Source organism: Halorubrum sp. B53, from assembly GCF_059752395.1.
The window spans coordinates 117,678-172,769 of record NZ_MWTH01000016.1; the positions used below are offsets into that span (position 1 = coordinate 117,678).

56 protein-coding genes and 1 tRNA gene (1 of these 57 cut by a window edge) are annotated in these 55,092 nt (G+C 69.5%); 22 read left to right on the forward strand and 35 right to left on the reverse strand.

Annotated elements, in window-relative coordinates; translation table 11 throughout:
* Positions 1 to 583 (forward strand): metal-dependent hydrolase (locus B4V06_RS17010; RefSeq protein ID WP_498170743.1); only part of this gene is annotated, 583 nt, incomplete at its 5' end.
* A 101-nt stretch (positions 584 to 684) separates the two neighbouring features.
* Positions 685 to 2,238, forward strand: coding sequence for a bifunctional phytoene desaturase/3,4-desaturase (crtID, locus tag B4V06_RS17015; protein WP_498170745.1), 1,554 nt, complete (start codon positions 685 to 687; stop codon positions 2,236 to 2,238).
* A gap of 9 nt (positions 2,239 to 2,247) precedes the next feature.
* Here crtID and B4V06_RS17020 read toward each other — a convergent pair whose 3' ends face one another.
* Complete coding sequence (locus B4V06_RS17020) at positions 2,248 to 2,865, reverse strand: PAS domain-containing protein (RefSeq protein ID WP_498170747.1); 618 nt, start codon at positions 2,863 to 2,865, stop codon at positions 2,248 to 2,250.
* Positions 2,866 to 2,872: 7 nt separating this feature from the next.
* A complete protein-coding gene (locus B4V06_RS17025; protein WP_498170748.1) occupies positions 2,873 to 3,478 on the reverse strand; it encodes a VOC family protein in 606 nt (201 codons plus the stop codon).
* Between the two features lie 145 nt (positions 3,479 to 3,623).
* Here B4V06_RS17025 and B4V06_RS17030 point away from each other — a divergent pair, with 145 nt between their 5' ends.
* Together B4V06_RS17030 and B4V06_RS17035 are read left to right on the forward strand one after the other, a co-directional pair.
* Positions 3,624 to 4,457, forward strand: a complete 834-nt coding sequence (locus B4V06_RS17030) for an alpha/beta hydrolase (protein WP_123114357.1) — start codon at positions 3,624 to 3,626, stop codon at positions 4,455 to 4,457.
* 199 nt (positions 4,458 to 4,656) lie between these two features.
* Entirely contained in the window at positions 4,657 to 4,953 is a 297-nt protein-coding gene (locus B4V06_RS17035; RefSeq protein WP_123114356.1) for a DUF7565 family protein, read from the forward strand.
* Positions 4,954 to 4,989: 36 nt separating this feature from the next.
* On the opposite strand, the gene rocF is transcribed toward B4V06_RS17035, so the two are convergent.
* Positions 4,990 to 5,895 carry an arginase gene (gene rocF / locus B4V06_RS17040; RefSeq protein ID WP_123114355.1) on the reverse strand — a complete coding sequence of 302 codons (906 nt, stop codon included), beginning with the start codon at positions 5,893 to 5,895 and terminating at the stop codon, positions 4,990 to 4,992.
* Between the two features lie 104 nt (positions 5,896 to 5,999).
* Between rocF and B4V06_RS17045 the strand changes: the two genes are divergently transcribed.
* Both B4V06_RS17045 and B4V06_RS17050 read left to right on the forward strand, forming a co-directional pair.
* Positions 6,000 to 6,251 (forward strand): hypothetical protein, encoded by a 252-nt coding sequence (locus B4V06_RS17045; RefSeq protein ID WP_123114941.1) that lies wholly within the window; start codon positions 6,000 to 6,002, stop codon positions 6,249 to 6,251.
* 67 nt (positions 6,252 to 6,318) lie between these two features.
* Positions 6,319 to 6,852, forward strand: coding sequence for an Rrf2 family transcriptional regulator (locus B4V06_RS17050; protein ID WP_123114354.1), 534 nt, complete (start codon positions 6,319 to 6,321; stop codon positions 6,850 to 6,852).
* Positions 6,853 to 7,031: 179 nt separating this feature from the next.
* Here B4V06_RS17050 and B4V06_RS17055 read toward each other — a convergent pair whose 3' ends face one another.
* The 5 genes from B4V06_RS17055 to B4V06_RS17075 form a co-directional block, all read right to left on the reverse strand.
* Entirely contained in the window at positions 7,032 to 8,213 is a 1,182-nt protein-coding gene (locus B4V06_RS17055; protein ID WP_123114353.1) for an NAD(P)/FAD-dependent oxidoreductase, read from the reverse strand.
* A 71-nt stretch (positions 8,214 to 8,284) separates the two neighbouring features.
* Entirely contained in the window at positions 8,285 to 9,139 is an 855-nt protein-coding gene (locus B4V06_RS17060; protein WP_123114352.1) for a nucleoside phosphorylase, read from the reverse strand.
* Between the two features lie 108 nt (positions 9,140 to 9,247).
* Complete coding sequence (gene cdd, locus B4V06_RS17065; RefSeq protein ID WP_123114351.1) at positions 9,248 to 9,649, reverse strand: cytidine deaminase; 402 nt, start codon at positions 9,647 to 9,649, stop codon at positions 9,248 to 9,250.
* Positions 9,650 to 9,754: 105 nt separating this feature from the next.
* On the reverse strand, positions 9,755 to 10,345 hold the full coding sequence (locus B4V06_RS17070) for a GNAT family N-acetyltransferase (protein ID WP_123114350.1): 591 nt from the start codon (positions 10,343 to 10,345) through the stop codon (positions 9,755 to 9,757).
* A 103-nt stretch (positions 10,346 to 10,448) separates the two neighbouring features.
* Complete coding sequence (locus B4V06_RS17075; RefSeq protein WP_123114349.1) at positions 10,449 to 11,675, reverse strand: pyridoxal-phosphate dependent enzyme; 1,227 nt, start codon at positions 11,673 to 11,675, stop codon at positions 10,449 to 10,451.
* A 398-nt stretch (positions 11,676 to 12,073) separates the two neighbouring features.
* Between B4V06_RS17075 and B4V06_RS17080 the strand changes: the two genes are divergently transcribed.
* Entirely contained in the window at positions 12,074 to 13,411 is a 1,338-nt protein-coding gene (locus B4V06_RS17080; RefSeq protein WP_123114348.1) for an NAD(P)/FAD-dependent oxidoreductase, read from the forward strand.
* Positions 13,412 to 13,453: 42 nt separating this feature from the next.
* On the opposite strand, the gene B4V06_RS17085 is transcribed toward B4V06_RS17080, so the two are convergent.
* The 3 genes from B4V06_RS17085 to B4V06_RS17095 all read right to left on the reverse strand — a co-directional run bounded on the left by B4V06_RS17085 (position 13,454) and on the right by B4V06_RS17095 (position 16,669).
* Entirely contained in the window at positions 13,454 to 14,632 is a 1,179-nt protein-coding gene (locus tag B4V06_RS17085) for a thiamine pyrophosphate-dependent dehydrogenase E1 component subunit alpha (protein ID WP_123114347.1), read from the reverse strand.
* A gap of 22 nt (positions 14,633 to 14,654) precedes the next feature.
* On the reverse strand, positions 14,655 to 15,137 hold the full coding sequence (locus B4V06_RS17090; RefSeq protein ID WP_123114346.1) for a hypothetical protein: 483 nt from the start codon (positions 15,135 to 15,137) through the stop codon (positions 14,655 to 14,657).
* Positions 15,138 to 15,265: 128 nt separating this feature from the next.
* Positions 15,266 to 16,669, reverse strand: coding sequence for a hypothetical protein (locus tag B4V06_RS17095; protein WP_498170751.1), 1,404 nt, complete (start codon positions 16,667 to 16,669; stop codon positions 15,266 to 15,268).
* A gap of 91 nt (positions 16,670 to 16,760) precedes the next feature.
* On the opposite strand from B4V06_RS17095, the gene B4V06_RS17100 reads away from it, so the two are divergent.
* Complete coding sequence (locus tag B4V06_RS17100; RefSeq protein ID WP_123114344.1) at positions 16,761 to 17,390, forward strand: hypothetical protein; 630 nt, start codon at positions 16,761 to 16,763, stop codon at positions 17,388 to 17,390.
* Between the two features lie 35 nt (positions 17,391 to 17,425).
* On the opposite strand, the gene B4V06_RS17105 is transcribed toward B4V06_RS17100, so the two are convergent.
* A complete protein-coding gene (locus B4V06_RS17105; protein ID WP_123114343.1) occupies positions 17,426 to 17,911 on the reverse strand; it encodes a hypothetical protein in 486 nt (161 codons plus the stop codon).
* A 256-nt stretch (positions 17,912 to 18,167) separates the two neighbouring features.
* On the opposite strand from B4V06_RS17105, the gene B4V06_RS17110 reads away from it, so the two are divergent.
* Both B4V06_RS17110 and B4V06_RS17115 read left to right on the forward strand, forming a co-directional pair.
* A complete protein-coding gene (locus B4V06_RS17110) occupies positions 18,168 to 19,064 on the forward strand; it encodes a hypothetical protein (RefSeq protein WP_498170753.1) in 897 nt (298 codons plus the stop codon).
* Positions 19,065 to 19,070: 6 nt separating this feature from the next.
* Complete coding sequence (locus tag B4V06_RS17115; protein ID WP_123114341.1) at positions 19,071 to 20,780, forward strand: GMC oxidoreductase; 1,710 nt, start codon at positions 19,071 to 19,073, stop codon at positions 20,778 to 20,780.
* A 62-nt stretch (positions 20,781 to 20,842) separates the two neighbouring features.
* On the opposite strand, the gene B4V06_RS17120 is transcribed toward B4V06_RS17115, so the two are convergent.
* Positions 20,843 to 21,265 (reverse strand): hypothetical protein, encoded by a 423-nt coding sequence (locus tag B4V06_RS17120; protein ID WP_123114340.1) that lies wholly within the window; start codon positions 21,263 to 21,265, stop codon positions 20,843 to 20,845.
* Positions 21,266 to 21,404: 139 nt separating this feature from the next.
* Positions 21,405 to 22,445: an NAD(P)-dependent alcohol dehydrogenase gene (locus B4V06_RS17125; RefSeq protein WP_498170755.1), complete on the reverse strand. Its 1,041-nt coding sequence runs from the start codon at positions 22,443 to 22,445 to the stop codon at positions 21,405 to 21,407.
* Positions 22,446 to 22,602: 157 nt separating this feature from the next.
* On the opposite strand from B4V06_RS17125, the gene B4V06_RS17130 reads away from it, so the two are divergent.
* The gene (locus B4V06_RS17130; RefSeq protein WP_498170757.1) at positions 22,603 to 23,664 is read left to right on the forward strand and encodes an amidohydrolase family protein; all 1,062 of its coding nucleotides are present in this window, start codon (positions 22,603 to 22,605) and stop codon (positions 23,662 to 23,664) included.
* Entirely contained in the window at positions 23,664 to 24,572 is a 909-nt protein-coding gene (locus tag B4V06_RS17135) for a metal-sulfur cluster assembly factor (protein ID WP_498170758.1), read from the forward strand. Before B4V06_RS17130 ends, B4V06_RS17135 begins: the two co-directional genes overlap by 1 nt.
* 63 nt (positions 24,573 to 24,635) lie before the next feature.
* Here the strand turns inward: B4V06_RS17135 and B4V06_RS17140 are convergent, their stop codons facing one another.
* The 4 genes from B4V06_RS17140 to B4V06_RS17155 form a co-directional block, all read right to left on the reverse strand.
* Positions 24,636 to 24,833, reverse strand: coding sequence for a hypothetical protein (locus B4V06_RS17140; RefSeq protein WP_123114336.1), 198 nt, complete (start codon positions 24,831 to 24,833; stop codon positions 24,636 to 24,638).
* A 59-nt stretch (positions 24,834 to 24,892) separates the two neighbouring features.
* The gene (locus B4V06_RS17145; RefSeq protein WP_123114335.1) at positions 24,893 to 25,645 is read right to left on the reverse strand and encodes a metallophosphoesterase; all 753 of its coding nucleotides are present in this window, start codon (positions 25,643 to 25,645) and stop codon (positions 24,893 to 24,895) included.
* A 13-nt stretch (positions 25,646 to 25,658) separates the two neighbouring features.
* Positions 25,659 to 26,372 (reverse strand): J domain-containing protein, encoded by a 714-nt coding sequence (locus tag B4V06_RS17150; RefSeq protein WP_123114334.1) that lies wholly within the window; start codon positions 26,370 to 26,372, stop codon positions 25,659 to 25,661.
* A 118-nt stretch (positions 26,373 to 26,490) separates the two neighbouring features.
* A complete protein-coding gene (locus tag B4V06_RS17155) occupies positions 26,491 to 26,748 on the reverse strand; it encodes an MTH865 family protein (protein WP_123114333.1) in 258 nt (85 codons plus the stop codon).
* A gap of 153 nt (positions 26,749 to 26,901) precedes the next feature.
* Between B4V06_RS17155 and B4V06_RS17160 the strand changes: the two genes are divergently transcribed.
* The 4 genes from B4V06_RS17160 to B4V06_RS17175 all read left to right on the forward strand — a co-directional run bounded on the left by B4V06_RS17160 (position 26,902) and on the right by B4V06_RS17175 (position 30,388).
* On the forward strand, positions 26,902 to 27,954 hold the full coding sequence (locus B4V06_RS17160; RefSeq protein WP_123114332.1) for a M42 family metallopeptidase: 1,053 nt from the start codon (positions 26,902 to 26,904) through the stop codon (positions 27,952 to 27,954).
* 448 nt (positions 27,955 to 28,402) lie between these two features.
* On the forward strand, positions 28,403 to 28,945 hold the full coding sequence (locus B4V06_RS17165) for a type II toxin-antitoxin system RatA family toxin (RefSeq protein WP_123114331.1): 543 nt from the start codon (positions 28,403 to 28,405) through the stop codon (positions 28,943 to 28,945).
* A 92-nt stretch (positions 28,946 to 29,037) separates the two neighbouring features.
* Positions 29,038 to 29,109: transfer RNA gene (locus B4V06_RS17170), tRNA-Ala, on the forward strand.
* Positions 29,110 to 29,596: 487 nt separating this feature from the next.
* Complete coding sequence (locus tag B4V06_RS17175; RefSeq protein ID WP_123114330.1) at positions 29,597 to 30,388, forward strand: PHP-associated domain-containing protein; 792 nt, start codon at positions 29,597 to 29,599, stop codon at positions 30,386 to 30,388.
* Positions 30,389 to 30,424: 36 nt separating this feature from the next.
* On the opposite strand, the gene B4V06_RS17180 is transcribed toward B4V06_RS17175, so the two are convergent.
* Positions 30,425 to 30,937: a metal-dependent hydrolase gene (locus tag B4V06_RS17180; RefSeq protein ID WP_123114329.1), complete on the reverse strand. Its 513-nt coding sequence runs from the start codon at positions 30,935 to 30,937 to the stop codon at positions 30,425 to 30,427.
* 144 nt (positions 30,938 to 31,081) lie between these two features.
* Here B4V06_RS17180 and B4V06_RS17185 point away from each other — a divergent pair, with 144 nt between their 5' ends.
* Positions 31,082 to 32,185, forward strand: a complete 1,104-nt coding sequence (locus tag B4V06_RS17185) for a pyridoxal phosphate-dependent aminotransferase (protein WP_498170764.1) — start codon at positions 31,082 to 31,084, stop codon at positions 32,183 to 32,185.
* A gap of 380 nt (positions 32,186 to 32,565) precedes the next feature.
* Here the strand turns inward: B4V06_RS17185 and B4V06_RS17190 are convergent, their stop codons facing one another.
* Positions 32,566 to 33,210 carry an FAD-dependent oxidoreductase gene (locus B4V06_RS17190; RefSeq protein ID WP_498170765.1) on the reverse strand — a complete coding sequence of 215 codons (645 nt, stop codon included), beginning with the start codon at positions 33,208 to 33,210 and terminating at the stop codon, positions 32,566 to 32,568.
* A gap of 310 nt (positions 33,211 to 33,520) precedes the next feature.
* On the opposite strand from B4V06_RS17190, the gene B4V06_RS17195 reads away from it, so the two are divergent.
* From B4V06_RS17195 to B4V06_RS17205, 3 genes are all read left to right on the forward strand, one after another.
* Positions 33,521 to 35,278, forward strand: a complete 1,758-nt coding sequence (locus B4V06_RS17195) for a 2-oxoacid:acceptor oxidoreductase subunit alpha (protein WP_123114324.1) — start codon at positions 33,521 to 33,523, stop codon at positions 35,276 to 35,278.
* Between the two features lie 3 nt (positions 35,279 to 35,281).
* A complete protein-coding gene (locus B4V06_RS17200) occupies positions 35,282 to 36,145 on the forward strand; it encodes a 2-oxoacid:ferredoxin oxidoreductase subunit beta (RefSeq protein WP_123114323.1) in 864 nt (287 codons plus the stop codon).
* A 166-nt stretch (positions 36,146 to 36,311) separates the two neighbouring features.
* The gene (locus B4V06_RS17205; RefSeq protein ID WP_498170768.1) at positions 36,312 to 37,547 is read left to right on the forward strand and encodes a digeranylgeranylglycerophospholipid reductase; all 1,236 of its coding nucleotides are present in this window, start codon (positions 36,312 to 36,314) and stop codon (positions 37,545 to 37,547) included.
* Positions 37,548 to 37,657: 110 nt separating this feature from the next.
* Here B4V06_RS17205 and citZ read toward each other — a convergent pair whose 3' ends face one another.
* The 6 genes from citZ to alaS form a co-directional block, all read right to left on the reverse strand.
* Positions 37,658 to 38,812: a citrate synthase gene (gene citZ, locus B4V06_RS17210; RefSeq protein ID WP_123114321.1), complete on the reverse strand. Its 1,155-nt coding sequence runs from the start codon at positions 38,810 to 38,812 to the stop codon at positions 37,658 to 37,660.
* A 126-nt stretch (positions 38,813 to 38,938) separates the two neighbouring features.
* Positions 38,939 to 40,837, reverse strand: coding sequence for a PINc/VapC family ATPase (locus B4V06_RS17215; protein ID WP_123114320.1), 1,899 nt, complete (start codon positions 40,835 to 40,837; stop codon positions 38,939 to 38,941).
* Between the two features lie 102 nt (positions 40,838 to 40,939).
* Complete coding sequence (locus B4V06_RS17220; protein ID WP_123114319.1) at positions 40,940 to 41,656, reverse strand: type 1 glutamine amidotransferase; 717 nt, start codon at positions 41,654 to 41,656, stop codon at positions 40,940 to 40,942.
* Between the two features lie 198 nt (positions 41,657 to 41,854).
* Entirely contained in the window at positions 41,855 to 42,601 is a 747-nt protein-coding gene (locus B4V06_RS17225) for an SDR family NAD(P)-dependent oxidoreductase (protein WP_498170771.1), read from the reverse strand.
* Between the two features lie 318 nt (positions 42,602 to 42,919).
* Positions 42,920 to 43,723 carry an alpha/beta fold hydrolase gene (locus B4V06_RS17230; protein WP_498170773.1) on the reverse strand — a complete coding sequence of 268 codons (804 nt, stop codon included), beginning with the start codon at positions 43,721 to 43,723 and terminating at the stop codon, positions 42,920 to 42,922.
* A 17-nt stretch (positions 43,724 to 43,740) separates the two neighbouring features.
* Positions 43,741 to 46,521 carry an alanine--tRNA ligase gene (alaS, locus tag B4V06_RS17235; RefSeq protein ID WP_498170775.1) on the reverse strand — a complete coding sequence of 927 codons (2,781 nt, stop codon included), beginning with the start codon at positions 46,519 to 46,521 and terminating at the stop codon, positions 43,741 to 43,743.
* A gap of 164 nt (positions 46,522 to 46,685) precedes the next feature.
* Between alaS and srp19 the strand changes: the two genes are divergently transcribed.
* Positions 46,686 to 46,964, forward strand: coding sequence for a signal recognition particle subunit SRP19 (gene srp19 / locus B4V06_RS17240; protein ID WP_092563260.1), 279 nt, complete (start codon positions 46,686 to 46,688; stop codon positions 46,962 to 46,964).
* Positions 46,965 to 46,966: 2 nt separating this feature from the next.
* Entirely contained in the window at positions 46,967 to 47,197 is a 231-nt protein-coding gene (locus B4V06_RS17245) for an H/ACA ribonucleoprotein complex subunit GAR1 (protein WP_123114315.1), read from the forward strand.
* Between the two features lies 1 nt (position 47,198).
* Here B4V06_RS17245 and B4V06_RS17250 read toward each other — a convergent pair whose 3' ends face one another.
* From B4V06_RS17250 to B4V06_RS17290, 9 genes are all read right to left on the reverse strand, one after another.
* Positions 47,199 to 47,534: a hypothetical protein gene (locus B4V06_RS17250; protein WP_498170778.1), complete on the reverse strand. Its 336-nt coding sequence runs from the start codon at positions 47,532 to 47,534 to the stop codon at positions 47,199 to 47,201.
* Positions 47,535 to 47,652: 118 nt separating this feature from the next.
* Positions 47,653 to 49,185 (reverse strand): NADH-quinone oxidoreductase subunit N, encoded by a 1,533-nt coding sequence (locus tag B4V06_RS17255; protein WP_498170779.1) that lies wholly within the window; start codon positions 49,183 to 49,185, stop codon positions 47,653 to 47,655.
* On the reverse strand, positions 49,178 to 50,710 hold the full coding sequence (locus B4V06_RS17260) for a complex I subunit 4 family protein (protein WP_176329329.1): 1,533 nt from the start codon (positions 50,708 to 50,710) through the stop codon (positions 49,178 to 49,180). The genes B4V06_RS17255 and B4V06_RS17260 overlap by 8 nt, the downstream gene beginning before the upstream one ends.
* The gene (nuoL, locus tag B4V06_RS17265; protein ID WP_123114312.1) at positions 50,707 to 52,749 is read right to left on the reverse strand and encodes an NADH-quinone oxidoreductase subunit L; all 2,043 of its coding nucleotides are present in this window, start codon (positions 52,747 to 52,749) and stop codon (positions 50,707 to 50,709) included. Before nuoL ends, B4V06_RS17260 begins: the two co-directional genes overlap by 4 nt.
* Position 52,750: 1 nt before the next feature.
* On the reverse strand, positions 52,751 to 53,071 hold the full coding sequence (gene nuoK / locus B4V06_RS17270; RefSeq protein ID WP_123114311.1) for an NADH-quinone oxidoreductase subunit NuoK: 321 nt from the start codon (positions 53,069 to 53,071) through the stop codon (positions 52,751 to 52,753).
* Positions 53,068 to 53,418: a hypothetical protein gene (locus tag B4V06_RS17275; RefSeq protein WP_123114310.1), complete on the reverse strand. Its 351-nt coding sequence runs from the start codon at positions 53,416 to 53,418 to the stop codon at positions 53,068 to 53,070. Before B4V06_RS17275 ends, nuoK begins: the two co-directional genes overlap by 4 nt.
* Complete coding sequence (locus tag B4V06_RS17280) at positions 53,415 to 53,681, reverse strand: NADH-quinone oxidoreductase subunit J (protein WP_123114309.1); 267 nt, start codon at positions 53,679 to 53,681, stop codon at positions 53,415 to 53,417. Before B4V06_RS17280 ends, B4V06_RS17275 begins: the two co-directional genes overlap by 4 nt.
* A gap of 49 nt (positions 53,682 to 53,730) precedes the next feature.
* Positions 53,731 to 54,192 (reverse strand): NuoI/complex I 23 kDa subunit family protein, encoded by a 462-nt coding sequence (locus B4V06_RS17285; protein ID WP_123114308.1) that lies wholly within the window; start codon positions 54,190 to 54,192, stop codon positions 53,731 to 53,733.
* A gap of 1 nt (position 54,193) precedes the next feature.
* Positions 54,194 to 55,092, reverse strand: the 3' portion of a protein-coding gene (locus B4V06_RS17290; protein WP_123114307.1) for a complex I subunit 1/NuoH family protein. 175 nt of this gene lie beyond the right edge of the window; 899 of the gene's 1,074 nt are visible here — the last part of the coding sequence; its start codon lies beyond the right edge, outside the window; its stop codon occupies positions 54,194 to 54,196.

Below are 55,092 nucleotides of genomic sequence, written 5' to 3' on the forward strand. Positions count from 1 at the left end.
GATCGTCGTGATCCCCGAGGCGGACAGCGTCCTCGGATTCGTTATGCCCGGAGCGCATCGGACGGTCGGACACAACCTCGTGTTGCCCGCGGCGGCGGCGGCGCTGCTCTACTACGACACCCGCCTCCGCGAGCGGTCCGCGCTCCGCGAGCGCCTCGCCGACCGGTGGATCGCGGTCGCGTGGGTCGGGCTGTTCGTCCACGTCTTCGCGCACGTCCCGCTCGACTGGGTCCACCTCGAGGGGGTGAACGTCTTCTGGCCGCTGCGGGACCGCTTCTACGTCCTCGACGGGGAGGTCCTGCTGTCGACCGCGGACGGGGTCGTCCAGACGTTCGTCGACCTGCGGGTCGACCCGGAGACCGGGAGCCGGACGGTGGATGCCGGCGGGGGCGGCACCACGGAGACCGTCCACGTCAACAACCCCGTCGAGCCGCGCGACCCCGACGAGGTGACCGACGAGCCGGTCGAGCGGATCTTCCCGGTCGCGAACGCCGGCTGGCGGCTCTACCTGGTCGGAACCGGGCTCTTCGCGCTGGCCGCGCGGCGGTTGCAGGATCGAGCGCCGCGGGAGGACGGGGCGTGAGATCGGTCGACCGCGAGCGAGGGCAACGGCTCAGGGCGGAGGTAAAATCCCCACATAGTATGGCCGGGGAGTGAATCCGATATAGCCCGTAGAAACGCCCGATGAGCCCTCGCTCACGCGACGACGAGCGCCTCGCCGGAGCGGATATCGCGGTCGTCGGCGCCGGGTTCGGCGGCCTCTCCGCGGCCGCGTACCTCGCCGACGCCGGCGCGGACGTGACGGTGTTCGAGCGCAACGAGCATCCGGGGGGGTACGCCGGCCGGATCGAGCGCGACGGCTTCCGGATCGACACCGGCCCCTCGTGGTACCTCATGCCGGAGGTGTTCGACCGCTTCTTCGAGCAGTTCGGGCGGTCGACCGACGAGTTCTACGAGCTGACCGAGCTCGACCCCCTCTACGAGGTCGTCTGGAAGGACGGCGACCGCGCGACGATGCCGGCCGACCGAGAGGGGCAGAAGGCGCTGTTCGAGTCGTACGAATCGGGCGCCGGCGACCGGCTCGACGCGTACCTCGACGACGCCGCGGAGGCGTACGAGCTCGGGATGGACCGGTTCGTCTACCCGAGCCGCTCGCGGCTCCGCGACATGGTCGACGCGGACGTGTTGCGGTCGGGGCGCGCGCTCCCGAAGCTCCGGACGATGGACGACTACGTCGGCGACTACTTCGACCACGAGAAGCTGCGGCAGATCGCGGAGTACAAGCTGGTCTTCCTCGGCGGGTCCCCGTACAACACGCCGGCGATCTACACGCTGATGAGTCACGTCGACATGAACCTCGGCGTCTACCATCCGACCGGGGGCATCGCGAGCGTCGTCGACGGGATGGCGGCGCTCGCGACCGACCTCGGCGCCGAGATCCGCACGGGGACGCCGGTGACCGCGATCGAGCCCTCGGTCGCGGCGGCGGGGCCGAAGTTCGAGGTGGGCGCCGGGGGGGCGAACGCGCGGTTCGACCGCGTCGTCGCGAACGCGGCGCCGCCCCACGTCGAGCGCGACCTCCTCCCCGACGAGTACGCGCGCCGGGAGGCGTACTGGGAGTCGCGGACGTACGCTCCCTCCGCGTTCCTCATGTACTTCGGCGTCGAGGGCGACGTCGACCTCGACCACCACGCGCTCGTGTTACCGACCGACTGGCGGCCCCACTTCGAGCGGATCTTCGACGACCCGGCGTGGCCCGAGGACCCGGCGTACTACGTCCACGTCCCCTCGAAGACGGACTCGGAGGCGGCACCCGAGGATCACGAGGCCGTGTTCGTCCTCGTTCCGCTGGCCCCCGGACTCGACGACGACCCCGAGACCCGCGAGCGCTTCCGCGACCTGGTGCTCGACGACCTGGCCGAGCACGCCGGCGTCGACTTCCGCGACCGGATCGTCTTCGAGGAGACCGCGTCAGTCTCCGACTTCCGCGAGCGGTTCAACGCCCCGCGGGGCACCGCGCTCGCGCTCTCGCACACGCTCGGGCAGACCGGGCCGCTCCGGCCGGCGCACCGGGCGCCGGGCGTCGACGGGCTCTACTACGTCGGCGCGTACACGAACCCCGGGATCGGGATGCCGATGTGCCTGCTCAGCGGCGAGCACGTCGCCGAGGCCGTGATCGAGGACGCCGCCGGCGACGGCGTGCTCCCGTCCGTGGTGCCGACGTCGACGCTGCGGTGAAGGCGGGGATCACCCCCTGTCGTTCGGCCGTTCGACTGCATCCTGCACGGCGGCCCAGTGCGTGATCGTCCCGTCGTCGCCGGGCAGCGGCCGAAGCGAGACGCGATTTAAAAACGGAGTCCCGTCGCGCCGGTGGTTCCACACCTCCACCGTCACCGGCTCCCAGATCGACACCGCCTCGCGGAGGGCGTCGACCGCGGCGTCGCCCGTCTTCGGTCCCTGCAGCAGTCGCGGGTTGCGGCCGCGAAGCTCCGCGAGCGAGTAGCCGGTGCGGTCGCGGAACGTCCGGTTCGCGTACAGGATCGGGGTGTCGCGGTACGCCGGCCCGCAGAGCGTGACCCCCAGCGGCGCGTCGTCGAGGAGCCGAACGCGCTCGATCAGGCGTCGGTCCCGGTCGGTGAGGTCGTCGGAGTCGGTCACCGCGGCGGGCGGGGCGGCCGCCGAGGGCGAGCGCGGGAGTCGATGGGGGTCGAGTCGAAGACGCTCTGCGGCGGCGGCCCGTTCGACGCCGTCTTCCGGGCCGTCACCGAGCGCCGCCCGGTGACCGGCGAGGAGGGCCCGAAGCGCGCCCCGGAGGTCGCCCTCGTCGCACGCGAGAACGTCGAGAACATCCGATCTGCGGCTCACGGCACCCTCAGAAATCCCGCCCGGTCGGGGCGTCGGGGAGGTCGTACCGCTCCACCGGGAGCCCGAGCTCCTCGAGGGCGGCCTCCAAGTGTTCGGTCGCGACGTACTCGTCGCCGGCGGCGACGCGGGCCGCCTGCGCGTGGGCGAGCACCTCGCCCCTCCGGTCGTCCGGGAGGTCGAACTTGTCGGCGGCGAGCTCGATCACGAGCCCGTTGTGGTCGTGGGTGTACAGCGAGTGGAAGGCGCCGCGGTCGAACTCGCTCACCTTGTGGCCGGCGTCGAGCAGGCGCTCGCGGATCGTCGGGAGCCCCTCTGGCTCGACGCCGAACGCGAGGTGGTGGACCCCACCGATCCCCGGGTTCTGCGTCTCCGCGGAGTCCCGCGACTCGTCGACGAAGAAGGTGACCAACCGCCCGTCGCCCGCGTCGAAGAAGAGGTGTTCGACCGCCTCGCGGTCGAGGTTGGGCTGCCTGACGACGAGGGGCAGCCCGAGGACGTCGCGGGAGAAGGCGACCGTGTCGTCGGCGTTGCTCCCGATCAGGGTGACGTGGTCCCAGCCGGTCGCGTGCAGCACGCTGTCCGGCCGCTCCGCCGTGACCTCGGGTGTCGACATACGGTGATCCACGTGCCCGTTCCTCATGAGCTTCTGGTAACACCGGTGTCAGCCGGAGCGCGTGGGGCGAGCGGAATCGGCGGTGACTAAAAGATCGATTTGGGGCTTCCGACTAGTTATTCCGGGCGGAGCGGAAGGCCGAGACATGCAAGCGAAGTCTCACGGATCGCAGCGCGCCGCGCCGTCGACGGAGACGTGTCCGCTCTCGGACGGCCGGACGCTCGCTTACGCCGTCGCCGGGGACGAGGACGGGACGCCGGTCGTCGCACACCACGGGACTCCGGGCTCCCGGCTGTTCGCGTCGCTCCTCGCCGACGCGGCCGCCGAGGCGGGCGTTCGGCTCGTGGTTCCGGACCGACCGGGGTACGGCCGCTCGTCGCCCCCGTCGGAAGACCGGAGCTGGCGCGACTGGCGGGGCGATCTCGCGGCGCTTCTGGACGCCGAATCGGTCGACCAGGCCGGTGTCGTGGGGTTCTCCGGCGGCGGCCCCTTCGCGCTCGCGGCCGGAGCGAACGACCGCGTGCGCCGCGTCGGACTGGTCAGCGCGGTCGTTCCGCCGGCCGACGTCGGCCTCGTGCGGCTGTCCCGGATCCCCCTCGCCGTCCGCGTCCTCTTCCGGCTGTCGAGCGCCTACGCGTCGGTCGCCGGCCCGGACGCGGTCGTCGGTCAGTACACCGACCGGGAGGTGTCGGCGGCGGTCTCGCAGGCGGTCGCCGCCGACTTTCACGAGGCCCTGCGGCGGGGAGCGCGGGCGGTCGCCCGAGAGAACCGGTGGTTCGGGAGCGAGTGGCCGGGGATCGGTCGGCCGTCGGCCGCCGTCCGCGCGTGGCACGGGACCCGCGACGAGAACGCGCCGCTGTCGGGCGTCCGGGACCTCGCGACCGATAGCGACGCGACCCTCGTCACCGCCGAGACCGACCACCTCGGGACGCTGCTCGACCGCCGAAGCGAGGTGTTGCGTTGGGCCGGCGACACGTAGCGGGACCGAGCGAACGCGAGAGACACGCCCCGATACTCGCAGTTGACACCTGAAGGACGGCGAGGGGAACGCGGACTCGCGGGGTCCCCATGAGCGAAGCGAGTGGGGGCAAGCGAGGGAACGAGTGAACGACCGAAGGGAGTGACGGAGTGGACTCGCGGGGGAAACGGTTAATCCCCCGCGGGAGCGACGGGAAGACATGCCCCGCTGGACGTGCGGAATCGGCGACTGCGACGCCGCCTTCGACGACGTAGAGTCGGCTATCGTCCACCAGACCGACGAACACCAGCGCCACGAGTGCAAGGTGTGCGGCACGATCGTCCCGGACGGCTACTTCGCGATCCGGCACGCGTTCGACGAGCACACCCGGGCCGAGTTCGTCCGCGCGTACGAGGCCGACTCCGCGGCCGTCCGGCGCCGCGAGGAGATCAAACGGGAGATCGAGCACGAGGCCGACCTCCAGCGCGTCGTCGACGAGCTGGACCGCGGCGTCTAGGCGATTCCTTCCTGCCGGTCCCGCCGACCGGCCGACCTACAGCACGCGCTTTCCGAACGCGCTCGCCGCCAGCTCCGTCGCGAGCTCGGCGGTCTCGTTGTGCTGGTCGAGCGTCGGGTTCACCTCGACGAGCTCCATCGACCGGAGGGAGTCGGCCTCGTCGACGATCTCCATCGCGCTGTGGGCCTCCCGGTAGGTGACCCCGCCGCGGACCGGCGTCCCGACGCCGGGCGCCTCCTTGGGGTCGAGCCAGTCGAGGTCGAGGCTGACGTGGACCCCGTCGACGCCCTCGCCCGCGGTCGCCATCGCCTCCTCGGTGACGTCGGTGATCCCGCGCTCGTCGATGTCGGACATCGTGTACGCCGCGAAGCCGCGGTCGCGGATGACCTCCACCTCCGCCGCGTCGACGGAGCGGAGCCCGACCAGGGCGACGTTCTCCGGGGAGAGCCCGGGCGCGTTCGCCCACTCGGAGCCCGCGAACTCGTCGAAGCCGAGCGCGGCCGCGAGCGGCATCCCGTGGACGTTTCCGGAGGGCGTCGTCGAGGGCGTGTTGAGGTCGGCGTGGGCGTCGAACCACACCGCGCCGATGTCCGCGTCGCGCGCGGACCCCGCGAGCGAGCCGATGGCGATGGAGTGGTCGCCGCCGAGCGCGAGCGGCACCGCCCCGTCGGCGAGCGTCCCGCCCACCTCGTCCGCGAGGCGCCGGCAGACGTCGGCCGTCTCCCGGAGGAACTTCGCCTTCCCCGCGCTCGGCGCGTCCGCGTCCGGGTCGCGCTCCTCCGCGCGTGGAACCGCGAGGTCGCCCGCGTCGACGACGTCGACGCTCGCGCTCGCGAGCTGGTCGGCGAGCCCGCCGTACCGGATGGCCGACGGCCCCATGTCCACGCCGCGTCGGTTCGCCCCGTAGTCGGTCGGCGCGCCGATGATCCTGACGGTGGTCATGTCAGCAGGCGCGGCGCCCCGACGCTTGAATGGTGGGGTCCCGCGGCGGCGACTCGGCGAGCGCGATCGCACACGGTTTTGTCGCCCCGTTCCAACCGGACGCCATGACCGGTTCCGATGGCGAGGCGGACGACGCGCCGCCCGAGTTCGATCCCGCCGACATCGACGGCAGCGACATCGAACCGATCGGCGCCATGATCGCCGTGGCGTTCACCGGGGCGGTGATCGGTCTCGTCGGCGCCGGGGTCGCGCTGTTCGTGAGCGACCTCGGACTGGCCCTGATCGGGGTCGGCGTCGTCGTCGCGCTCTCCAGCCCGTTCGCGTACCTCCGGCTGCGCAGACGGTACGAATATTGAGATTCTGCACGATCGTTTATAACGGCCTTCCACCGCATTTAAGCGGTGGCGCCGTCTATTCGGCTCCATGTCATCGATCGAGCTCACATCGAGTCAGAAAAGCATCCTCACGGCCCTCATCAACCTGTACGGGGAACAGGAAGACGCCGTCAAAGGCGAGGCGATCGCCGAGGAGGTCGACCGCAACCCCGGCACGATCCGCAACCAGATGCAGAGCCTGAAGGCGCTCCAGCTGGTCGAGGGCGTCCCCGGCCCGAAGGGCGGCTACAAGCCCACCTCGAACGCCTACGAGGCGCTCGACATCCAGCGCATGGACGAGCCCGCCGACGTCCCCATCTACCACGAGGGCGAGGAGGTAACGGGGGTCAACGTCGACGGGATCGACCTCTCCAGCGTCCATCACCCCGAGCTCTGCCGCGCCGAGATCCACGTCCAGGGCTCCGTCCGGAACTTCCACGAGGGCGACTCCGTTACCGTCGGCCCGACGCCGCTCTCGAAGCTCGTCATCGACGGGACCGTCGACGGGAAAGACGACACCGCGAACATCCTCATCCTCCGGATCGACGACATGCGCGCGCCCGACGAGCCCGCCGAGCACTGACTGTTTCGCCGGCAGCTCCGCTCTTTACGCTCTCCCGAGACAGTTCGACGCCCCGAGCGAAGCCGCCGCTCTCGGATTCGAAACCGTCGCTCCCGGACTCGAGACCGTCGCTCTCAAACTCGGAATGGACCGACTGCGAACGAGAAACGCCGCCGTGACGGGTGTCGGGTTCGCCGACGCTACATGTCGCCGAACGCGCTCACGCCGCGTCCTGCCGAGGAGACCTTCGCGATCCACCGCACCGCGATGGACTTCTTCAGCAGCTTCGCCGGGGTGCCGCCGAACGTCTTGATCGGCATCCCCATCACGTCGTGGGCGACCGCCTCCTCGCCGACCGAGATGACGGTCCCCTTGTCCTTGTGCTCCCACGACTGGATGGGCGCGCCGCGGGCGGCCCGCGCGAGGTTCTCGCCGGCGACCTCGGCGGCCTGCCAGGCGGCCTGCGCGGTCGGCGGCGCGACGTCGTCGTCGCCCTGGTCGATGAGGGCGGTGTCGCCGATGGCGAACACGCGGTCGTCGCTGGTGGTGAAGTCGGAGGCGGCGTGGACGCGGTTCGAGCGCTCGTCCTTGTCGACCTCGACGTCCGCCAGCTCCGGCTGGCCCGTGATGCCGCCGGTCCAGACCAGCACGTCGTAAGTGAGCTCCTCGGGCTCTTCCTCCTCGCCGCCGCCGAGGTAGACCGCGTCCCCGTCGGCCTCCGAGATGAAGTCGCCCGTGAGGATCTCCACGTCGGCCTCCTCCAGCCGCTGTCGGAGCGCGCCCTGGACCTGGGGGTCGTTCCCCGGGAAGACCTCGTCGAGGCCCTCGACGAGCTTGATCTCGATGGGAGCGCGGTGCTTATCGCGGTACTCCGCGATCTCGCCCGCGGTCTGGATGCCGGAGAGCCCGGCGCCGCCGACGATGACCTCGACGGGGTCGGACCGGGTCGCCTCGGCCGCGGCCGACCGCACGTCCTCGTGGATCGCCTTCGCGTCGTCGAGGCCCTTGAGCTGGTGGGCGTTCTCCTCCAGGCCGTCGATGCCGAAGAAGGCGGTCGTGGAGCCGACGCCAAGCAGCAGGTAGTCGTAGTCGACGGTCGTCCCGTCCTCCGTCTCGACGACGCGCTCGTCGGTGTCGACGTCGACGACTCGGCCCTGCACGAAGTCGGACTCGGACGACTTGATCTCGTCGACGGGGATGGTGATCTTGTCCGCGACGGCGGGGTTGCGGATGGCGCGGTGGACCTCGTGGAGGACGAGGTGGTAGTCGTGTTCGGAGATCCACGTGAGCTCCGCCTCGCCCTCGCCGACCTCGTCTTCGAACGCCTTCACCGCCCCTGCCCCGGCGTAGCCGGAGCCGACGACGACGACCTGTGTACTCATGTCGATCTGTGCGCGGTGAGCGGATAAAGACGCTTTGAAACGTCGGTGACGCCGGCGATGCGCGCCGCGCGCTACAGCGAGAGCCCGGCGTGCCAGCGGTCGGCGCCCGCCTCCCGTTTGACCTCGTCCATGCGCGCGAGGAGTTTCACGGCGAGGCTCGCGGTCTCGGCCGCCCGCGACTCGCCCTCGGTCCGGAACTCGCCGGTCACCCGGTTCGCGTACACCGAGCAGACCGCCCCCGCTCTGAGCCCGTACACGTTCGCGATCGTGAGGATCGCCGACGCCTCCATCTCGATGTTCTTCACGTTCGCGTCCCGCAGCTCCGCGACCAGCTCGTCGGAGCCGGCCGCCTCGAACCCCTCGAAGCCGGGACGCCCCTGCCCGGCGTAGAAGGAGTCGGCGCTCATCGTCACGCCGGTGTGGTAGTCGTATCCCAGTCTCTCCGCGGCGGCGACGAGCGCCGAGACGACCTCGCCGTCGGCGGTGGCCGGGTAGTCCTCTCGGACGTACTCGTCGCTCGTCCCCTCCTGACGGACTCCCCCGGTGGAGATCACCAGGTCGCCGACCTCCATCCCCGGCTGAATGGCGCCGCAGGAGCCGACCCGGACGAACGTGTCGACGCCGATCCGGGCGAGCTCCTCGACGGCGATGGCGGCCGACGGCGAGCCGATCCCCGTCGACGTCACCGAGATGGGCGCACCGTCGTACGTGCCGGTCGCGGTACGGTACTCGCGGTGGTGCGCGACCTCGTCGTACTCGTCCCACAGCGCCGTGATCTTGTCGACGCGCTCGGGGTTACCGGGGAGGAGCACGGCGTCGGCGACGTCGGCGGGGCCCACCTCGACGTGGTAGCCGGCCTCGGCGTTGGGGTCCTCGCTGTCGCCCGCGCCGCCGTCGCCGCCGTCGGTCTCGCTGTCTTCGGTCATGTCCTCGCCCTTCGGCGAGCCGTTTAAAAGTAGTTCCGTCTTGCGGCCTGTCTGTCGGGGGGCTTCCGTGTCCTCGACGACCTGACTCAACCCCCTCGACGACCTGACTCAAACCCCTCTCGCGTCGTCGAGCGTCCCCTCCGAGATGGTGTTCGGGAGCAGCTCACCGAGCGTGTACTCGCTCGTCTCGCCGTCCCCTTCGTCGCAGACGACGACGAGGTCGTCGGCCGCGAACTCCGCGAGCGTCTGCCGGCACATCCCGCAGGGGGTGACGCCGTCGCGGACGCCGGAGGCGACGGCGATCCGGTCGAACTCGCGGTGGCCGTTCTTCACCGCCTCCGCGAGCGCGACCTCCTCGGCGTGGAGGCTGTTGGAGTAGTTCGCGTTCTCGATGTTGCAGCCGGTGTAGACGGTCCCGTCGGCGGTCCGGAGCGCGGCGCCGACGCGGTACTCGGAGTACGGGACGTGCGCGTCGTCGAGCGCGTCGCGCGCGGCCTCGATCAGATCCATACCGGGCCGTCGGTCGGCGGGGCGTTAAGCGGTCGGGTCGCGGGCGGCGAGCACGAGCACGGCGGCGATGTCGCGGGCGGCGGGAGCGGAGTCCCGCGGCGGGGCTCACCGTCCAGTGTCGTACTTATACGTGGCCGACTCGGGGTCGATCCCGAAGTCCTCCGGCGATTCCTCCGTGTCCTCCGCCGCGGCGTCCGCCGGCTCGGCCTTCTTGAACGCCTCGCGGAAGCGGTCCGGCATGTCGAACTCGTCAGTCGGGAGCCGCAGGCCGACGACGCCGCCGCCGAGGAACTCGCGCTTCTCGTCGAGCCGGTCGGAGAGCGCCGGGGGGAGGTCCTCGGTGTCGACCTCCTCGAAGCCGAACTGGGTGAGGTACTCGGGCTGGTCGGTGAGCACGTACACCGTCTCGAACCCGTCCGCGGCCGCGGTGTCGACGAGGCGCTCCACCACGTGCGCGCCGACGCCGCGGCCGCGCCACTCGGGGAGCACGCCGATCCCGGTGAGTTCGATCCGGTTCTCCTCGTCCCCGTCGCCGCGGTGCAGGCGGAGCCGGCCGAAGCCGGCCCGGTCGCCCGACTCCTGGTCGACCGCGATCACGTAGTCCCGTGACCGGAAGGCGACGTCGTCGAGCCCGAGCCGCTCGATCGCGTCCAGTAACCACGCCTCGTCACGGTTCTTGGCGTCGCGGACGTACATATCTGCACGTACGCGGGCCGACGTAAAAACGGTTCCCCGCGTGGCGCCGGCGACTTCCGAGGTCGCGACCGCCGCGATCGCGGCGACCGCCGCCGGTCGCTATTTAAATGCCTTGGCCCATCAGGTGGCTGCGCAGCACGTCCGGCGTCTTGAGCCCGGCGTCGCTGTTGATCAGGACGACCGTCTCCGTTCCGTCGAAGAACCCGTCTTCCTTGAGCGCCCAGGCGCCGGCGGGCGCGGCGCCGCCGGTGGCGCCCATCTCCATCACCTCGTTCTGGGCGACGGCGACCGCGCTCGCGAGCACGTCCTCGTCCTCGACGCCGACCGCCGTCCCGCCGCTCTCCGCCACCGCCTCGACCGCGGCCGCGCCGCCCGCGGGGTCGGCGATCTCCAGCTCGCCGCAGATCGTGTCGGGCGTCTCCCACGGCTCCGGCTCGTCGAGCCCGCGCTCGACCGCCGCCGCGATCGGCGCGCAGCCCGCCGCCTGGGCCGCGACGACCTTCGGGACCGCGTCGATCGCGCCGACCCGCGCCAGCTCCGCGAACCCCTTATAAACGCCGGCGACGACCTCGCCGGTCCCGGTCGGGACGACGACGACGTCGGGCGCCGCGCCGAGGTCGGCGACCAGCTCGAACGCGAGCGTCTTCACCCCGTCGTGGCGGTACGGCGTCGCGAACTCGCCGAGGTCGGTGTAGTCGGTCTCCAGCTGCTCGTCGACCGCGTCGGCGGCGTCCGGGAAGCGGCCGCCGACCACGCGCATGTCGCCGCCGTGGACGTTCGTCATCGCCTTGTTCGAGAAGGCGCACCGCGAGGGGACGAACGCGTACGAGCGCAGGTCGGCCCGACCCGCGTACGCCGCCATCGACTGCCCGGCGTTGCCCGGGCTCGCGCACGCGAGGGGCTCGACGTCCTGTCCCTCGTCCGCCCGCGCCGCGACCGCGGTGAGCGCGACCGAGAGCCCGCGGTCGAGCACGGTGCCCGTGGGGTTCCGTCCCTCGTCTTTGACGTACACCGCGTCGACGTCGAGCTCGTCCGCGAGCCGGTCGGTCGGGACCAGCGGCGTGGCGCCCTCGCCCGCCGAGATAGCCGCTTCCGCCGGGAACGGGAGCAGCGCGTCGAAGCGCCAGTGGCCCCGCCCCGTCCCGGCCGGCCCGTCGCGCGGAGCCCCGAGCAGCGTCTCCGGGTCGACCGCGTCGTAGTCGTAGGCGGGGTCGAGCCCCCGGGCCTGCTCCTCGGCCGACACGGTCGTCGGGTCGGCCGTCTCGTGGACGCGACCCGACGCGCGACTCTCCAGCCCGCGGAACGCCGTCGTCGTCTCCGTCAGCTCCATACTCACCCTTGCGGCGGCGGCGACTAATCGCTTCCCTCTCGGAGACGGACAGCGATCGAGATGATGCGTTCGCTGTGCGGTGGCGCGCGCCTCCGAGCGCCCTTCGGGCGCGAGGAGCCCGTGCGAGGGAGTCGGTGGTCCGGAGCGAAGCGAAGGACCACCGACGAGGCTGGGGAGGCGTGAGGTTGTGGTCGCTGTGCGGGTGGGACTCAAAGGGGCAGCCGTGAGGAGCGCGGAGGCGACGCAAGCACCGCAGGGAGCGAACGGAGTGAGCGACCGAGGAGCGCAGCGAGCGTCCGCGCTCCTCACGGCTGGGGCTTTGGAGGTGTTCGCCGCAAAGAAATCGGTCACGTATCCGTCATCAACGACTTATAAACCCGCAAGCTAATACGCAACGTATGAACGGAGACGTCACCGTTATCGGCGGCGGGCTCGCCGGGCTCGTCGCGGCGGCCCGGCTCGCCGAGGCGGGCGCGGACGTGACGCTGTACGAGCGACGGCCCGAGGTCGGCGGGCGCGTCCGCACAGAGACCGTCGACGGATTCACCCTCGACCGCGGCTTCCAGGTGCTGTTCACGAGCTACCCGGCGGTCGCGAGCGAGCTCGACATCGACGCCCTCGACGTCCGGCGCTTTGCCCCCGGCGCGACGATCTGCCGGCCGGGATCGCGCTCGACCCTCTCGGACCCCCTCCGCGACCCCCGCGGGGCGATCCCCTCCCTCCTGAACGACGAGGTCTCCTTCTCGGACAAGCTCCGGACGCTCGCGCTCCGGTACGACCTCTCGAACCGCGACGAGGACGACTTCTTCGCCGGCCGGGACGACTCCTCCGGCGGCCCGGACGACGCCTCCATCCGCGAGTACCTGCGCGACTGGGGGTTCGCCGACGACTACGTGGAGCACTTCGTCGAGCCCTTCTACGGCGGCATCACCCTCGACCGGAGCCTCTCGACCTCGAAGCAGGTGTTCGAGTACACCTTCCGCGCGATGGGCCGCGGCGCCATCGGCGTCCCCGCCGAGGGAATGAGCACGATCCCCGAGTCGCTCGCTGCCCGCGCCCGCGAGGCCGGCGTGGCGATCGAGACGGGCGAGGACGTGGATTCGGTCCGGACCGCGGACCAGGGTCGGGTCCCGTTCCGGACCGGGAGCGGCGACGCCGAGGGCGCGACCGTCGAACTGGCCGACGGCTCGACGCGCGAGGCGGACGCGGTCGTGGTCGCGGCGACGCCGCCCGAGGCGCGCCGGCTCACGGGCGTCGAGTCGGTCCCGACCGAGGCCGTCCCGAACGTCACCGGCTGGTACGCGCTCCCGGCGGGCGAGTCGTTCGAGACCGGGAAGCGGATCCTGCTCAACGCCGCGGGCGAGTCGCCCAACGCCGTGGTCCCGATGTCGGAGGTCGCGCCAGAGTACGGCCCCGACGACCGCGCGCTGCTCGCCGCGACGTTCCTCGGCGAGGACTCCCTCGACCGCCCGACGGACGCCCTCCGCGACGACGTCCGGGACGCCCTCGACGCGTGGTACCCCGGCCGCGACTTCTCCGGACTGGAGACCGTCGACGTCCACCGGATCCGGTTCGCGCAGTTCGCGCAGCCGCCGGGCGTCCACGCCGACCTCCCCGAGCCCGACGACCCCGATGGCCCCGTCGTCCTCGCCGGCGACTACACGGAGTGGTCGTCGATTCAGGGCGCGCTGGAGAGCGGGCGGGCGGCGGCAGACGCGGCGGGCGAGCATTTATAAATAGAGCCGCATCTTCCCGCTCCTCCCTCACGCCACGGGACCCTACTCCTCCCGGTGGAACGACGCCTCGCCGTGCTCGTCGACCGCCGCGAGCAGCTCCTCGCGTTGGCGGCGGATCTCGGGCGGGAGCTCGTCGTACGCGTGGTCGAACATGTCGCTCGGGTCGGCCTCGACCGCCTCCGCGACGTCGATCGCCTCGGCGACGACGTCGTCGGCCTCCTCGCGGATCGCCGCGACGCCCTCGTCGTCGATCCGTCCGGTCTCCCGCAGGAACGCCTCCATCCGGTCGAGCGGGTCGAGGGAGCGCCACGGGTCCACGTCGTCGGGGTCGCGGTAAGCGGTCGGATCGTCGGCGGTCGTGTGCGCGCCGAACCGGTACTCGACGAACTCGATGAGGACCGGGCGCGGGTCGTCCCCGTCGGAACCGTCTTCGCCTCCCCGCGCCCGCTCGGCCGCCTCCCGCGTGACCGCGTAGCTCGCCAGCGGGTCCATCCCGTCGACGCGGACGCCCTCGAAGCCGTACGCTGTCGCCTTCTGCGCGAAGGTGTCGCTCGCGGTCTGGCGGGACTGCGGGATCGAGATCGCCCAGCCGTTGTTGTGACAGCAGAACAGCGTCGGCGTGTCGAAGACGCCCGCGAAGTTCATCGCCTCGTGGAAGTCGCCCTCGCTGGTCGCGCCGTCGCCGAAGTGCGTGACGGCGACCCGGTCCTCGTCCCGGTAGTCGAACGCCCACGCCGCGCCGACCGCGTGGGGGAGGTGCGCCGCGATCCCGATGTTCAGCGGGAACACGTTGCCGTCGGCGATCGCCTCGGTCCCCGACTCGTGACCCATCCAGTAGGGGAGGTACTCCGAGAGCAGGTCGCGAACGACGACCGCGCCGTGCTCGCGGTACTGGTAGCTGATCAGGTCGTCCTCGGCGAGCGCGTGGGTCGACCCGACCGCCGACCCCTCCTGTCCCGCGCAGGGCGCGTACGTCCCGATCCGCCCCTGTCGCTGGAGGCTGACCGCGCGCTCGTCGAACCGGCGGGTGACCACCAGGTCGCGGTAGATCTCGCGGAACCGCTCGTCCGACAGGTCCGGGACCGTCGCGTCCGGCAGGGGGCTGCCGTCCGGCCCGAGCACGCGGTAGACGTCCGCGTCCGCGAGCGGGTCGGTCGCGGCGTCGGACGGGTCGGCAGGCGAATCGGTGGAGCCGGCGGCGTCGGCGCCGTTCTCGTCCATGGGCGATCGGTGTGTGCGCCGGTCACAAGGAGTTAGCGGTCGCGGCGGCCGCCGACCGGTCTCGGCTCCGTCGGCGGACGTACGCGATCGGGAGGCCGACGAGGACGCCCGCGACGGCGACCATGCCGAGCACGAACCCGACGAGCAGCGGCACGGGGCCGGCCGTGAGCATCTCCGGCCCCCAGACGAGCACGAACCGGGCCGTCCAGAGGGCGCCGGTGACGAGCGCGGTGAGCAGCCCGAACGCGGCGCCGCGGGGGTACGTGACGGTCCCCGGCCGCTCGACGAGCGCCCACCAGAGCCCCGCGCCGGCGACGAGCGCCGGCGTCGCGAGGAGCGGCATCGCGAACGCGGGCGGGAGGCCGATCACCTCCGCGAAGAGGCCGAGCATGTCGGAGAGCGCGAACGCCGTGACGGTGGCACAGCCGAACGCGTAGACGCCGGCGATCAGCGCCCACCGTCGCGGAGAGGAGGGCCTCGACTCGGACCGGGGAACGTCGTCCATACCCGCACGTCGTGAAAGCGAAGTAAAACGTTTCCCCTGGGTGAAACGCCGGCTTGAGTCTCCCCCGCGACGCCGTCACACCCGCCGACCGCTTCGGCGACCTCGCTCGGCGTCCGCGCCGCCTCGGCTCACTCGACCGCGATCTCCAGCTCGAACGGGTACGCCCCGTGCTCCCCTGGCGTCTGACCCGGGACGTTCCAGGAGACCCCGAACAGCCCCCGGCTCACGTACTCCCCCGCGGGGAGCCCTTCTGGCACCGAGTACGTCGCGGCCATCTCGTCGCCCGCGGTGAGCGACTCCAGCGCCTCGCCGTCGCTGCGGCTGGGCGGCGGCCCCTCGATGCCCTCGGTCTCGACGACGTCCAGCTCCTCCCGTTCGCCCCCGTGAATCACCCAGAGGGCGCTCGGCAGCGCTCCCCGGCTCGTGAACGTGTAGGGGCCCTCGGCCTCGCCGTCGGCGTTCTCGGGCGCCGGCGCGACCCTGATCGTGAACCGCCGGGGCGCGCCCTCGCTCGCAGCGACCGAGACCGACACCGGGAGCCGGTCGTACCGCGACTCGCCGACGAAGACGCTGTACACGGTGCCGTCGATCCGGTAGTACGGCGGCTCCTGGTACTCCGCGGCGAGCTCCTCGTGGGCGTCCGGCACGTCGTCGGTGAAGTACTGGCTGCGGTCCGGCGTCGTCAACGCGGGCGCCCGATGTTCCGACGCCAGCGCCCGCTCGAAGAACGACACCAGCTCCGCGTCGAGCGCCGACTCGTCGACCACCGGCCGGTCCCACATGGCCGCCTCGGTCAGCTCGCGCGCCGTGATCGCGTACGGCGGGTTCTCGTTCTCGACGGCCGTGCGGATCCGGGAGACGCCCAGCTGGTCCTCCAGGTAGTCGTACTCGTCGAGGAAGGCGGCGACGGCGTCCGGGAGCAGACACCGGCGGTACTCGTCTCGCGGGATGTGCGTGCCGGAGGCCGTCAGCGCGCGGACGAACGCCTCGACCGCCGCCGAGCCGAGGTCATCGTGCCGTCGCGCCTCTCTGAGGACCCGGTCCTCGTCGTACCCATCGGCCTCCTCGTCGACGAGCTCCGCGGTGAACGTCGGGAGCGCCGGCTCGAACGCGTAGCGCGTCCCGTCCAGCTCGACGTACGGCTTGAGCTCGCCCCGGTCGTAGACGCGGAACTCGTCGACTGCGGCCAGCAGGTCGTCGCCGGGGTCGTCGGTCTCGAACCGCCCGCCGATCGCCTCGGCGAGCGGCTCGCGCAGCGCGGCCGGGACCTCGGACTCGGGAACGACGTGCTCCGGGTCGATCCCGCGGCTCGGCGACGGCTCGTACGCGGTGACGACGTGCGGCACCGTTCGGAGCTCGACGTCGAGCGAGCCGGCCGTCCCGTCGCCGTCGTCCGACGCCTCGCCGTCGGCTCCCGCCGAGTCGCCGTCGGTCCCGTTCGCCGCCGAGTCCGTGGCGGGGTCGTCGCCGGCGCACCCTGACAGCGCGACGACGGACCCACCGATCGCGGAGAGGAGGGCTCTGCGGTCCATACTCGGGTCGTTCGAAACGAGCAGTAAAAATCTTCGGTGGCCATACGCGGCCGCGGAAACATTCATTATGAACGGTTGATATATCCCGCGCATGAACCTTCGCGACGGCGCGACGCTCGGCGGCGCCGCAATACGCTCCGTCCGGTACCTGGTCGCGGGCGACATCGAGTTCCCTGACGGCAGGCTGCAGGACGCGATCGAAACGGCCGACGGGACCACGTTCGTCGTCTACCGAGAGACGGTCCGCCGCTCGGCCGACTCGAACGGCTCCGACGACGGGGCCGTCCTCGTCTTCAGGATGCGGGTGACGGATCCGGCGGCCCGAGGCCCGTTCCGGACCGCGCTGTTCGACCCCATCGCGAACGTCGCGACGCCGTTCTTCGCGGGGCTCCCCGGGTTCCGCCGCAAGCTCTGGCTGGCGGGCGAGCGGCCGGGCGAGTTCCTCGAGCTGTACGAGTGGGCGAGCGAAGCGGACGCCCATCGGTTCGTCGACGCGTTGCGGTCGCTGATCGACCCGATCGACCACGCGGGGACGGTCGAGTTCGACGTTGTCGCACACGACTCCGTCGAGGAGTACGTCGACGCGGGGGAGGCCGCGTGGCGCGAGGCGCCGCCGGAGGCGAACCGACCGCCTCGCCGGACCGCCGTGCTCACGGGCGCAGTCGGCGTGGGACTGGCGATCGCCGTGGGATACGCGCTCCGGAAGCGGCTCCGCCGGTGATCCCCGGCGCGACGGCGCTCGTGGCGTGTCGGTAGTCAGCTGTCGGCGTTCTTCGGCTCGATCGTCGTCCGCTCGTACTCTATCCCGGCCTCGTCGAGAAACGACCGCAGCGTGGACATCCCGCGGTCGAAGTCGAAGCCGACGCCGTCGATGTGGGGGTTCCCGTTTTCGGTCGGCTCGAGCTCCCAGTGGGCGTGGAGCTCGATCTGCCCGTCGTCGTTGCGCCAGCCGCGGAGATGCGTCTGCCACCAGCGGTACGTCGTTCCGTCGGCGGTGTTGCGTTCGTGCACCACGCGAGCGAGGTTCATGACTTCGCCGCGCTTGTGGTACGAGAACTCCCAGTTCGGCGCGAAGCTGTACTCGCCGAGCTCCGCTTCGATCTCTTCGACGGGCCGGTCCACCACGAAATACTCACCGGACGGCCGCGGCTGCGTGAACAGCGCCTTCCGTAGCTGTCGGTAGCCGTCTCGAACGACGTCGAACGGGACGTGGACGACGTCCCAGAGGTTTATCGATATCATGCTCGGTTACGGCGTGTTAGACGGTGCGGTCGCGCGCTGTCGCCGGTGCGTGTGTCTACCACCGTTTGCCATGCTAGTTATCATCACCCACATACGCTACGACATATCATCGAGCTATTTAATTGTAGATGGTAGTTCCGTCGTTGCATCGCGTCACGGCCGACCTACCTCGGAGATCGAATCAGGAACCGATGCAGTCGACGGAGACAGATGTCATCGGGACAATCTTTTTTACCCACTCGTTCGACGACAGGGTATGGTAACTAGTCGCATAGGGGAGTGGCTGGCCGTCGCATGGCAAAGTTTGGCGTCCACCGGGGGATTGCTCCTCGAGTTCGCCGGGATCGGTCCAGACGTCGACCCGCACACGAAGGTGACGTTCCGGGCGATCGCGGACGCGGTCGTCCCCGAGACACCGGGACTCGCGGGGGAGATCGGGCCCGAACACGTCCCCGGTGGCCTGGCGGTCGAGCTCGACGAGTTCGCCGTCACCTACGTCGACGACGGGTTCCAGCTCGGACTCCCACACCTCGGGCCGCAGGGGAACATCCCGATCGCGGACCCGATCGCCCACCTCCTCGACTCGGCGGCGCTGACGCTTCTGGAGCGCGGGGACAACGAGCGCGATCCCGACGTCGATCGGGCGCTGTCGCTGCTCGGCCCGGACGACCCGTCGCCGACGGTCGTCGAGGACGTGGTCGGCCCGTTCGCGAAGCTCTCGCGGCGCGACCGGCTGCGCGCCATCGCCATCGTCGACGAGTTCGACGTCGAGTTCTCGCCGACCGACGACGATCTGCTCGAGCTGGACGCCGGCCTCGTTGGGCAGCTGGTCATCGGGTTCATGGAGATGATCTACTACAGCGAGTGGCAGGGGTACGACGAGTTCACCCAGCCGCCGAGCCGACGCGTCCACCCGAACGACCGGTCCGCGGTCCAGAGCTGGCGACAGACCGGGTTCCCCGGGTTCGCGAACGGGTACGCCGCGCTCCGCGGCTACGTCGGGACGGCGGAGAGCCCGTTGGGTGACGGGGACACGTGGGCGACCGTCGACGAGACGGCCGGCGTCCGAATCGTCCGGGAGTCGGGCGCGTTCCGTGAGAACGACTACGACACGAGCGACTACGGGGAACCGTTCCCCGTGGAGTCGGGGTGAGCGGCGATGGTCCGAGACAGCTACGACGCGGTCGTGGTCGGAGCGGGAGGCGACGGACCGGTTACGGCGTGGAAGCTCGCGGAGGCGGGCCTCTCCGTGCTCGTCCTCGAGGCCGGCCCGTTCTACGGGAACGAGCAGTGGCCGCGCCCCAACGAGGACCCGGGCGGCGAGGCCTCGTCGAGCGCCGAGGACCTGAGCGGCGACCTGCTCGACGAGCAGTTCACCACCCGCGAGTTCGAGATGATCACCAAGCTCGTCTTCGGGCCGGCCGACCACGAGCGGGGGTTCTGGTTCCGGAAGTTCCCGGGCGACGGGGCGATCTTACAGTGCGCGGGCGTCGGCGGGACCACGCTCCACTACACCGGGTGTCATCCGCGCGCCTATCCGGCGTCGATCGACGAGCAGGGGCACTGGCCGATCGAGTACGCCGACCTGATCCCCTACTACCAAGAGGTCGAGGAGATGTGCGACGTGACGCCAGCCCCCGTCACCGCCAAGGAGGAGCTGTTCTTCCGTGGCGCGGCAGACGCCGGCTGGGAGCTGATCGAGGACCTGAACGTGACGGAGCCGGGGTACCGCCCGCAGCCGAACGCGATCAGACAGCCCGACGAGGCGCTCCACGTCGACGCCGGGTACGAGGGCGACTTCACCTATCCGGACGTCGAGGGCGACACCCTCGCGCTCGGCGACATCGCCGGGAACCCGCACCCGCGCGGCGCCCCGTACGAGGAGAAGGCCAAGCGGGCGAGCAACGTCAGCTTCGTGCCGCCCGCGTTGCGCACCGGGAACGTGACGATCCGGCCCAACGCCTTCGTCACGGACGTGATCACCGTGACGCCCCGCGGTGACACGCCGACGGCGATCGGCGTGGAGTTTCGGGACACGTGGTCCGGATCGCGGGAGCAGGTCGACGCCGACGTCGTCGTCCTCGCCGCGGGAGCCATCGAGACGCCGCGGCTCTGGCTCAACGCCGACCTCCCGGCCAACGAGTGGGTCGGTCGCGGGCTGACGATCCACTTCGGGGACAACGTGATGGGGCTGTGGGACCCCGACGACCTGGAGGAGACGATCGGCAGCGACACGATCGACCAGCACGAGGGGCAGGACATCGCCGCCCGCTTCGACTACCCGGGCGTGGGGATGCTCCAGACCGTCGGCACCGCCCCCGGAATCGGTGCGATCTTGGGGTTCGGCGCCAGCGCGTCGGGGTTCGCGTTCCAGAACGACACCGCGGGCGAGCCGTGGGACACGATGGGTCGACTGGCCGGGACCGAGCTCAAGCGGCTGCTCTCCGACTACCGCCGAATGCTACAGATCCTCGTCGTGACCGACGACCGCCCCCATCAGCGAAACGGGGTCACGGTCGCTCCCGGGGCCGCCGACGAACACGGACCGATCCCCATCGTCAACTACGAGCCCAGCGAGGGCGATCGGCAGCGTCGCGACGAGCTCGCGCGGATCGCCGCCGACATCCTGCGTGAGGCCGGCGCGTCCCACGTGCACCGCTCCGACTCGCCGCCGACCGCGTTGCACGTCCACAGCACGATGCGGATGGGGGAAGTCGTCGACGAGGCGTGCGAGGCCCACGACGTCGACCGGCTCTTCGTCGCCGATCACTCCGTCCTCGCGAACGGGGTCGGCGGCGCGAACCCGACGAACACGGGCCAAGCCCTCGCGGCTCGGACGGGCGAGAAGATCGTCGAGCGGCACTTCTGATCGTCGCCGATTCCCCTTGTTTCCGCCCGGTGGTCGCTCACGCTGTCGCCGCCCACGGTCGCTCACGCCGGGTCCGTCACGGACCGCTTGAGCACGTACGCGTACTTCGAGTCGGCCTCCCACTCCTCGACGCTCCCCTCGTGGATCTCGCCCGACGAGTACACGCGTTCGTCGTCGAACGCGATCACGTGCCGAGGCCAGGGCCAGGGGAGGTCCCAACAGAACCCGATTCCGAGGCCGTCGCGGTCGTGAGCGAACGCCCAAGAGAGGGCGACCAGGGCGTAGTCCTCGCAGTCTCCCCGACCGGCGTCGACGCACTCGCCCGGTTTCTTGGCGAAATCCCTGATCCCGTTCCACCGGTCCTGCGTCCAGTCGTACTCCGACGCCGACCACGCTTCGAGGTCGAAGGCGTCCCACCGGTCGTCGCGGTCGACGTAGCGGTCGGGCGCGATGAACGTGAACGGCGTCCAGCGACGAACGTTCATGGGCCCCGATATTCTGTCAACGAGAATAATAGTGTGGGAGGAGAACAGAGGCGAAACGGGTGGGGAACGGAGAAGCGGCGGCTGACTCCCTCTCCGCTTCCACCGGCCGCGTGGCTACGTGCGACGGGTCACGCCGCGCTCAGGGCGTGATCACGGCCCGGCCGTCGATCTCGCCGTGTTCGAGCTTCTCCGCGACCGTGTTCACGTCGCCGAGGTCGTACCGGCTGGTGTGGAGGTCGACGTCGCCCTGCTCGACGAGCGCGACCAGCTCCTGTAGCTCCGCGTACCGGCCGACGATGTTGCCGACGAAGGAGAACTCCCCGTTCACCAGCGCCTGCGCCGGCTCGTGGACGTGCCCGCCGTAGCCGATGATGTGGTGGTCGCCGCCGGCGGCGGTGATGTCCGGGGCGTACGCGGTGGTGACGTCCTCGCCGACGAAGTCGAGGACCTGCGCGGCGCCGTTCCCGTCGGTGATCCCCTCGATCTCGGCCGCGACGTCCTCCTCGCCCGGGTTGATCAGGTGGTCCGCGCCGTACCCCTCCGCGAGGTCGAGGGCGGACTCCTTCAGGTCGACCGCGGTGATCCGGGCCGCGCTCATCGCGTCGAGGCACTGCAGGCCGATGTGACCGAGCCCGCCGACGCCGATGACGACCGCGTGGTCGCCCGGGTTGAGGTCGGCGACCGCCTTCTTGGCGGCGTGGTACGCCGTGATCCCGGCGTCGGCGTGCGGCGCGATGTCGATCGGTTCGACGCCGGACGGCAGCGGGATCACCGAGCGCTCGCTGGTGTGGAGGTACTCGGCGAACCCTCCGTCGACGGTGAGCCCGTTGAACGCGTCGTTCTCGCAGTACATCGTCTCGCCGAGCCGGCATGGGCGGCAGGTACCGCAGGTCTGGACCGGGTGGCAGATCACCGGGTCGCCCTCCGAGACGAGGTCGACGTCCTCGCCCGTCTCGACGACCGTGCCGGCGTTCTCGTGGCCGAGCGTCATGGGCAGCTCCTGCGGGACGTACTCCGTCCACATCCCCTCGATGATGTGATTGTCCGTCTGACACCAGCCCGCGCCCTCTACCTCGACGATCACGTCGCTCGCGCCGGTCGCGTGCGGCCGGTCGACATCGTCGATCGTCAGTCCCTCGCTCATGTCGTCCGTGTACTCGTGGAGTCTGGCAGCTTGCATGTGTTACACACACATTCGCCCCCCATCATAAACGTTCGTTATGGATCGACGAACCGCCCGGCTCCAGCCGACCGCCGCGAAGGGACTCGATTCTCTAATAGTAAAAATACTGAACGATCCTTATAGTTATATGTGACCAAACCACAGGCCCATTCGTATGTACGAGAAGGACGGCGAGGAGATCTTCGTCATCGACGGTCACGTCCACATGTGGGACGCTCGGGAAGAGAACATCATCCACGAGGGGGGCGAGCAGTTCCTCCAGTGTTTCTACGACTACCACACCGGATTCACGCCCGAGGAGGAGCAGTGGGACATCGACACGTACCGACACTACGGCGCCGACAAGATGACCGAGGACCTGTTCGGGAACGCGGCCGCCGACATGGCGATCTTCCAGCCGACGTACCTCGACGACTTCTACGACGAGGGGTTCAACACGACCGAGCAGAACGCCGAGCTCGCCGAGGAGTATCCGGAGCGGTTCGTGCTCAACGGGAGCTTCGATCCGCGCGACGGCGAGGAGGGGTTACGCTACCTCGAACACCTCAAGGAGGAGTACGACATCCCCGGCGTGAAGCTGTACACCGCCGAGTGGCGCGGCGACTCGAAGGGGTGGCGGCTCGACAGCGACGACGCCTTCGAGTTCTTAGAGAAGTGCGCCGAGCTCGGCATCGAGAACATCAACGCCCACAAGGGGCCGACGATCCGCCCGCTCAACCGCGACGCGTTCGACGTGAGGGACGTCGACGACGCCGCGTCGTCGTTCCCGGAGCTCAACTTCATCGTCAACCACGTCGGGCTCCCGCGGCTCGACGACTTCTGCTGGATCGCCGCCCAGGAGCCGAACGTGTACGGCGGGCTCGCGGTCGCCTCCGCGATGTCGACCCACCGCGAGCGGAAGTTCGGTGAGATCATGGGCGAGCTCCTCTTCTGGCTCGGCGAGGACCGGATCCTCTTCGGCTCCGACTACGCGCTGTGGAACCCGGACTGGCTCGTCGACCAGGTGATGAACGCGGAGCTCACGGACGAGCAGCGAGACGAGTACGGGGTCGAGCTCGACGTCGAGACGATGAAGAAGATCATGGGCGAGAACGCCGCGGAGCTGTACGACATCGACATCGAGGAGAAGAAGCGTCAGTTCCGCGACGACGACATCACCGAGCGGTTCGACCTCGAGGCCCACTACGGCGGCGACGCGGGGGCCGCGGCGGACTGATGTCGGGGAGCAGCGCGGACCCGACGAGCGACGCCGGCGACGGTCGGACGAGCGAACCCGCCGACCCGACGGGCGACCCGCAGGGGACGGCGGCCGTCAGGGAGCGGCTGGACCGCGTCGAGGACCCCGAGCTCGCCCGCTCCATCGTCGAGCTCGACTACATCGACGCGATCGATATCGACGGCGACCGCGTCGAGGTCCGGTTCACGCTCCCGACGGCGTGGTGCTCGCCCGCATTCGCGTGGATGATGGCGACCGACGCCCGCGACGAGGTCGAGGCGCTCGACTGGGTCCGCGAGGCGCGGATCGAGCTGTGCGACCACATGCACGGCGCGGAGATCACGACGGGCGTCAACGCGCGCGACGCCTTCGGCGAGACGTTCCCCGACGCGGACGGCGGGGTGGCGGAGGTGCGGGCGGCGATCGCCGACAAGGCCCGCGTCTCGAGGCAGCGCGAGGCGATCGGCGCGCTGATCGACGCCGGCGTCGACCCCGAACAGGTCGTCGCCCTCGAACGGGCCGACGTCGACGTCGCCGGCGACGAGGCGCACGTCGACCTCGACGGGTTGTCGGTCGTCGTCGACGCCGCGCCGGTCGCCGACTACATCGACCGCGTCGAGACGAGCGGCCACGTGAAAGAACCAGACGACACGCTGTTCCTGACGCCGGAGGCCGACCCGATCCCGGCCGACCGGCTGGACGTGGTCCAGAAGCGATCCCGGCTCGCGAGCGTGAACATGGGCGGTCAGGGCGCCGTGTGCGACGCGCTCCACCGCGCGCGCCACGGGCCCGACGGCCCGGACGGGTCAGGCGCGTCGTACGTCGATTCATCGGACCCAGACGAGCGGGCGTACGACGGCGACGTCGACGAGTTCACCTCGACATGGACGCTCAGTTCCGACGACTGAGTCGCGGCCGACTTCCTCATATCCCCTCCATCGCGTTCTCTGCCCCAGCGCGTTCTCCCGACCTCAGCGGATCGGGCCGAGTCCACCGAGCCCGCCGCCGCCGGACCCGCCGTCCTCCTCGGGCTCGCCGTGTCCCTCCTTCTCCAGTCCGTGCCGGCCGCTCGCGGCCCACTCGTCGCGGTCCCAGCCGCACTCCGGGCACTCGCCCTCCCCCCAGTCGAACGGCTCGCCGCAGCCGAGGCAGGCGTTCTCCGTGTTCATAGCCCACAGTACGCACGAACGGACAAAAGCGTTCACGACATGCGAAGCGTCAGAGGCGTTCACAGCAGCTCGCGGAACTTCCCGAGCGGCGGGAAGCGGAGCGGCTCCCCGGCGTCGCCCCCGCCACCCGCGTCGCCTGCCCCGACGGTTCCCGGGTCGACCACGACCGGCGCCAGTCGATCCGCGTCGGCGACGAGCGGCGAGTCGAACGCCTCCGTTCGCATGTCGTTGACGGCCACGCCCGGGGCGAGCCGGGTGAACGCGGGCAGCATGAGGAGGTCCGCGCCGCGGTAAGTCCCCTCGCCGCGGAGGAAGCAGGGGCGGCGGTCGCCCTCGATCTCGATCGTCGGGTGGACGTGGCCGATCACGTACCGGTCCGCCGTCGTCGAGGGCGCCTCGTGGCCGTGACAGACGAGGGTGCGAGGCGCGTCGGGGTCGGTGTCAGTGGCGTCAAGCGCGTACTCCTCGCGGACCGGGCCGTCCCACGCGCTCGCGAGGGCCGTGTCGTGGTTGCCCGCGACGAGTTCGAAAGCGACGTCGTCCGACTCGCAGGCGTCGCGGAGCGCGTCCAGCGTTCCGAGGCTCCGGTCGCTGACTCGGTCGAACGTGTGGACGACGTCGCCGGCGACGACGAGGATCTCGGGTGCGAACCGGGCGAGGAGCCCGACGAGCCGTTCGACGAGGTCCTCACGCTCGCCGAGCGGGAGCGAGACCGCGGAGGCCTCCCCGCGGCCGACGTGGAGGTCGGCGACGACGAGCGCGTCGTGGCGACCGAGGTACGCCGCGCGCTCTCCGAACGCGATTCCCGTCATCGACGGCTCCCCGTCACCGGCCGAAGCCCGTCGGGGGATCGGTGCGGTCAGACCGGGCGGCCCGGGCGGCCCCGGCGGCCGGACGACTCCGATCGGCCTCCTCGCTCCCGCCGCCGGCGTGGTTGCGGGCGGTCGCGTACGCCTCGCGGACGCGGCGGAACGACTCCTCGTCGCCGCCCTGGTCCGGGTGGGTCTCCTTGACGCGTTCGCGGTAGGCGCGCTTCACCTCGGCGGCGTCGGCGTCGCGGTCGACGTCGAGCTCCGCGAACGCGGCGGCGACCGGGTCGCGGCGACCGCCCTCGGCGGCGGGGTCCGGCCCCCAGTCTGGCTCGACCACGTCGAACGGGAGCCGGCGGCCCAGCCCCCGGCCCGGCATCTCGTGTTCGCAGAGGACGGTGTAGACGCCCTCGCCCTCCAGTCTGAAGTAGTCGTGCGCGTCGAACGTGATGGCGACCCCGCGCTCGGGGAGGTAGAAGGGGACGGCCACGTCGCCGAGCGCGTGGTCCTCGCGGAACCGCTCGTCGATGGCCGTCAGGTACTCGCGGATCTCGCCGCGGCGCCGCTCGTCGCCAGCGGCGCTCCCGCCGTCGCCGGCCGCGGCGACGCTCGGGGCGACGAACCGGTTCCCGAGGTAGAAGACGACCGCCGCGAGCGCGGAGGCGACGACGCCGAGCGCGGTCCCTATCAGGATCCACGGCGGCACCGTGCCGATGAGCTCGACGACCACGCCCGAGGTAACGGCTCGGCGCCTATCAACCCCTCGCCGGACTCGCGGCGCTCGGCGCGCGCGAGCCGCGAGGCTCTCCGGGCGGCGGTCAACGGGTTGAAAAGAGCGGGCGCCGGCGTCAGATCATCCCCTTCGACTCGAGCCCGTCGAGGATGTCGTCGACGAGCTCCTCGGGGGTGTCGTAGGGGAACTCCTGTTCGCTCCCCAGCTTCGCGGCCAGCTCCATCGCCGTGAGGCTCACGTCGCCGGCCTCGAACTTCGTGGCCGGGCCGTCCGGGAGCGCCGGGACGAGGTCCATCTGGTTCTCGACGGGGAAGTCGGCGCCGCCGAACGCGTCGAGGAACTGTTCGCGGAGTTCCGCTCTGACGTCACTCATACACTCCCATCCCGCGAGCCACCGCAAAAGGGTTGCGGAACAACGGTAAACTAGTTTGCAGTTTCGGGTGACGAGAGCGCGGCGGGCTTCCGAAACGCCGACGAGAGTGCCGGAACCTCCCCACCTTTGGTGCTGGGCCACGACCCCCCGTCCATGCCGTTCGACTTCGATTTCGACCTGCTGCGAGAGCTGACCGAGGCCCGCGGCGTGCCGGGGTACGAGGACGACGTCCGCGAGATCGTCCGCCGCGAGCTCGCCGACACCGCGGACCGCGTCCGCACCGACGCGATGGGGAACGTCGTCGGGACCGTCGAGGGCGACTCGGACTACTCCGTGGCCGTCGCGGCCCACATGGACGAGATCGGCTTCATGGTGCGCCACGTCACCGACGAGGGGTTCGTGCAGGTGGACCCGCTCGGCGGGTTCGACGCGCGCGTGCTCCGCGCCCAGCGCGTCACGGTCCACGGCGACGAGGACCTCACAGGGGTCATCGGCTCCGTGCCGCCGCACACGCTCACGGAGGAGCAGCAGGAGAAAGACGACGAGGTCTCGGACGTGTTCATCGACCTCGGGCGCGACGCCGAGGCGGTCGAGGAGCTGGTCGGCGTCGGCGACCTCGTCACCCTCGACCAGACGACGACGCGCATGGGCGACCGCGTGACGGGGAAGGCGCTCGACGACCGGATCTGCGTGTTCGCGATGCTTTCGGCCGCCCGCCGGATCGAGGACCCCGACGTGACGATCCACTTCGCGGCGACCGTCCAAGAGGAGGTCGGGCTCCGAGGTGCGAGCGCGCTCGGCGTCGACATCGACCCCGACCTCGCGGTCGCCTTAGACGTCACCGTCGCCAACGACGTCCCGCAGATCGGCGAGCCGGCCGACGCCGTGACCGAGCTCGGCGAGGGGACCGCGATCAAGCTCAAGGACTCCTCCGTGATCACCAGCCCGAAGGTCCACGGTCGGCTGACCGACGTGGCCGAAGCGGAGGGGATCGACCACCAGCACGAGGTGTTGCCCGCGGGCGGCACCGACACCGCCGGCTTCCAGAACACGGCCGGCGCCAAGCCCGTCGGCGCCATCTCGATCCCGACGCGGTACCTCCACACCGTCACCGAGACCGCCGACGGCGACGACGTCGCCGCGACGATCGACCTCCTCACCGCGTTCCTCGACTCCGAGACCGGCGAACACGACTACACCTTATAAATAAATCTGCGGCGGCGCGCACCTGCGAGCGCCCGTCGGGCGCGAGCAGCGTGCGCGAGGTCGCCGGCGCGACGCGCCGGCTGCCAGAGGGACCTTCGGTCCCTCCCTGGAGTCGGTCGTCCGGAGCAACGCGGAGGACGACCGACGAGGTTGGGGAGGCGTGAGGCGCGGTCGCGGTGCGGTTGGGTGGGACTCAAAGGGGCAGTCGCGAGGGCGAAGCACGGCGACGCAAGGACCGCAGGGAACGAGCGAAGCGAGTGACCGAGGACCGCAGCGAGCCGCGCGAGTCCTCGCGGCTGGGGCTTTGGTGTTGTTAACCGCAGAACTCACTTATAAATGAACGGTGGGCGATTTGTCAACACTCGCTGTTCCGTCACGACGAATAACCCGATCCTCTCACACGTAGTCTCGCCGGACCGCTTATTACGCGCCGCTCGAACGAACCTCCGTGGACGAACTCGTCGTGAGCACGGAGGTGTACGCCGACCCCGAGGAGGTGTACGAGTTCCTGCTCGATTTCCCGGGCTACGCGCGCTACTCGAAGTACCTCGACGGCGTGCGGACGATCGAGGGCGACGGCGGCCCCGGCACCCGCTACGCGCTCAGGTTCGCGTGGTGGAAGATCACCTACACGGCCCACTCGCGGGTGACGGGCGTCGAGCCGCCCGAGCGGATCGACTGGGAGATCACGAAGGACATCGACGCCGGCGGCTGCTGGCGCGTGACGCCGGTAACGGACGCGGACGGGGGCGAAAACGCGGGCGACTCGCCGGTCTGCGAGGTCGCGCTCGAAGTCGAGTTCGACCCGGGATCCGCCAGCCCGGACGCGCTCGACCTGCCCCGGCTCGTCTCCTTCGACTGGGTGTTAAAGAAGGCGGTCCCCCTCATCCGGTCCGAGGCGGAGCGCGTGGTCCAGCGCGCCGTCCGCGACTTAGAGGGCTCGACCCGCACCGTTGACCTCGACGTGTACGTCGACTCCGAGCGGATCTGAGAGGCGAGAGGCACGCGCGTGAGACGGCACTCCCGCCGTCGCCGAGTCGAAGGCCTTAATATATCCAGCGGGGAACGATGGAACGCGTACGAGGGCTCGTAGATCAGTGGTAGATCATCCCCCTGGCACGGGGAAGGCCCGGGGTTCAAATCCCCGCGAGTCCACTCGGCTCACTTCGTTCGTCTCGTTCCCTCGCGTGGTCCCGTTCGCTAACGCTCACGGGACCCCCGCGAGTCCATGTTTTCGCGCCGCGAGCAATATCGCGAGCGGCGCGAAACTGTGCCGAGCGGGAATTTGAACCCTGCCAGTCGCGCGCAGCGAACGGAGTGAGCGAGCACGTCTGGCTCTGGTTCAAATCCCCGCGAGTCCACTCGACTCACTTCGTTCGTCTCGTTCCCTCGCGTGGTCCCGTTCGCTAACGCTCACGGGACCCCCGCGAGTCTACTCGCTCCACCAGTTCAGTCGGTTCTTCGCGTAGTTCCGTTCACTTGCGTTTAATCACCCCCGCGAGTCGCGTTCACCGGCTCCCCGCGAGTCCACTCCCTGGTCAGTACTTCCGGCACGGTCGGCCATCCCGGGCCGCGACCGGAACCGGATCCGCTCGCCGTCAAACGATACCCCTTTGCTCCGGCATGCACACCGTCCACTAACGTGACCCGATCGAGAACGCGCGTCGACGCCCACGTCAAGGTGCTCGACGACGACGTCGTGGCCCTCGCGAAGGAGCGGGGGATCGACGCACTCGTGTACGCGCCGCACTTCACTCGGCTCCGGACGGTCCAAGAGCGCGCGGCCCGATACGCCGACGACGACCTGACGATCGTCCCGGCCCGCGAGGTGTTCACCGGCGACTGGGGAAACCGCCGACACCTCCTCGTTCTCGGACTGCACGAGCCCGTCCCCGACTACATCACCTTCGAGGCGGCGATGGCCGAGGTCGAGCGGCAGGACGCCGTCGTGCTCGTCCCGCACCCCGGCTTCGCCACCATCTCGCTCACCCGACCGGAGATCGCGGCCCACGCCGAGCGCCTCGCCGCGGTCGAGACGTACAACACCAAGCTCCTCCCTCACCAGAACACCCGGACGCGGCGGATCGCCGAGGTGACCGACATGCCCGGCTTCGGCTCCTCGTACGCGCACCTGCCCGGCACGGTCGGCGAGGCGTGGACCGAGTTCGACGGCGACCTCTCCGACGCGGACGCAGTCGTCGACGCCTTCCGCGAGGAGCGTCCCCGGACGGTGGTCCACCGCGGCGGGGTCCGGCACCAGCTCCGCGGGCTCCTCGAGTTCGCCCACCTCGGCTACGAGAACACCTGGGAGAAGCTGGACCGCCTGTTCCTCTCGGGCGACGAGCCGACCCTCCCGAGCAACGTCGCCTACGAGGGCCGGTTCAACGACGTGAGCGTCTACTCCGGGACGCTGTCGGATTACCGGCCGAAGTGAGCGAGCGGTCGGTTTGGGGACTCGGAGCGAGCGCCGTCAGATTCCGAACCCGGCCGCCGCCTCGCTCGCGGCCTGCGTCGCGGCCGAAACGTCCAGGTCGAGCGTCACGACGTAGGTGTGGAGCGCCCAGAACGCCGCCAGCTCCAGCGCGGTGATGACCACAGTGACGAGGTCGGCGTACTTGCTGCTCGTCGTCACACCGCTCGGGAGCCCGTACTCCGTGTCCGACAGGGGGTGGAACAGCGCGATGCCGCGGCGGCTCCCGACGACGTCGAGGAGGTAGTGGGTCAACACGCCGATCCAGACGTACTGGAGGTTGCCGAAGACGAGCGGGTACGCGACGAAGACGGCGAGCACCGGGAGGCTGTGGAGCGTCTTCCGGTGGCGCCCGAACGCCGTGTCGACGTCGGGGAACAGCGCCCCCAACACGATCGGCACGGTGATCTGGGCGGTGGTCCGCGCCGTCGCCATGTCGAGGCCGGGCTCGATGACGAAGCCGAGTCCGAGCGCGAGCAACAGCGCGTTGAGGACGTGACCGCGTTTGTTCATACCAACGGCAGTCCGGGGCTGTAAGTGAAACCACCGGATCCGAACGGGCGAGAAGTAGGTTCGGCGTAGCGCACGCGGTCGGGCGGCGAAAAGGCGTGGGCGGGCAGTCGAAAGAGCCACGGCGGGCGCCGCCCAGCGGTCGGTATGGAGTACGAGGAGCCGAAGTTCTTCCACGTGATGCAGTACGCGGCCGCGGCCGACGGCGACGTCATCGACATGGTGAGCGGCAACCCCGACTGGGAGCCGCCGGCCGCGCTGCGGGAGGCGCTCCGCGGGTACGCCGACCTCCCGCCCGACGACTTCCAGTACCCGCCGAGCGAGGGACTGTTCGAGCTCCGGGAGGCGATCGCCGAGCGCCGGAACGTCGACGTCGACCGCGTGGTCGTCACGAACGGGACCGGCGAGGCGAACTACCTCACGATGGCGCGCGCCTTCGAGCGCGACGCTGGCGACGAGGCCATCCTCACCGACCCCGTCTACCCGTACTACCCGGGGAAGGTGGACATGCTCGGCGGCGAGGCGACGTTCGTCCCGACCGAGCGTGACGGGGGGCTCGACGTCGCGGCGATCCGCGAGGCCGCGAGCGGGGACACGGCGCTTATCGTCCTGAACACGCCGAACAACCCGACCGGGGCCGTCTACGACCTCGACGCGATCCGGGAGGTGGTCGCGGTCGCGGACGAGGTCGACGCCCTGGTCATGGTCGACGAGGTGTACGATCACTTCGACCTGACCGGCGAGTTCGAGTCCGCGTTGACGCTCGACTCCGACCGCGTGATCGTCACCAGCGGCTTCTCGAAGTCGATGGCGATCACGGGGTTCCGAGTGGGATACGGGGTGTTCCCCGACGAGCACGTCGGCGACGCGAAGACGCGGCATATGCTCGTGAACGTCGCCGGCGCGCGACCCTCGCAGTACGCGGTCCACCACGCGCTCGCGGAGACGCCGCCCGAGTACTACGCGGAGGCCCGCGAGCTGCTCGCAAAGCGCGCGGACGCGTTCACCGACGCGCTCGACGCGGCCGGCGCCGAGTACAGCCGCCCCGAGGGAGCCTTCTACGTACTGGCGCGCTTCGAGGGGTTCCCCGGGACGATGGCGAACGTGAAGCGCCTCGTGGACGAGGCCGGCGTCGCGGGGATGCCCGGCGAGGCGTTCGGCAACGCGCGCGACGAGTGGATCCGGTTCGCCCTCGTCACCCCGCGCGCCGTCGAGGCCGCGGAGCGGCTGGCAGACTATTTCGGCGACTGATCCGGGACAGAGTGCGGTGGCGCGCGCCTCCGAGCGGCCGCCCTCGGCGGCCGCGAGGAGCGCGTGCGAGGGAGTCGCTGGCGCGTTCCGCGCCAGCGACGAGGCTGGGGAGGCGTGAGGTGCGGTACTGTGCGGGGCGGGACTCAAAGGGGCAGCCGGGAGGCGGGCGCAGACGACGCAAGCACTGGAGGGAGTGAGCGAAGCGAACGACCGAAGCGCGCAGCGAGTGTGCGCCCGCCTCCCGGCTGGGGCTTTGAAGCTGTTCGCCGACGATCCGCAATCAATTATTTATAAGCGAGCGGCTGGGGCTTTGAAGCTGTTCGCCGTCGATGCGCGATCCGCTATTTATAAACGGTCACCCTGAGCGAAATACGTCAAGTTTAGCCGAAGTTTTCGACCTTCGCGGCGTCGGCGTCGCCGCCGGCGGCCTCGATCGCGGCCTCGGCGTCGGCCACCAGATCGGCGAAGCCGTAGACAAAGACCGTCTCGCCCTCGGTGCCCGTCAGCGCCTCGGCGACCGCGTCGTCCAGTTCCTCGTCGGCGCCAAGCAAGTGGACCGCGCCCCCGCGCTCCTCCAGCCGTTCTAACCGGTCCGCGTGCGACACGTCGTCGTCGCGGTAGACGACCGCGGCCTCGGCGCCGTCGTCGAGCGCGCGCTCCGCGATGGCGACCGCCGGCCCGACGCCCGGACCGCCCGCGATCACGACCGCTCGCGGCTCGCCGTCGTAGTACTGGTCGCCGAACGGGCCGGAGAGCGTCATCTCCGTGCCCGACTCGACGCCGGCGAGGAACGCGGAGAAGTCGCCGCCCTCCTCGGGGTCGATTTCGACCGTGACCTCGAAGGTGTCGCCGACCGTCGGCGACGAGAGAGTGTAAAACCGGGCGACCGACTCGCCGTCGATCTCCGTGCCGAGCTTGACGAACTGACCGGGTTCGGCGGCGAACCCGTCCGGCGCGTCGAACCGGAGGGCATACGTGTCGCGGCCGACCGACTCGACCGCGCTGACCGTCGCTGTCGTGTCCATACCACCGATCCGGTCGGCGGACACAAACGTGTTCCCGTCCGCGCCGGCGCCCGCCTCGCCGTCGAGCGCGACCCGCGCGGAGACGCGCCCGCGTCCGCCGAACTCGTTCGACGAACGTCGAAACTCGCACCGACGAGAAGGGTCGATCGTGAGGAAAGTGGAAAACATTCGTCCACTCAGGTTCCGTTAATGACGGCAAGTCACGCCTATATGCGACAATATTCGCGAGGAGGTGTACGTACGTTCGAAAACGCTCCGGTGACTCCTTCCAGAAGTCTTTTGATGAGTCCGGCGAAAACTGCGTCATAGTATGGCCGCGGACTTCAACTGGGCCGTCGGCGGAGAGGCCGGCGACGGCATCGACTCGACCGGGAAGATCTTCGCGCAAGCGCTCTCTCGGGCGGGTCGACACGTGTTCACGTCGAAGGACTTCGCCTCGCGGATCCGGGGCGGCTACACCGCCTACAAGGTGCGAACCTCCGTCGACAAGGTACAGAGCGTCGTTGACCGGCTCGACGTGCTCATCGCGTTGACTCCTCGGACGATCGAGGAGAACCTCGAGGAGCTCCACGAGGGGTCGGTGATCATCTACGACGGCGAGCGGACCACGATGCAGGACGTCGAGATCCCCGACGAGATGATCGGGATCGACGTCCCCCTCAAGCGGCTGGCCGAGGAGGCCGGCGGCGCGATCATGCGGAACGTCGTCGCGCTCGGCGCGGCCTGCGAGGTCGCCGAGTTCCCCATCGAGAACCTCGACTCCGCCCTCGAGAAGCGGTTCGCGGACAAGGGCCAGAAGCTCGTCGACAACAACAAGGAGGCCGCCCGCGCGGGGCGGTCGTACGTCGCCGAGGAGTTCGACCACGAGTTCGACTACGACTTAGAGACCACCGACGAGGACTACGTTCTCCTCAACGGCGACGAGGCCATCGGGATGGGCGCCATCGCGGCCGGCTGCCGCTTCTACGCCGGCTACCCGATCACGCCCGCGACCGACGTGATGACGTATCTCACCGGTCGGATCGAGCGTTACGGCGGCCACGTCGTGCAGGCGGAAGACGAGCTCTCCGCGATCAACATGGCCCTCGGCGCGGCCCGCGGGGGCGCGCGATCGATGACCGCGACCTCCGGCCCCGGGATCGACCTGATGACGGAGACGTTCGGGCTCATCGCCACCTCGGAGACGCCGCTCGTCATCTGTAACGTGATGCGCTCGGGTCCCTCCACCGGGATGCCGACGAAACAGGAGCAGGGCGACTTAAACCAGATGCTGTACGGCGGCCACGGCGAGGTGCCGCGGTTCGTCCTCGCGCCGACGACGATAGACGAGTGCTTCTGGAAGACGGTCGAGGCGTTCAACCTCGCCGAGAAGTACCAGCTCCCCGTCTACCTCACCGCCGACCTCTCGATGGCGGTCACCGAGCAGACGTTCTCCCCGGACACGTTCGATATGGACGAGGTGGAGGTCGACCGCGGCTTCGTCGTCGACGAGGCCGACATCGACGACCACATGAGCGACTCCGGCGGCTTCCAGCCCCACGAGATCACCGACGACGGGGTCTCGCCGCGGGCGTTCCCCGGCACGGCCGACGGCGCGCACATGTCCACCGGCCTCGAACACGACGAGCAGGGCCGCCGGACCGAGGACACCGAGATGCGCGTCGAACAGGTCGACAAGCGCAACCGGAAGGTCGAGACGGCCCGCGAGCGCGAGGACTGGAGCCCGCGCGAGTTCGGCGACGCCGACGCCGACACGCTCGTGATCACGTGGGGCTCGAACGAGGGCGCGCTCGCCGAGGCGGTCGACATCCTCGACGACGAGGGGCAGGACGTGCGGGTGCTCTCGGTCCCGTACATCTTCCCGCGGCCGGACCTCTCCGAGGACGTCGCGGACGCGGAGACCGTCGTCGTCGTCGAGTGTAACGAGCAGGGACAGTTCGCGGACCTGGTCGAACACGACGTCTTAGAGCGCGTCGACCGGGTGAACAAGTACAACGGCGTGCGGTTCAAGGCCGACGAACTCGCAGCGGAGATCAAAGCGACCCTCGCGGAGGGGGCGGAGGCGTAACCAATGAGCTCAGACATTCGATTCACCGACTTCAAGTCCGACAAGCAGCCGACGTGGTGCCCGGGATGCGGCGACTTCGGGACCATGAACGGGATGATGAAGGCGCTCGCGGAGACGGGGAACGACCCCGACAACACCTTCGTCGTCGCCGGCATCGGCTGCTCCGGAAAGATCGGCACGTACATGCACAGCTACGCGCTCCACGGCGTTCACGGGCGCGCACTTCCGGTCGGGACCGGCGTCAAGATGGCCCGCCCCGACATCGAAGTGATGGTCGCCGGCGGCGACGGCGACGGCTACTCCATCGGTGCGGGCCACTTCGTCCACGCCGTCCGGCGCAACGTCGACATGACGTACGTCGTGATGGACAACCGCATCTACGGGCTGACGAAGGGGCAGGCGTCGCCCACCTCCCGGGAGGACTTCGAGACGTCGACGAGCCCGGACGGGCCGAAGCAGCCGCCCGTCAACCCGCACGCGCTGGCGCTGGCGTCGGGCGCGACGTTCATCGCGCAGTCGTTCTCCTCGGACGCGCTCCGCCATCAGGAGATCATCCAGAAGGCGGTCGAGCACGACGGGTTCGGCTTCGTGAACGTCTACTCGCCGTGCGTCACCTTCAACGACGTCGACACGTACGACTACTTCCGCGACTCGCTCGTCGACCTGAAGGAGACCGACCACGACCCGACCGACCGCGAGGACGCGAAGGACGCCATCCTCAACTCCGAGCAGGAGTATCAGGGCGTCATCTACCAAGACGAAGACTCCGTGCCGTACCACGAGCAGCACGGCGTCGACGAGGACATGTCCGTCATCCCGGACGGCGCGCCGGAGGGCGCGACGGACCTGGTCCGCGAGTTCTACTGACGCCGCCACCGCCGTTCCGAGCCGTTTTTTCCGAGACCGACGATCACCGGGACCGCCGACATTCCGACCTCCCTCGATAGCCAAATTTCGGCGACCGAGCCGGGTCAGGGCCCGTTCGCGACCCGTTTCAGCAAGCCTAATTACGTGGGTCCGAATTACGTGGTATATGGTTGATCGCTACGACGTCGTTATCGCGGGTGCCGGACCGGCGGGCGCGCAGTGCGCCCGCGATCTGGCGACGCGCGGCTACGACGTCGTCGTTCTCGAAACGGAGCCGGAGGCCGAGTTCCCCCGCCAGAGCAACAAGTCGACCGCGGGGACGTTCCCCTCGATGATGTCCGCCTTCGGGATCCCGGACGACGTCGTGATGTCGTACACCGACGACGTGGTGTTGGAATCGCCGAACAGCTACTACGAGAGCTACCAGCCCGGCGCCGTCCTCGAGTTTGCCGACTTCAAGCGCTTCCTCGTCGAGGACGGTCGCGAGAACGGGGCGGAGTACCGGTTCGACTCGCGCGTCTCCCGCCCGATCCTCGACGACGACGGCGTCATCGAGGGCGTTCGGTACGACGGCGACGAGGAGGTGTACGCCGAGGTGGTCGTCGACGCCACCGGCCCGGCCGCGCCGATCGCGAGCGCGCTCGACGTGGTCGACTTGGAGCGAGAGAATCAGGCGATCGGCATCGAGTACGAGATGGAGGGCGTCGAGATGAACCACCCCGAGTACGCCGACCTGCGCCGGGCGATGATGCTCCGGCTCGACCACGACATCGCGCCCGGCGGCTACTCGTGGATCTTCGCCACCGGCGAGGACACCGCGAAGGTCGGCATCTGTTACATCCAGAACGACCGCCACCGCGAGTTCGCGAAAGAGGGGAAGACCGTCGACGGCTACCTCGAGGACTGGATCGAGCGGGACCCGCGGTTCGCCGACGCCGAACAGATCGACGACGCGGTCCACCGCGGCTCCGCGCACATCCAGATGCCCGACGCGATGCACACGGACCGGTTCCTCGCGATCGGCGACACCGTCCCCACCATCGACCCGCTGTGGGGAGAGGGGATCCACAAGGGGATGAAGTCCGCCCGCGCGGCGGCGTCCACCATCGACCGGTGTCTCACCGACTCGGAGCGGCGCGTGGACGCCGAGAGCCTCGCCGTCTACGAGCGGCTCTGGCACCGGGACGTGGCGCCCCGGATGCGCTCCCGGCTGATGCTCACCCGGCTGTTGTACCTCGCGCCGAACGAGCGGTACGACCGGTTCATGGAGGACCTCCGACGGACCGACGACGATACGCTGGAGAAGGCGAACCAGGGCGATAAGTCCGCGATGGCGAAGCTGCTCCACCTCGACGACCTCCCGCTGCTGGCGAAGTTCGCCCGCGAGCGGATGGGGTCGTAGCGCGTCTATTCATCACGGCTACTTCCAGCGTCTGCGTATACCGTCTACTTACACCGTCTATTTATAACGAGTATAAAAATCGCACGCGCGTCGAGAGACCGCGGCGCGGCCTACCGTTCGTCGATCGGGACGAGCTCGGCACTCTCCGGCCCGGTGTACCGAGCGCGCGGGCGGATAAGCCGGTTGTCGGCCTGATACTCGACCATGTGAGCGATCCAGCCGCCGGCGCGGCTCATCGCGAAGATGGGCGTGTACATGTCGACCGGGATCCCGAGCGAGTCGTAGACGGAGCCGGAGTAGAAGTCGACGTTCGGGGCGATCCCCTTGTCGAGTAACCCCTCCTCGGTCAGGTACTCCTCGATGGCGGTGGTGTAGTCGAGCCACTTCGTGTCGCCGGACGACTCGGAGAGGTCCCGCAGCTTCTCTTGAAGGATCTTCGCGCGGGGGTCTTTCACCTTGTACACGCGGTGGCCGAAGCCGGGGATCCGCCGGCCGTCCTCGCGGGCGTCTGTCACCCACGAAACCGGGTCCTTCGACGACTCGTCGATCTCGTGGAGCACCTCCATCACGTCCTGGTTCGCGCCGCCGTGGAGCGAACCGGAGAGCGCGCCGATCCCGCCGGTGACGCCGGAGTAGACGTCGGCCATCGTCGAGCCGATCACCATCGCGGTGAACGTCGAGGCGTTGAGCCCGTGGTCGGCGTGGAGCGTCAGGGCCATGTCGAACGTCTCCTCGCTGACGTCGTCCGGCTCGGCCCCGGTGAGCATGTAGAGGAAGTTCCCGGCGTACGAGAGGTCGGGGTCCGGCGCGACGGGCGCTTCGCCCTGCCGCGCGCGCTCGAACGCCGCGAGGACGGTCGGGATCTTCGCCGTGATACGACGGCCCTGCCGCCGGGCCCGCGCCGTGGCGTCGCCGTCGTCGTCCGCGTCGGCGTCGGGGTCGTACGCCGACAGCATGGAGGTGGCCGTCCGGAGCGCGGCCATCGGTCGCTCGCCCGCGTCGGCGAGCGTCCGGACCGTCTCGAGCACGTCGTCGTCGACGGCCCGCTCCGCGGCCAGGTCCGCGGTGAACGCGTCGAGCTCCTCGCGCGTCGGCAGCGAGCCGTGCCAGAGGAGGTACAACACCTCCTCGTAGCTCGCGCCGCGAGCGAGGTCCTCGATGTCGTACCCACGGTACACGAGCTTGCCGACCTCGCCGTCGACGTGGCTCAGCTCCGACTCCGCGACGAGGACGCCTTCGAGCCCGCGCTTTAACTCGTCTGACATGCTGTGACCTTCCGACCACCGCCAAAAAAGCGTTATCTTTCAGGAGGGATAGCGTACGACGATCGACGAACGTAGTGGAGTCGAACGACGGCAGAAGTTGGGAGTGCCGAGAGTGCGTCGGCCGCCTCAGCGCGCCGGAACGACCGTCACAGTCCGTTTGCGGTCGATCGCGTCCTCCAGCTCCTCGGCGATCGCGGAACCGCGGGACACCTGGACCTCGCCGCCGCGGCCGACGGTGGCGGTGAAGAGGTACTCGCCGTCCGCGCGCACCTCCACCGTCTCGCCGACGCCGTCGTCGACGTCGATGACGACGTGTCGAGAGGTGATCTCCGGCTGGACGACGGTCCCGCGCTCCTCGCCGACCTGCCCGCCCCGACCCTGCCCGTTGCCGCCGCGTCCGCCGCCGGAGCCGTCGGCGCCGTCGCGTCCCTCCGGCTTCTCGTCGTGGGTGCGGACGTCGATCTCGATGCCGAGCCGGTTCTCGATGTCGCTGATGCGGCCGCCGCCCTTGCCGATGACGGTGCCGATGTCGCCCTCGGAGACGTAGACGATCGCCTCGTCGTTCCCCTTGAGTTCGACGTCGACGTGACCGTGCGCGACCGACCGGATCTCGCGTTCGATCTCCTGTTTGGCGATGCGGCCGACGCCGCTCTCGCTTTCCCCCTCGCCGTCCTCGTCGTTCAGCGGGACCGTGACGACCTGCCGGTTGAAGGTGTAGATCTCGTACTCCGGGCGACCGGTCTCGAAGTTCGACACCTGGATGACGGGGCGCGCGAGGTCCTCGGCGGTGAGCCCCGCCGGCACCTTCACCTCGGTCGTCACGTCGTAGACGGTGTGGACCTCGCCCGCCTCGATGTACACCACGGTGTCGACGATCTGCGGGATCATCCCGAGCTCGACGCGGCCGACGAGCCGCTGGAGCGCGTCGATGGCGCGAGAGGCGTGGACGACGCCGACCATCCCGACGCCCGCCATCCGCATGTCCGAGAACACCTCGAAGTCGTTCGTCTTCCGGACCTCGTCGTAGATGGTGTAGTCGGGGCGGACCAAGAGGAGCGAGTCCGCCGTGTTCTCCATCTCACCGCCGAGCGCGCCGTACTGAGTGATCTCCGGACCGACCTGGAGGTCGCGCGGCTTCTCCATCGTCTTCACCGCGTAGTCGCTGTCGTTGAGGAACTCCGCGACCGCCTGCGCGAACGTCGACTTCCCGGCGCCGGGCGACCCGGAGATGAGCACGCCGCGCTTCCGCTCTTTGAACCGCTCGCGGAGCTCGTCGGCGAACTCGTAGTCGTCGAGCGTCGTCTTCGCGATCGGTCGGACCGCCGTGACCTCGATGCCGTCGGCGAACGGCGGCCGCGCGACCGCGATCCGGTAGTTCCGGAACTGGACGATGTCCATGCCGTCGTCGGAGAGCTCGATGAACCCCTCGTTAGACTGGCGCGCCAGGTCGACGATGGCGGTCGCCCACTCGTCCATCTGTTCCTCGCTCGTCGGCGCCTCGTCGATGGTGACGTACCGCATCTCGCCGAGGCTCCCGCGTTTCGCCTTCGGCTTCGTCCCCGTCTTGAGGTGGACCGACATGGTCTCGTCGGTGAAGAAGTCCTGAATCGGAAGCTCGTCGACCACGCCGCGAGCGACCGGCTCGACGTACTCGACGTCGATCCCCTTCGCGCGGGCGACCTCCGCCTGCACGATGTCGCTCGAGAGGAGCGTCGCGTCGTGGTCGGCGGCGATCCCGCGGATCAACGCGTCGACGTCGCCCTCGTGGGCGTGCGACCGGGCGTCCCCGTCGGCGCGCTCGCCGACGTACCGCAGCTCGATCGTTCCCTCGTCGGCGAGATCGGCGAGCCGCTTGAGCTCGCTCAGACCGTCCCAGCCCGACTCCAGCCCGTCGTTCGCCTGCGACTCCAGCTCGCCGACGACGGCCTCGGGGACGAGCACCGTGGCCCCCTCGTAGGTCCCGTCCGCGACGTGTTCGGACACGCGGCCGTCGACGACCGCACTGGTGTCCGGTACTACGTTCATACCGTGGTTCCGGGCGGGAACGGTATAAGGGTGTTCGACCCGGGTGGTATCCCCGAACGCGCGGTCGAAACGGTCCCGCGACCGCGGCCGCGACCCGACCGATCAGTCGTCGGCGGCGGCCGGGGACGCCCGCTCCGTTCGGAGCCGCCGGGCGTACTCGGTGAAGTTGTCGAACAGCCCCTTCGCCTCGCAGGCGGCGTCGTGTGCAACCGGAGTGATCTCGTCGAGGACGGCGTCCACGCGCGCGTCGCCGAGCCGCTCGCGTTTCCCCTCGGTGACCTCGCGTGCGGTCTCGACGTCGTACTCCGGGTGGAACTGCACGCCCCAGCAGTGGCCGTCGCGGAACGCGTGGACGCCGTGGTCGTTCTCGGCGAGCAGCGTCGCGCTCGGCGGCAGATCGACCACCGTGTCCCCGTGAGTGGTGAACGCGGTGAACTCCTCGCCGACCCCGTCGAACAGCTCGTCGTCGCCGCGCCGACGGACATCGTTGTATCCGATCTCGAAGCCGTCCATCCCCGCCACGCGCCCGCCGAGCGCCTCCGCGAGCACCTGGTGGCCGTAACAGACGCCGAGCACCGGGACGCCGGCCGCGGCGGCGTCCGCGACGTAGTCGACGAGTGGGGGGATCCACGCCTCGTCCCAGTAGACGGACGACCGCGAGCCGGTGACCACCACGCCGTCGAAGTCGGTGTGATCGGGGAGCTGACCGTCCGTCGCGTCGAACTCGACGAGGGCGGCGTCGAGCTCCCGGCGGAAGTTCCGCCGGGTGTTCGCGCCGTCGTGGGCCGCGTTCAGCAGGGCGAACCGGAGCCGTGTCATTAGCCGCACCGAGGCGCGACGGACGCAAAACGGTTGCGGCGACGGGAAGCCCTACCGGCGTCGGGGAGGGCAATCGTCGCCTGTCGCTCCCCGCGTTCCGCCGTCGGGCTCGGTCCGTGGACGCCGCCGCGCCGGTTCGACGCCGAGTGTCCTCCTCCCCCGACGGCGGCGGAGTCGCCACGCCGTCCCGGTGTCGGATCAGTCGACGAGCCACCCGCCGTCGACGTCGACCGCGGTGCCGTGGACGAACGAGGCCTCGTCGCTCGCGAGGAACGCGACGACGCTCGCGATCTCCTCGGGATCGGCGTACCGGCCGGCGGGCGTGTCGGCCGTCATCGCTTCCAAGTCCTCGATCATCTCTTCGGTCATCCCCGTCTCGACGGCGCCCGGACAGACGGCGTTCGCCCTGATTTCGGGGCCGTAATCGTGTGCGAGCTGTTTCGTGAAGCCGATCAGGCCGTGTTTGGATGTCGTGTACGCGGCCCCGCCTCCCCCGGCGACTTTGCCGGCGACGGACGCCGTGTTGATCACGACCCCCTCGTCGCTCCCGTCTCGGAGAGCGGGGAGCGCGGCGCGGGTGAGGTAGAACGGCCCCGTCAGATTCACGTCCAAGATCCCGTTCCAGAGATCGTCGGTGGTCTCTCCGACGGGCGCGAAGTCGTCGAGGACGCCGGCGTTGTTACACAGCACGTCGATCGTGCCGTACTCGTCGACGGTCAGATCGACGACGCGCTCGACGCTTTCGGTGTCCGTCACGTCACCGTCTACCGCGATCGCCTCCCCGCCGGCCGATCCGATCGCATCGGCGACCGACGCTGCGCCGTCGGCGTCGATGTCGACGACGGCCACCGCCGCGCCCGCATCGGCGAATTCGTGCGCCATCGATCGACCCATCCCCGACGCCGCACCGGTGACGACGACGACGCTGTCAGATAAGGTTACCATGACTAAATGTTTATGTAATTATTAATAATGCTACTTGCTATTCTCATCCGGTGGAAACGAATGCAGCCGCCGGGTAGAAACGAACGCAACCGCCGTCTCACGGCGAGACACGGCGACGACAGTCGTGAATCGTCCGGTCGATCACCCCTGCCGTGAGACCCACGAACGCCACCAGACGCACGACCGCCGGGAGATGAGATCACCTCGCAGAGTGAGCGAATCTCCGTCAGCATCGAGTAAGATTTGTCGACGATCACGACACCGTGGCATCGGCACCCACTGGCCGCCGCTCCAGCGTCCCGGCCCGGCCGCAGACAGTCACGTCACCGTGTCGGTCGCGTGTTCGGCGAGCCACCCGACCAGCGCGTCGTTGACCGCGGCCGACGCCTCGACGCCGACGAGGTGGCGCGCCCCCTCGACCGCCTGGAGCTCGCCGCGGGGGAGCCCCTCCGCGAGCGTCTCCGCCGCCGTCATCGGGCACACGGCGTCGTCGGTCCCGTGGACGACGAGCGTCGGCGTCGTGATCTCGTAGAGCCTGTCGGTGATATCGAACGACTCGACGGCCGCGCGGTGGGCCTCGAACGTCTCGCGGCCGGCGTCCTCGGCGAGCCGCCACTCCGCGATCCGCGGGAGCGCGTCCGGGTGCGCCTCGCGGAAGTCGACGGAGACCAGCCCGCTGAGCGACCCCTCCACCGCCGCGGGGTCGGACGGGTCGGCCCACACCCCGCCGGCGTTGTAGGCGTCGCCCGACGGCGGCGTGCCGACGACCGTCAGGCTCGCCGGACGCGAGGAGGCGAGGGCGGCCGCGAGCGCGACCATCCCGCCGAGGCCGTAGCCGACGAGGTGGGCGTTCCGGACCCCCTCCGCGGCACACACCGCGTCGACGTCCGCGGCGAGGTCTTCGACGGCGTACGGACCGGGCGGAGCGTCGGACTGTCCCACGCCGCGCGTCTCGGGCGTGATCACCGTGTGCGGCCCGGCGAGCGCGGCGTGCTGCCAGCCGAACTGCCACGCGCCGAGCCCCACGTCACCGCAGAACACCACCGCCTCGTCGGGATCGCCCGCGTCCGGCGCGTCGACCTCGTATCGGATCGAGACGCCGCCGTTGGTCGCGTGTGGCATGGGAGGTTGGGGTGTCGTCAGGCCTCCTGCAGGCTTCGTAGCACGTCCGGCGCCGCCGCGAGCGCGTCGTCGAGCGCGTCCGCGTCCGGCCCGCCGCCCTGCGCGAAGTCCGGCGGTCCGCCGCCGCCCCCGCCGACGCGGCCGGCGAGCTCGGAGACGACCTGCCCGGCGTTGACGTCGACGCCGTCGGGAACGCCCACCACGAAGCTCGCGGAGCCGTCCGCCCCGCTGCCGACGACCGCGACCTTCCCGTCGTCGACGTGGGCGTTCGCGGTCGCGCGCAGCTCGTCGGCGTCGCCGTCGAGCCGCTGTATCACCGCGGTGGCTCCGCCGATCTCGACCTCCTCGGCGTCGGCGCCGCCGGAGGCCCGCGCGGTCGCGAGCTCCTCTTTCAGCGACTCGATCTCCTTGCCCCGCGCCTTCCACTCCTCGAAGAACCGCTCGGCGGTCTCGGGGACGTCGAGCGGATCGACGTCGAGGGCGTCGGCCGCGTCGTACAGCGCGTCCTCCGTGCGCTGGGTCGCGTCGATCGCCGCGCCGCCCGCGGCGAACACGATGCGCTCGACGCCGTCCTGAACCGGCTCCGTCTTCAGCACCTTCACGGCGCCTATCTCGCCGGTACGGTCGACGTGCGTGCCCGCACACGCCTGCACGTCGGCGTTGCCGACGTGGATCAGCCGGACGTTCGTTCCCGGCGGGACGCCGCCCTGATACAGGTCGAAGCCGTGTTCGGCCTCGGCCTCGTTGCGGTCGGGCCACTCCTGACGCACCGGCACGTCGTCGCGGACGAGCTCGTTGGCGACGCGCTCGATGCGCTTGACCTCCTCGCGGGAGATCCGCTCGTAGTGGCGGACGTCGAGCCGCGAGGAGTCGATCCCCTTCTGGGCGCCCGCCTGCCGGACGTGCTCGCCGAGGACCTCGCGGGCGGCGTGGCCGATCAGGTGGGTCGCCGTGTGGTGCGCGCGGAGCCGGTCGCGGCGGTCGCCGTCGACCTGTCCCTTGACGAACTCGCCTTTCCCCGGGTCGGCGTCCGTCCGGTGGAGCACGACGCCCCCCTCCTCCTGTACGTCGACCACGTCGACCGCCGTCTCGCCGGCGGTGAGCTGCCCGCGGTCGGCGGGCTGACCGCCGCCCTCCGGGTAGAACATCGTCTGGTCCAAGACGACGTCGTACCCCTCCTCGCGCTCGAAGACGTCGAGGACGACGGCCTCGAACTCGGTGCGGCCTTGGTCGTCGTAGAACAGCTTCTCCGTCTCGGGGAGCTCGCCGAGCCGCTCGTCGGCCTCGTCGCCGCCCTCGTCTGCGTCGGCCTCCTCGTGGCGGTCGGCGACGAGCGCGTAGAAGTCGTCCGGGACGTCGACCGTCGCGCCGCGCTCGGCCGCGATGTCGGCGACCATGTCCGGCTGGATCCCGTGGGAGTCGTACAGCTCTAAGAGCGTCTCTGTCGGGATCGGCTCGCCGGTGCCGGCGTACTCGTCGGCGAGCGACTCCACCTTGCGGGAGCCGCGCTCGAGCGTCTCGCGGTACTTCCGCTCCTCGGTGCGGACGATCTCGCGGATCGTGTCGCGGTTCTCGTAGCCGAGCCGCTCCGCCTGCATGTCGACGAGCTCGTCGAGGGGCGCGTCCACGTCGACCTCGTCGACGAGCCGCTTCGTCCGGCGCAGCACCATCCGGGCGAGGTAGCCCGTGCCGACGTTCGAGGGCACGATCCCGTCGCCGAACATGTACGCGAGCGTCCGGGAGTGGTCGGCGATCGCGTAGATTGATTCGAGGGGTTCGACGAGCTCCCGCAGTCGCTCGACGTCGACGTCGAGGCGGTCGGCGATATCGCCGCGCGCGTCCTCCACGTCGTCGACGTCGTCGATATCGAGCCGGCCGGAGAGCTTCGCGGCGCGGTGGACGAGCTCCTGTTCCGCCTCCGTGTGCTCGATCCCCGCGTTCTCCTTTAAGAAGTCGATCGCGTCGGGGTAGACGGCCTCGTACACGGTCGCCGTCCCCTGGCTCATCCACGTCCACCGCTCGAGCCCGTAGCCGGTGTCGACGATGTACGTGTCCATGAACGAGTACGTGTGCCCGTCCTTCATCTCGTAGTCGCCGTCGGGGTCCCGCTCCATGCACATGAAGACGAGCGTCGCCAGCTCGGCGCCTTTATAAATAACCTCGATGGCGGGGCCGGCGTTGCCGCCGCCGACCCACGGGTCCTCGATGTAGGTGATCTCCTCGAGATCCGCGCCGAGGCTCTCGAACAGCTCGTCGCAGTACGCGACCGTCTCGTCTTTCCAGTACACCTCGCCGTGATAGGCGTACTCGTCCTCGTCGACCTCCTCGCGGGTGTTGAACGCGTGGTGGGCCATCATCTCGAACGCCATCGTGTGCCGGCCCGTCTTGCCGACGTTGTCGATGTCCTGCATCCGGATGCACGGCTGCGAGATGGTGAGGGGATTCGCGGGCGGCGGCGTCTGCCCCGACGTGACGAGCGGCTGGAAGTCGTAGATCGACGCCTGCGTTAAGAGCACGTCGTCGCGCCAGCGGTTCGCCGCGACCGGGTACGGGTCGATCCGCTCGTGCCCGTGCTCCTCGAAGAAGGAGAGGAACGCCTCCCGCATCTCCGACAGCGAGTGCGGCTCCGGAAAACCGGGGTCGTCGATGAAGCTGTAGTCCTCGCACGGCGGCTCCCCGCAGAGCTCGCGGTCGCCGTCCCGGGTCCAGAAGTGCGCGCCACAGGAGGGACACTCCTTCCGGACGAACCCCTCCTCCTCGAAGTAATCGAGACGGTACTCCGCTTCGAGATCGCTCATTACAGGAACGTGACCCGTGTTCGTCCAAAAGGGTTCCGGGGCGGCCCGCGGGCGGGCTACCGGGGCGAGCGCACCGGGGACCGCCCGAGCGCGCCCCGGACCGTCCGCCGACCGCGACCGCGCGGGTCCGAAACGACCTTAGGCCGCGCGCTCGCCTCTCCGGTATGGTCGAGAACGTCGTCTATCCCGCGTACTTCGACGCCGAGCGGTCGCGCTCGGAGGGCCGTCGCGTCCCGACGGATCTTGCGGTCCCCGAGCCGACCGTCGACGAGATCGCCAAGGCGGTCCAGCAGGTCGGCTACGACGCGGTGATCGAACGCGACAAGACGTATTCCCGCGAGTTCGAGCCCCGAGGCGCGGTGGTCGTCCGAGGCACCGAAGACACCGCGAAAAACGACCTCGTGCAGGCGGTCGCCGCCTACCTCGGGGTCATCCGAGAGTGACGATGCGGCGCGTCGGCACCGTCGTCCGCACCGCCGGGGGGCTCGCGATCGCCCGCGGCGACCGCGGCGAGGAACCGCCGCGGATCGGCGCGGCCGTCGTCGACGAGTCGCTCTCGACGGTCGGCCGCGTCGTCGACGTGTTCGGCCCCGTCGACAGGCCGTACGTGGCGGTCACGCCGAGCGACGACGACGGGCTCACGTCTCTCGTCGGCGGGAAGCTGTACGCGCGCTGACTCAGTCCCCGGCCGCCGCCTCCCCTTCTCCGGCCGCCGCCTCCCCTTCTCCGGGCGACGCCTCTCCGTCGACGACGGAGAAGTCCGCCAGCGTCTTCGTCGAGCGGACGAGCCGCTCCGAGACCATCAGCTTCTCCGTGCGGTCCAGCCGCGCCCAATCGAGCTCCGCGGGTGGCGACTCCTCGAACGCGCGGAACTGCTGAAACACCGCATCGTTGACGAACCGCTCGAACGAACCGCAGTTCGGACACGTCACCGAGAGGTGCGACGTGTCGAACGCTCGGCTCACGGTGTGTTCCAGGCAGTTCAGACAGCGGTACGTCCGATTGCTACTCATACCCGGATCGAGGGGCCGGACGCGGGAATACCTGGGGGTACCGGACGAGCGATCGAAGCGGGACGGACGAGGAGACCGAACGGAGCGGAGCGAAAAACGGCACCGGACCGCGAGGCCGCTAGAACAGCGCCGACGCGGCCGCTTCGGCCGTCTCGATGACCGGACCGAAGCCGGGCAACAGCAGCACCGTCGCGACCGCCGCGAAGACGACCGCGGCGTACAGCGCCGTCGGCCGCACGTCGATCGCGTCCAGCGCAGTCGGCGACGCGGGGTCGTCGATGAACAGCGCCTTCACGACCCGGCTGTAGTAGTACAGCGAGATCACGCTGTTGACGGCGCCGACGGCCGCCAGCCACACGAAGCCGTTGTCGATGGCTCCCATGAACAGGAAGTACTTCGAGAAGAAGCCGGCGAACGGCGGGAGGCCGGCCAGCGAGAACATGAACACGGCCATCGCCGTCGAGGCGACGGGCGCACGCTTGGCCAGTCCGGCGTAGTCCTCGAAGGTCCGGCCGACGCCCCACCGCTCCGCCATCGCGACGAAGAGGAACGCGCCGGTGTTCATGAACCCGTAGACGAGCAGGTGCGCCATCGCGGCGCCCATCACCGCGCCGTTGCCGCTCCCGTCGGCCGTGAGCGCGGCGACGCCGATGAGGGCGTAGCCGGCGTGGCCGATCGAGGAGTACGCGAGCATCCGCTTGACCTCCTCCTGGACGGCCGCCGCGAAGTTACCGAGCGTCATCGTCACGGCCGCGAGGATGCCGAACGCGAGCACCCAGTTGATGTCGGCCGACAGCGACGCGCCGACCGGGAACGCCTCCGTGAACACGCGGAACGCGACCACGAAGCCGGCCGCCTTCGACGCCGAGGAGAGGAACGCGCTCACGGGCGCGGGCGCTCCCTCGTACGCCTCCGGCGCCCAGAAGTGGAACGGGACGGAGGCGGTCTTGAACGCGACGCCGCCGAGGATCATCACGATCCCGAGGCCGGCGATCCCGCTCCGGCTGTCGAGGCCGTCAGTGCCCGCGGCGATGTCGCCGAGGACCCCGGCGACGTCGCCGAGCATCAGCGACCCCGTCGCGGCGTACACCAGCGAGATGCCGAACAGGAATATCGCCGAGGAGAGCGCCCCGACGAGGAAGTACTTCAGGCCAGCCTCGACGCTTCCGCGGTTCTGCTTGAGGAACGCGACGAGCACGTACGACGGCAGCGACACCATCTCCAGGGCGACGAACACGACCGCGAGCGAGTTCGCGACCGCGAGCAGCGACATGCCGGTCGCCGCGAACAGCGTCAGCGAGTAGAACGTCGCCGGGTTCGGGTGGTCGTGGAAGTAGTCGTGGGCCGCGACGACGACGAGCGACGTCACGGACGCGAAGATGGCGGTGAAGAACAGCGCCATGGTGTCCACCTTGACCGCGTCGGCGAACAGCAGAATCGCGCCGCCGGTGTCGCCGCCGCCGGTGCCGGAGGCGACGAACCACACGGTCGCGGCCAGCGAGGCCAGCGCGCCGAGCGCGCTCACGACCGCCATCGAGGTGTTCGACCGCGTGTCGGGGCTGAGGGTGTCGACGAGCAGCAGCGCGAGCCCGGTGAACGCGAGCAGCAGCACGGGCAGCAGCGCCGTCACCTGCGGGAGCGTGTTAACCATTAATGCTCACCCCCTCGACCACGGGAACGGCAGCGTCACGGATCATCTCGAAGAAGATGTCGGGCGCGACGCCGAGCACGATGATCGCCGCCAGAAGCACCGCGAGCGGGGCGACGTCGTGGAACGGCGCGGGACCGATCTCGTAGTCGGTCGCGAGCTCGAACGGCCCGAACAGCGTGCTCTGCATCGCCGACAGCAGGTAGCCGGCGACGATGACGATGCCGAACATCGCGAGCGCCGTGAACACCGGCGCGTACGGGAGCGCCGGCGCGGAGAACGACCCCACGAAGATGAAGAACTCGCCCGCGAAGCCGGCCATCAGCGGCAGTCCCATGTAGCCGAACGCGCCGGCGACGAGGATGCCGACCGTCACCGGCATCCGGTCGGCCATGCCGGCCATGTCGCCGACCATCCGCGTGTGGGTCGCGTTGTAGACGACGCCGACCGCCATGAACATCAGCCCCGAGATGAGGCCGTGCGCGACCATCTGGAACGTCGCGCCGCCGACGCCGTACTCGGTGAACACGATGAGCCCGAGGATGACGTACCCCATCGACGAGACGGAGGAGTAGGCGACGATGCGCTTGAGGTCCTTCTGCGCGAGCGCCAGCATCGCGCCGTAGATGACGCTGATAACGGCGATCGCCGCGATCGGGATCGCGAGCGCGGACGCCTGATCGGGGAGCATCGTGAAGTTGAACCGGAGCAGCGCGTACGTCCCCATCTTCAGGAGGACGCCCGCCAAGAGCACCGACACGGGGGTCGGCGCCTCGACGTGGGCGTCCGGCAGCCACGTGTGGAACGGCACGATCGGGACCTTCACCGCGAACCCGAGGAACATCGCGAGGAACGCGACCATCGCGAGCCGGCCCGGTGAGATACCGAACCAGGTCTCGAGGCCGCCGTCCGCTATCGCGGCCGTGATTTCCGGGAGCGCGAACGAGCTCACGGAGTCGCCGAGCGCGAACGTCAGCATCATGAACCCGATGAACATCAGCAGCGACGCCGCGTTCGTGTAGACGAAGAACTTGATCGCGGCGTACTTCCGCCGGGGACCGCCCCAGATGCCGATGAGGAAGTACATCGGGACGAGGACGGCCTCCCAGAAGACGAACCAGAGGAAGAAGTCCAGCGCCGTGAACACGCCGAGGAGGTTCGCCTCCATGAACAGCATGAGCCCGTAGAACTGGCTCTGCCGCGAGTCGATCGGCGTCCACGCGCTGAGGATCGCCAGCGGGACGAGGAACGTCGTGAGCACGACGAGCGGGAGGCTGATGCCGTCCAGCCCGACGAACCACGAGACCGAGCGGCCGCCGACTTCGAGCCACTCGATCTGCGTCTGGTAGGCGATTTCGCCGCCGGTGAGGGCGTTGCCGGAGCCGTCGAAGCCGGACCAGAGGTATAACGACCCGACAAAGGGGATCAGGCTCAGGGCGAACGCGAGCCGGCCAGCCCACTCGTTCGGCGAGAGCAGGACGACGAGCGCGCTTGCGAACGCCACCGCGATGAGCGCTTCGAGTATCACACGAACCACCCCCCGGTGACGCCGAGCACTAAGATTAGCGCGACCAGCCCCAGCGTGAGCAGCGCGGCGTACTGCGAGACGACGCCGTTCTGGACCTGCCGGATCCGGTCACCGCCGATGAGACTCACCGAGGAGACGCCGTTGACGACGCCGTCGATGATGCCCTGGTCGAAGGTGTCGGCACCGCCGGCGACGTCCTCGGTGCGATACGCGAGCCATACCTGCAGTTCGTCGAGGTAGTAGTTGTTGTACAGCACGTCTTTGATCCAGCCGAGTTTCGCCGTGTGCTCCGTCGGCGACGGAACGTTGTAGAGCCGCCACGCCACCAGCAGACCGGTCAGCGCTAAGCCGAGCGAGACGGCCGCGCCGACGAGCACCGTGGCGACCTCGCCGCCGACGATGTACTCGCTGCTGTACGGCCCGATGTCGGCGTAGTGGTGCGAGGAGAGCCCCTCGATACCGCCCCAGTGGTTATCCAGCCAGAGGTGGAGCAGGTCGATCCCCTCCAGGCCGAGGACCTTCTGGACCGGCACCATGTTGATGAAGCCGGTGACGACCGCGAGCGCGCCCAGCACGGTCAGCGGCCCCTTGACGTTCCAGCGAACGGGTTCGGGGTCGCGGGCGGTCGCGCTGCGCGGTTCGCCGTGGAAGGTCAGGAACACCATCCGGAACGTGTAGAACGCGGTGACGGGGACCGCGAGCAGTCCCATCAGGTAGCCGCCGAACAGCAGCGGCTCGCCGGGCGCGTGGACGAGCGCCTCGTAGAGGACCTCGTCTTTCGACCAGAAGCCGGCGAACGGGAAGATGCCCGCGAGCGCCAGCGACCCGGCCAGGAAGGTGTAGTAGGTGACGGGCATCTTCGATTTGAGCCCGCCCATGTCCCACATGTCCTCGTTGTGGTGCATCGCGATGATCACCGCGCCCGCGCCGAGGAACAGGAGGGCCTTGAAGAACGCGTGGGTGGTGAGGTGGAAGACCGCGGCCACGTACCCGCCCGCGCCGAGCGCGAGCATCATGTAGCCGTACTGCGAGATGGTGGAGTACGCGAGCACCTGCTTCAGCTCGTCTTTCACGAGCCCCATCGTCGCCGCGAACAGCGCGGTGAATCCGCCGATGAAGGCGATCACCGCGAGCGTCGTCGGCGTCAGCGCGTAGAAGCCGTACATCCGCGCGACGAGGTAGACGCCGGCCGCGACCATCGTCGCGGCGTGGATCAGCGCGGAGACGGGCGTCGGGCCCTCCATCGCGTCGGGGAGCCACGTATGCAGCGGGAACTGCGCGGACTTCCCGACGACGCCGCCCAAGACGAGCAGGCCGACGACGGTGAGCCACGTCTGCAGGTCGACGCCGCCGGGCGTCCACGCGACCGAGCCCTCACCGGCGAGCGCCGCCTCGGCGAGCGCCGGGAACGACTCCGGTCCGGCGAACTGCGCGGTGCCGAACGTCCCGATGACGGCGACGACGCCGATCAGGAAGAAGTAGTCCCCGAAGCGGGTGACGAGGAACGCCTTCTTCGCCGCCGACGGCGGGCCGGGCTCGCGGAAGTGGAACCCGATGAGCAGGTACGAGCAGAGCCCGACCAGCTCGAAGAACATGAACGCCATCAGCAGGTTGTCGGCGACGACGAATCCGAGCATCGACGCCGTGAACAGGCCGAGCCCGGCGTAGTAGCGCGGAAGCCCGGTCTCGCCCTCGTCGTTCATGTAGCCGAGCGAGAACACGTGCACGAGCAGCGCGACGAGCGTGACGATGACGAGCATCAGCGCCGACAGCGGGTCGACGAGGATGCCGAACGAGAGCTCGACGTCCGTCGGGCCGATCCCGCCGGCGCTCGCCCACGTGTAGAGCGTGCGGTTCGCCGCCTCGCCGCCCGCGACCGTCGCGAGCACCCACAGCGAGAGCAGGAACGAGCCCGCCGTCGCCGCGATGCCGCCGAAGGCCCCTCCCTTGGGGAGGTACTTGCCGGCACCGAGCGCGATCAGGAACGAGAAGAACGGCAGGAGGACGATCGCCGGAACGTATGAGAACACATCTATCATGTTACCACCTCATCTCCGTTGGAACGGTCACGTCTGTGACACCGAAGTTGCGGTACAACACCAGGATGATGCCGATACCGATCGCGACCTCCGCGGCGGCGAGCGCGATGACGAACAGCGCGAACACCTGTCCCGTCAGGTCGCCGTAGTACAGCGCGAAGGCGACGAAGTTGATGTTCGCCGCGTTCATCATGAGCTCGACGCTCATCAGGAAGTACAGTGCGTCGCGCCGCGTGAGTATACCGAACAGGCCGATACAGAAGACACCGGCCGCGAGCAGCAGGTACCACTCCGGCGGGATCGAGGAGGCGACGGCGGTCACTGCCGCTCACCCCCGTCGGTGAGCGCCTGCCCCACGGCGGCGATAATCGAGCCGCCCTCCTCGCGCTTCGCCAGGTACACCGCCCCGTCGACGGCGACGTCGAGCGCGACGGCGGCGATCAGGAACGCGGCGAGGAACCCCTCGGAGGGGATCGTCGCGACGTCGTACGCGCCGAGATTGAACAGAGCGTACCCGATGTTGTGGACGACCGACGCGTCGGCCGGGAATCCGGCTCCCTCCGCCGCGAAGTCGGCCGACAGCGTTGTCAAGGCCATCGTCCCGAACAGGAGCGCGACCGCAACAGCGGGCACGAGACGCCCGCCCCGCTCCGAGTTATCGTCGCTCATGCGCTATTCACCTCCGTTTCCGTGTCCGATCGCGTGAGCATCACACCGAACGTGACCAAGATCAGAACCCCGCCGACGTAGACGAGGATCTGCATGGCGGCGATAAACTCCGCCTGTAACATCACGTAGTGCACTGCGACGCTCGTCAGGGCTCCGCCCAGCAGCAGCGCGGCGTGGAACACGTCGCGCGCCAGGACGACCCCGAGGCCGAACGCCAGCGTGACTGCGGCGAACAGCCCGAACGCGATGGTAGCATAAACCATTGTGTTTGTCTCCTATGAGAACCCCTTTGAAGATTTCGAGACGCGCCCGCTACTGGTAGTCGACCTCGCCGTCGCCCTCCCCGACCCACGCACCGCGATCCGGGTTCCGGGACTCCAGCGGATCGATCCCCTTGTACCACGGGACGTTCTTGAGCTGTTCTTTGTTGAACACGAAGTCGTCCTTCGTGTCCGCGGTGAACTCGAAGTTCTGCGTGAGGATGATCGCGTCAACGGGGCAGACCTCCTCGCAGAGCCGGCAGTAGATGCACTGCCCGATGTGGAGGTTGTACTGCTCCCCGTTGCGCTGGTCGTCCTGCACGATCTGGATCGTGTCGTTCGGACAGACGTTCTCGCACTGGCGGCACCAGATGCACCGCTCCTGGCTGAACTTGTGGACCCCGCGGAACCGCGGGCTCACCTCGGGCGCGTCCTCCGGATATTCCACCGTGAACGTCGACCCGTCCAGCGCGTGTTTCATCGTCGTCGCCATGGATTTCATGAGTCCGATCATGTTACGCGATCACCCCCACGATTACGGCCGTGAGCACCAGGTTCGCGAACGACAGCACCAGCATTCCCTTCCAGCCGATCTCGATCAGCTGGTCGATGCGGACGCGCGGCAGCGCGGAGCGGGCCCACTGCGTGAACAGGAAGAAGCCCCAGATCTTCACCACGAACCAGATGAAGCCGATGCTCTCCGGGCCCGGCCCGGAGGCGCCGCCGAGGAACGTCACGGCGAGAATCGCGCCGCCCAGGAAGATGTGGACGAACTCGCCGAGGTAGAACAGCACGAAGTACGCGGAGGAGTACTCGGTCTGGTACCCGGCGACGATCTCCGTCGGCGCCTCCGGGATGTCGAACGGGTTCCGTCCGATCTCGGCCATGTTCGCCGTGAGGAACAGGACGAACGCGAACGGGTTCACGAAGGCGTACCAGGCCGGGATGTCGATCCCGGCGATCGTCACCAGCGTCGTCGTCTGCGCGCCGACGATGCCGCTCATCTGGAGGGTGCCCGCGAAGATCACGACCGACATCGCCGTGACGATGAGCGGGATCTCGTACGCGAGGTTCTGCGCGACGGCGCGGAGCCCGCCGAGCAGGGAGTACTTGTTGTTCGACGCGTAGCCGGCCATCACCAGCGAGATCGAGGCGATGGAGGCGAACGCGAACACCAGCGCGAACCCGACTTCGGGGTCGGCGAGGTGGAAGTTGATCGGGCCGAGGCGACCCATCGGGATCACGGAGAATCCGAGCAGCGCAGAGGCGGGAAGGATGATCGGGGCGATGTCCCACGAGGGACGGTCGACGCCTTCGGGGACGATAAGCTCCTTCGCGAGCAGCTGGACGGCTGACGCCGGGATGATCAGGAGGCCGAACGGCCCGATCCGGTTGACCGCGATCCGGTCGGTGA

What these genes read in the sequence shown, in the direction of transcription:
- B4V06_RS17130 (WP_498170757.1), top strand. Translation starts at nt 22,603, where the DNA reads ATGTACGAGAAGGACGGCGAGGAGATCTTCGTCATCGACGGTCACGTC.
- rocF (WP_123114355.1), bottom strand. Translation starts at nt 5,895, where the DNA reads ATGACCACCGTCAGGATCATCGGCGCGCCGACCGACTACGGGGCGAAC.
- B4V06_RS17230 (WP_498170773.1), bottom strand. Translation starts at nt 43,723, where the DNA reads ATGCCACACGCGACCAACGGCGGCGTCTCGATCCGATACGAGGTCGAC.
- nuoL (WP_123114312.1), bottom strand. Translation starts at nt 52,749, where the DNA reads ATGATAGATGTGTTCTCATACGTTCCGGCGATCGTCCTCCTGCCGTTC.
- B4V06_RS17155 (WP_123114333.1), bottom strand. Translation starts at nt 26,748, where the DNA reads ATGAGTGACGTCAGAGCGGAACTCCGCGAACAGTTCCTCGACGCGTTC.
- B4V06_RS17075 (WP_123114349.1), bottom strand. Translation starts at nt 11,675, where the DNA reads ATGGAGCTGACGGAGACGACGACGGCGTTCCGCGGGCTGGAGAGTCGC.
- B4V06_RS17195 (WP_123114324.1), top strand. Translation starts at nt 33,521, where the DNA reads ATGGCCGCGGACTTCAACTGGGCCGTCGGCGGAGAGGCCGGCGACGGC.
- B4V06_RS17220 (WP_123114319.1), bottom strand. Translation starts at nt 41,656, where the DNA reads ATGACACGGCTCCGGTTCGCCCTGCTGAACGCGGCCCACGACGGCGCG.
- B4V06_RS17255 (WP_498170779.1), bottom strand. Translation starts at nt 49,185, where the DNA reads ATGGTTAACACGCTCCCGCAGGTGACGGCGCTGCTGCCCGTGCTGCTG.
- B4V06_RS17190 (WP_498170765.1), bottom strand. Translation starts at nt 33,210, where the DNA reads ATGGACACGACAGCGACGGTCAGCGCGGTCGAGTCGGTCGGCCGCGAC.
- B4V06_RS17105 (WP_123114343.1), bottom strand. Translation starts at nt 17,911, where the DNA reads ATGATATCGATAAACCTCTGGGACGTCGTCCACGTCCCGTTCGACGTC.
- B4V06_RS17185 (WP_498170764.1), top strand. Translation starts at nt 31,082, where the DNA reads ATGGAGTACGAGGAGCCGAAGTTCTTCCACGTGATGCAGTACGCGGCC.
- B4V06_RS17160 (WP_123114332.1), top strand. Translation starts at nt 26,902, where the DNA reads ATGCCGTTCGACTTCGATTTCGACCTGCTGCGAGAGCTGACCGAGGCC.
- B4V06_RS17095 (WP_498170751.1), bottom strand. Translation starts at nt 16,669, where the DNA reads ATGGACCGCAGAGCCCTCCTCTCCGCGATCGGTGGGTCCGTCGTCGCG.
- B4V06_RS17200 (WP_123114323.1), top strand. Translation starts at nt 35,282, where the DNA reads ATGAGCTCAGACATTCGATTCACCGACTTCAAGTCCGACAAGCAGCCG.
- B4V06_RS17275 (WP_123114310.1), bottom strand. Translation starts at nt 53,418, where the DNA reads ATGAGCGACGATAACTCGGAGCGGGGCGGGCGTCTCGTGCCCGCTGTT.
- B4V06_RS17250 (WP_498170778.1), bottom strand. Translation starts at nt 47,534, where the DNA reads ATGAGTAGCAATCGGACGTACCGCTGTCTGAACTGCCTGGAACACACC.
- B4V06_RS17205 (WP_498170768.1), top strand. Translation starts at nt 36,312, where the DNA reads ATGGTTGATCGCTACGACGTCGTTATCGCGGGTGCCGGACCGGCGGGC.
- B4V06_RS17030 (WP_123114357.1), top strand. Translation starts at nt 3,624, where the DNA reads ATGCAAGCGAAGTCTCACGGATCGCAGCGCGCCGCGCCGTCGACGGAG.
- citZ (WP_123114321.1), bottom strand. Translation starts at nt 38,812, where the DNA reads ATGTCAGACGAGTTAAAGCGCGGGCTCGAAGGCGTCCTCGTCGCGGAG.
- B4V06_RS17180 (WP_123114329.1), bottom strand. Translation starts at nt 30,937, where the DNA reads ATGAACAAACGCGGTCACGTCCTCAACGCGCTGTTGCTCGCGCTCGGA.
- B4V06_RS17115 (WP_123114341.1), top strand. Translation starts at nt 19,071, where the DNA reads ATGGTCCGAGACAGCTACGACGCGGTCGTGGTCGGAGCGGGAGGCGAC.
- B4V06_RS17060 (WP_123114352.1), bottom strand. Translation starts at nt 9,139, where the DNA reads ATGACCGAAGACAGCGAGACCGACGGCGGCGACGGCGGCGCGGGCGAC.
- crtID (WP_498170745.1), top strand. Translation starts at nt 685, where the DNA reads ATGAGCCCTCGCTCACGCGACGACGAGCGCCTCGCCGGAGCGGATATC.
- B4V06_RS17085 (WP_123114347.1), bottom strand. Translation starts at nt 14,632, where the DNA reads ATGGACGAGAACGGCGCCGACGCCGCCGGCTCCACCGATTCGCCTGCC.
- B4V06_RS17025 (WP_498170748.1), bottom strand. Translation starts at nt 3,478, where the DNA reads ATGTCGACACCCGAGGTCACGGCGGAGCGGCCGGACAGCGTGCTGCAC.
- B4V06_RS17055 (WP_123114353.1), bottom strand. Translation starts at nt 8,213, where the DNA reads ATGAGTACACAGGTCGTCGTCGTCGGCTCCGGCTACGCCGGGGCAGGG.
- alaS (WP_498170775.1), bottom strand. Translation starts at nt 46,521, where the DNA reads ATGAGCGATCTCGAAGCGGAGTACCGTCTCGATTACTTCGAGGAGGAG.
- B4V06_RS17110 (WP_498170753.1), top strand. Translation starts at nt 18,168, where the DNA reads ATGGTAACTAGTCGCATAGGGGAGTGGCTGGCCGTCGCATGGCAAAGT.
- B4V06_RS17100 (WP_123114344.1), top strand. Translation starts at nt 16,761, where the DNA reads ATGAACCTTCGCGACGGCGCGACGCTCGGCGGCGCCGCAATACGCTCC.
- B4V06_RS17050 (WP_123114354.1), top strand. Translation starts at nt 6,319, where the DNA reads ATGTCATCGATCGAGCTCACATCGAGTCAGAAAAGCATCCTCACGGCC.
- B4V06_RS17245 (WP_123114315.1), top strand. Translation starts at nt 46,967, where the DNA reads ATGCGGCGCGTCGGCACCGTCGTCCGCACCGCCGGGGGGCTCGCGATC.
- B4V06_RS17225 (WP_498170771.1), bottom strand. Translation starts at nt 42,601, where the DNA reads ATGGTAACCTTATCTGACAGCGTCGTCGTCGTCACCGGTGCGGCGTCG.
- B4V06_RS17080 (WP_123114348.1), top strand. Translation starts at nt 12,074, where the DNA reads ATGAACGGAGACGTCACCGTTATCGGCGGCGGGCTCGCCGGGCTCGTC.
- B4V06_RS17215 (WP_123114320.1), bottom strand. Translation starts at nt 40,837, where the DNA reads ATGAACGTAGTACCGGACACCAGTGCGGTCGTCGACGGCCGCGTGTCC.
- B4V06_RS17070 (WP_123114350.1), bottom strand. Translation starts at nt 10,345, where the DNA reads ATGTACGTCCGCGACGCCAAGAACCGTGACGAGGCGTGGTTACTGGAC.
- B4V06_RS17140 (WP_123114336.1), bottom strand. Translation starts at nt 24,833, where the DNA reads ATGAACACGGAGAACGCCTGCCTCGGCTGCGGCGAGCCGTTCGACTGG.
- B4V06_RS17285 (WP_123114308.1), bottom strand. Translation starts at nt 54,192, where the DNA reads ATGATCGGACTCATGAAATCCATGGCGACGACGATGAAACACGCGCTG.
- B4V06_RS17135 (WP_498170758.1), top strand. Translation starts at nt 23,664, where the DNA reads ATGTCGGGGAGCAGCGCGGACCCGACGAGCGACGCCGGCGACGGTCGG.
- cdd (WP_123114351.1), bottom strand. Translation starts at nt 9,649, where the DNA reads ATGGATCTGATCGAGGCCGCGCGCGACGCGCTCGACGACGCGCACGTC.
- B4V06_RS17090 (WP_123114346.1), bottom strand. Translation starts at nt 15,137, where the DNA reads ATGGACGACGTTCCCCGGTCCGAGTCGAGGCCCTCCTCTCCGCGACGG.
- srp19 (WP_092563260.1), top strand. Translation starts at nt 46,686, where the DNA reads ATGGTCGAGAACGTCGTCTATCCCGCGTACTTCGACGCCGAGCGGTCG.
- B4V06_RS17035 (WP_123114356.1), top strand. Translation starts at nt 4,657, where the DNA reads ATGCCCCGCTGGACGTGCGGAATCGGCGACTGCGACGCCGCCTTCGAC.
- B4V06_RS17045 (WP_123114941.1), top strand. Translation starts at nt 6,000, where the DNA reads ATGACCGGTTCCGATGGCGAGGCGGACGACGCGCCGCCCGAGTTCGAT.
- B4V06_RS17120 (WP_123114340.1), bottom strand. Translation starts at nt 21,265, where the DNA reads ATGAACGTTCGTCGCTGGACGCCGTTCACGTTCATCGCGCCCGACCGC.
- B4V06_RS17125 (WP_498170755.1), bottom strand. Translation starts at nt 22,445, where the DNA reads ATGCAAGCTGCCAGACTCCACGAGTACACGGACGACATGAGCGAGGGA.
- B4V06_RS17145 (WP_123114335.1), bottom strand. Translation starts at nt 25,645, where the DNA reads ATGACGGGAATCGCGTTCGGAGAGCGCGCGGCGTACCTCGGTCGCCAC.
- B4V06_RS17280 (WP_123114309.1), bottom strand. Translation starts at nt 53,681, where the DNA reads ATGGTTTATGCTACCATCGCGTTCGGGCTGTTCGCCGCAGTCACGCTG.